Here is a 57,340-nt window from a genome sequence, read left to right on the forward strand (position 1 = left end):
GCCGGTGAGGAGCTCGCGCGCCTTCGCGACGATCGGGGCGATCGTGGTGTCGTAGTTCCCGAGCACGACGGAGGTCCATCCGCTCCTCGGGAAGACGTCGAGCCGGGTGGCGACGCCGGGGCCGCCGCCGCTGTGCCCCACGATCCGGGTGCCGGCGAGGATCGTCTCGACGTGGCCGTAGCCGTAGAACTGGGCCTGCGCCGGCAGGTCGACCGGCAGCGGCGTGGGCACCTTGCCGCCGGTCATCACGTCGACGAAACATGGTGCGAGCAGCGTGCCGGTCTTCGTCGACGTGAGGGCGCGCACGAACGCGAGCAGGTCGGCCGCGGTGGAGTAGGCGCCGCCCGGCGGACCCGCGGTGTAGCCCATGACGGGGCTGGTAGCGGCGTCGATCCGCGACCCGTCCGGCTGGGTCCAGTAGGGACGCGCGACGCGGTCGTTCGCGAGCACGTCGGGCCGGCCGATGAACGCGGTGCTCGTCATGCCGGCCGGTACGAACACGTTCTCGCGCACATGGTCCACATAGGACCGTCCGGTCACCGTCGCGACGATGGCGGCGAGAACGCTGAAGCCGTCGTTGCTGTACACGTGACGGGTGCCGGGCGGGAACTGCAGCGGCGTGCGCCGGACGATGGCGAGCGTGCCGGCCAGCGCCTCGTCGAAGCTCGCCCAGGCCTCCTCGGCGGGGTCGCGGGGTCCGATCGGCGGCCGGCCGATCCCGGACGTGTGGGTGAGCAGGTGGTGCACGGTCGCCGCCGCGGCGTCGGCGGGGAAGCCGTCGAGGTGGGCGCCGATCGGGTCGTCGAGGCGCAGGCGGCCCTGCTGCACCAGTCGCATGACGGCGACCGCGATGAAGGTCTTGGTGATCGAGGCCAGCCAGAAGACCGTGTCGGGCCGGTTCCGGATCGACCGGTCCCGGTTGGCCAGGCCGTAGGCGCGGGTCAGGACGGGCCGTCCGTCGTGGGCGACGAGGATGGTTCCGGAGAACAGGTCCCGGGCGGCGCGGTCGGCGACGAACCGTTCGTACGCGAGCAGGTCCTTCCTCGGCGCGGTGGCCGCCGCGCCGCCCGACAGGGCGACCGGGGCGACCGAGGCGGCGCCCGCGGCGGCGCCCGCCGCGGCGAGGATCGATCGTCGGGTCATCGGCATGGGAACTCCTCGTAGACGGCGACGGCGATCTCCGCCATCGCTTCCTGGACCCGGCCGGCCAGGGTCATGGCCGCGTCGGGGGCGGTTTCGGTGTGCATGAACTGGGCGAAGGTGAGCCACCGGCCGTTCGGCAGCTCGATGAAACCGGCGAGGGCCTTGTGGAGCGTGACCGGGCCGCCCGACGGGTTGCCCATGGCCGCGGTGCCGGTCTTGGCGTAGACGTGCCCCGCCGCGGGCGAGTCCGGTTGGTTGCCGGCCAGCGTGCCGTCGCGTCCCATGATGGGCAGCGCCTCCCGGAAGCCGGCGAAGTACGGGCGGCGGCTCATGTGGGTCAGGAACGTGGTGAACGTGTCGGCGGTGTACCGGCCGTCGGCGGCACCGGCCGGATCGGGTTCCAGACCGGCGGCGGCGAACAGGTCGCGCCGGAACCGCTCGTAGGTCGCCTTCGGCGTGACCGGGTCGCGACCCGCCACGGCGCCGACGAGATGGGGAAACGTGACGGTGTGGACGTTGGAGCTGGCCTTGAGCATCACCTTCACCTGGTCCCGCAACGGCGGTGACACCAGCTCGGCGACGTCTGTCCGATGTGGACGGTTCGGCAGCGTGGCGCCCTCGACGCGCACTCCGGCGGCCCGCAGTTCCTCGGCGAGGAGCGTCGCCGCGAACGCGGTCGGGCTCGGGACGAAGTACCGCAGGTGCTGCGCGGGTGCGCCGGGCGGGATCGCGCCGGTGACCGCCACCGTGCCGTCGGGGTTCCCGACCAGCGCGAGGGGTCGCGCGGCCCCGGTCGTCACCTGGTTCGTGAACCGCACGTACGACGTGGCGGGGGTCGGGCGTACGGCGGCCGGTGCGCCGTCGGCGGGTCCCGGTGTCACGGTCACGTGCACGAGGTGCTCGTTGACCATCATCGGCGACACCGTGATCATCGTGCCGCCCAGCGCGATGTCCTCGCGTGCCTCGGCGAACAGCGACGCGTCCACCAGAACCCGACCCTCGACGCGCCGCACGCCGGCGCGGGCCACCTGCCGGGCCAGGTTCCGGATCTCCCGCAGCGGATCCGGCAGCGGGCCGCCACCGGGATAGGTCGGGTCGGGGTCGGGCAGGTGCATCGTGCCGTCGGGCCGCATCCGGCCGGACAGCAGCAGGTCGCCGCCGGCCACCAGCACCAGATCGCCGGCGAGTGCGCCGCGGACCACCGGACCGGTCCGGCGGATCCGGGTCCGGAACCGGTGCTGCGGGCCCAGCGTCTCGAAGGCGGTGCCGGCGATGAACACCTTCATCGAGGACGCGGCCAGGAAGAGGTCGGCCGGGCGCAACGAGTACACCGGCTCCCCCGTGTCGATCGCGGAAAAGCCCATCCCCCACGTCGATCCGGCATATTCGGGCCGCTGGATGATGTCCCGGATACGGGTGTCCAATGTGGACGTTGCGGCGGCAGCGGCGGGCTCGCCGGCCTTGGCCATGACCGCCGCCACCGGGGCGGCACCGAGCAGGCCGAGCACGGTGCGCCTGGACGCGTTCGTCATCGATCTCCCTTCGACAGGTGGGTCAGTTCCTACCGGAACGCGCCTCTCGGCAACCGATGCCCGGCCCATACGGAATCCATATGTGGACGCTGCGACACTGGCCCGATGCGGATTCTGCTGGTCGAGGACGAGCAGCCACTGGCCGGCTACATCGCGGCCGGGCTGCGCCGGCAGGGCTGCGCCGTCGACGTCGCGACCGACGGGCAGGCGGCCCTCGACCGGCTCGGCGTGAACCCGTACGACGTGGTCGTGCTCGACCGGGACCTGCCGGTGGTGCACGGAGACGTGGTGTGCCGGCGGGTGGCCGCACAGGGCACGGCGCGCATCCTCATGCTGACCGCGTCCGGAGCGGTCGAGGACCGCGTCGACGGGCTCACCCTCGGCGCCGACGACTACCTGGGCAAGCCGTTCGCGTTCACGGAACTGGTCGCCCGGGTCCGGGCCCTGGCCCGGCGCACCGGTACCGCCCGGCCGCCGGTGCTGCACGCGGCCGGTGTGCGGCTCGACCCGGCCCGACGCACCGCGGAACGCGACGGCCTGCCCCTGCACCTGGCACCGAAGGAGTTCGGCGTGCTCGAACACCTGCTCGCCGCCGACGGCGCCGTCGTCAGCGCGGAAACGTTGCTGGACAAGGTGTGGGACGAGAACGCCGATCCGTTCACCAACGCGGTCCGCATCACCGTCGGCACGTTGCGGCGCAAGCTGGGTGAGCCGCCGGTGATCCACACCGTCACCGGCGCGGGCTACCGGCTGGGCCGATGACGGTGCGGCTCAGCGCCCGTGGACGGTTGGCGCTCCTGTACACCGCGCTGGTCCTCGCGGCCGGCGTCACGTTGGTGGCGCTGACGTACGTCCTCGTGCGGCACGGCCTCGCCAGCCGGCCCCGGCTGTTCGTATGGTACGAATCCGACGACCCCCCGCCGATGGATCCCGCTCAGGCCATGGAGAAACTCGACCGGATCCGGGCCGAGACGCTGTCGCAACTGCTGACCCAGTCGGTGATCGCGCTCGCCGTCGTCACCGTCCTCGCCGCCGTCATCGGCTGGCTGGTGGCCGGCCGGGTGCTCCGACCGATCCGCGCCATGTCGGCCACCGCACAGCGCCTGTCGGCGGAGAACATCGGTGAACGCGTGCCCGTGACGCCCCCGGCCGACGAACTCGCCGCGCTCGCCCGCACCATCAACGGCATGCTCGACCGCCTCCAGGCCGGCATCGCCGACCGCGACCGGGCGCTGCACAGCCAACGCATGTTCGTCGCCAACGCCGCGCACGAGCTGCGCACCCCGCTCACCACCATGCGCACCGCCATCGACGTGACCCTCGACGGCGATCCCGACACCGACGAGCTCATCGGGATGTCCGTCGACGTCCGCGACGCCGTCGTCCACAGCCAGCGCACGCTCGACGGGCTGCTCGCGCTCGCCCGCAGCCACGCCGGCACCCGCCGGGTGGACCGCACCGACCTGGCCGACGTGGCCACGCACATCCTGGACACGGCCGGCAAGGACGCCGCCGAGCACGACGTCGACGTGCGGACCGACCTGCGGCCCGCACCGGTATCCGGCGACCCGGTGCTGCTCGACCGGATGGTCCGCAACCTCGTCGACAACGCCATCCGCCACAACGAGTTCGGCGGGCGGGTCACCGTGTCGACCGGCGTCGCCGGACCGCACTCCTGGCTACGGGTCACCAACACCGGCGCCCGGCTCGAACCCTCCACAGTGGACGAACTGTTCGAGCCGTTCGTCCGCGGGTCCGGCGACGGTGCCGGCCTGGGCCTGTCGATCGTCCGCGCGGTCGTCGAGGCGCACCACGGCACGGTGGACGTCGAGACCCCCTCGGGCGGCGGTCTCGACGTCGTCGTCCGGCTTCAGGCGTCCCGGCAGCGGTCCAGCGCCGCCGCGACGAACGGCTGCAGGTAGCCGGCGAGCACCCGGTGACCGTGGTCGTTGGGGTGCGTGCCGTCGTTGGTCATCGTCGCCGGGTCCCACCAGCCCGTCGTGTCCACATAGGACACATCGTGGTCGCCGGCGGCCTGCCGGTTCAGCACCGCCTGTCGCGTCTCCGCGGCCCACCAGCCCTTGAAGATCCGCAGGGCCAGGATGACGGCGTGCGGGTTCTTCTCCCGCACGATGCGCAGCAGATGCTCGTACGCGGTGAGGACGTCGGCGGCGGCGACCCCGTGGCCGACGTCGTTGGTACCGATGTTGATGACCACCACGTCCGGCTGATACCGGCGGAAGTCCCAGTCGGCCGCGCCGTCCTGGAATCCGAGCTTCGTGTACCGGTTCTCCAGCCCGAAGCACCGGATGCCGCGGATGCTCTCGGCCGCGGTGAGCTCGCGCAGGCACGAGCCGCTGAGCGCGATCTGGGTGTGCGTCACCCCGAGGTTCTCGCTGACGAGCCACGGAAACGCGCTGAGCGACACGTTCGTCGCGGTGTAGCCGGCGGTGATGGAGTCGCCGATCCACTCGGTGGACCGGCGCGGCCGCGGCAGCCGGAAGGTGCGCTCTTTCGCGCCGAGGGTGAGGCCCCGGAAGACCGCGTCGCCCGTGTAGCTGCCGGCCACGATCCGGTACGACACCAGCAGCGTGTGCCGCCCGGCCGGCAGCGGCGTCGGGGTGAGGTCGACGGTGCCGCTCACGCCGGAGACCAGCGTGTACGGGCCGCCGTCGATGCTGTACCAGAGGTCGATGGTGCCGCGCTGGTTGAGGGCGACCGTCGTCCCGGTGAAACCGACCCGCAGGTACGCGCCGGCCCACTGCGGAACGACCGCCGCCGGATCCGTGGCGTCCCACCGCCCCACGAAGTCGACGTTCCGGTCGGTGGCCGCTCTCGCGGGTGCGGGCGCCGTCAGAACGGTCAGAATCATCAGTGACGCGATGAGCAGCCGCCGTGTCACAGGAGCGACCCGGCGAGCGGGATGTTCTGGGTCCGCAACGCACCGGTCACCAGGCGCGCGATGCGCCGGGCGCCGTACGCCTCGAAGTGCGTGTGATCGTTGCAGAAGAACTGCCCGACGAGCCCGCTCGTGTAGTCGCCGTTGTTCGGGCACAGTCCGAGCGAGGTGTAGTAGTTGACGCTCAGCGTCTGCAGGTCGATCACCGGCGAGCCTGTCGCCGCGGCGGCCGCGTTGGTCTGCGTCACGTAGCCGCGGTTCTTCGTGGCGGTGCTGCCCGAGCAGGTGATGGCGGCAACCGCGGTGAGCAGAATCGGGTGCGCGCCACGGGCCAGGGCGGTCTGCGCCATGTACGTCATCAGTTGCTGGTAGCGCGCCGTGCCGACGTGCCGCGGGCAGGTGGCCGAGCCGTCGTTGATGCCGAACTGGATGAACAGGTAGTCGCCGGCCTTCATCGTGTTGAGGACCTGTTGCCACCGCGCCGAGTACGCCGTCGAGCTGAGCACGCACTCCCCGTTGGAGCCGATGGTGGAGGTGACGTTCCCCTCGTAGAGCCACGTCTGGATGCTGCGCCCGCCGATCGCCAGGTTGTACGTGACGATGTTGCTGTGGAACAGCCCGTCGAACTCGGTGCCCCACCCCACCGGGCAGGTGGTACCCGACGAGGGGTTGGCCATGGTCGAGTCGCCGATCAACCACACGTTCGTCGGCTCCGCCGCCGGTGCGGCGTCGGCCTCGGCCGGCTGGACACCGCAGTCCGGTCTGCTCACGGTTGCCGAGGCGGCGCCCGGTCCGACCAGCGACAGCCCCGCGACAAGAGCCGAGACGGCGAGGAGATGGGACGCGCGCATGGTTGCTCCTGACGGTCGGCGGCGGCGTTGTTATCGATAACACTCGATCGATACCGTATCCCGACCCCGTCGCCGCCGTCGAGACAGAAATCGATGAATGTTGATGCCGCAGCCTCGAATCCCAGCCGTTACGAGTTCGGTTTCGCGCGAGGGAGCCTGTTGCGTTTGACGCTTGGACGCGCTTCGGGGTCGGCTTCATGATCGTTAGCGGTGCGACGTTCTTGCTGTTTTGAGCGCTCAGAACAGCAAGAACGTCGCACCGCTAACGATCATGAAGCGATCAGGCTCCAGGGCGACCAAGGGCGAACTCTTGAGCCGCCGGTGGGCGGCTGCGCATCGGTGACGACGCCGCGCACCTCGACCGGCCGAGGACGAGGGCGCTTTGTTGTGGGCCAGAACTTATACGCCCGTGACGATGTTGGCAACTGGCACACTGGGACCCGTGATCGGAACGGGCGGCTCCGTCGACACCGTGCGGGACTTCAACCGCCAACGGATTCTCGCGGTGCTGCGCACGACAGACGTGGTGAGCCGGGCCGACCTGTGCCGGTCCACCGGGCTGTCGCGGAACACCGTCGCGAGCATCGTCGCCGACCTGCAACGCGACGGGGTGGTCCGGGAGACCGGGCGCGCCGACGGGCGGGGCGGCGGGCGCGGGCGGCCGGCGGCGTTGCTGACGCTGGCGCCGGCGGCCGGGCTGGCGGTCGCGGTGGACATCGGCCACCGGCACGTCCGGGTCGGTGTCGGGGACGCCACCGGGGCGCTCGTCGACGAGCGCCTCCGCGAGCTGCCTGAGGACGCGACGCCGATCGACTCGCTCACCGTGGCCGCCGACCTCGTCGCCGCGGTGTCGACCGCGCAGGGCCTGCCGGGGCGGGGCGTCGTCGGCGCGGTCCTCGGGCTTCCGGCGCCGGTGGACCTGGACGGACACCCGGCGACCCGCCGGTTCGACGGCGTCGACCCGTCCGCGTACGTCGGTCTCACCACACTGAGCAGCCGGGTCCTCGTCCGCAACGACGGTGACCTCGGCGCGCTGGGCGAGGCGTACTTCGGTGCCGGCCGCGGCATCGACGACCTCGTCTACGTCAAGGTGTCGCACGGCATCGGCGCCGGACTGGTGCTCGGCCGGCAGCTGTACCGCGGCAGCGTTGGTGACGTCGTACAAGGGCATCCCGTTCGCCGCGTCGCCGGTGGGCGAGCGCCGGTGGGCGGCGCCGCAACCGGCCCCCGAGTGGCGGGGCGTGCGCGACGCGACGCAGTTCGGCGGGTCGTGTGTGCAGGGCACCGGCTGGGATCCCGGCTACGACAAGCCGACGCTCACCGAGGACTGCCTCTACCTCAACGTGTACCGGCCGTCGGACGCGGGGAAGAACCTGCCGGTGTTCGTGTGGAACCACGGCGGCGGCAACACCGGCGGTGCCGGCCGCGACACCAACCCCGACAAGTTCATCACCCGCCAGGACGTCGTCTACGTCACCATCAACTACCGCCTCGGCGCGATGGGCTGGCTCGACACGCCGTCCCTCGAACAGGCCAACCCGGACGGGTCGACCGGCAACTTCGGGCTGCTCGACCAGCAGGCCGCCCTGCGCTGGGTCCAGCGCAACATCCGGGCCTTCGGCGGCGACCCGGACAACGTCACGCTGGCCGGCCAGTCGGCGGGCGCCAGCAACACGTGCGCGCAGCTCGCGTCACCGTCGGCGCGTGGCCTCTTCGACCGGGCGATCCTCCACAGTGGAGGGTGCTCGGCCCGCACCCCCGACGCCGCCCGGCAGAGCGGTGAGCAGTTCGCCACCGAACTCGGCTGCGCGCCCGGGGCCGGTCAGGTGGCGTGCCTGCGCGGCAAGAGCCCGGCCGACGTGCTCGCCGCGCAGACCAAGGTGCGGCAGTCCGGTTCGGTGGCCGGTACGCGCGTGCTGCCGACCGACCCGCTGGAGCTGCTGAAGGCGGGGACGCTCACCAAGCTCCCGGTGATCGTCGGCGGCACGTCGGACGAGTCGCAGCAGAGCGTGTTCGCCACCTACGACTACGTCGGCAGGCCGCTCACCGCCGCACAGCTCGACACCCTCGTCGCCACCACGTACCCGGCCGGCGCCGACCGGATCCGGGCCACGTACCCGGTGGCGAACTACAAGTCGCCGACCGTCACCTGGGGCGCGATCCAGAGCGACCAACGGGCGTGCCGCGACCAGACGCTGCGCGACCGGCTGGCCCGCACCACGAAGACGTACGCCTACGAGTTCGCGGAGAAGAACGGCCCGCCGTTCGTCTCCATCTGGCGACTCGACACCGACTACCCGTTCGGCGCCACCCACGTCAACGACCTCGGCTACCTGTGGGACTACCTGGGAACCGCGTTGCCGTTCAGCACCGAGCAGGTCGACCTGTCCAACCAGATGATCGGCTACTGGGGCAGCTTCGCCCGCGACGGTGACCCGAACGTGCGGCTGGCGCCCACCTGGCCGCGGTACACGCCGCAGGGCACCCTGCTGCAGTTCCAGGCACCCGGCGCCACGCGCACCCCGCACGCGGCGATCGACGACGCGCACCACTGCTCCCTCTGGGACGAGGTCAGCCCCGCACCCTGACCGAACCGGACCGCCGGCCGTCCGGGACGCTCCCCGGACGGCCGGCCCCTCTTTACGGGAGGAACGCGACCTCCGGGAACGCCGGGCTCGGGCCGTCGAGGAGATGCCCGCGGCGGTGACGCAGGTGCCGGTCGAAGAACGCGAGCGGGTACGCCTGCTGGATCCGCGTCGCGCGGTGCGGGTCGATGGCGCCCACCAGGTCGTCGTCGGGGATCCCGAGCGCGTCGGCGAGCTGCGGGATCAGCACCTGGTAGTCGATGTAGGAGTTGTGCGCCGCGCCGGCGGCCTGGACGTTCAGCCGCCAGCCTTTGAGGTGCGACCAGAACTCGGCGACGCTGGGCTCCTGTGCCCGGGTGAGCTCGGCGGTCATGAGCATGAACGGCCGGTTCAGGTCGGTGGTGATGGTCGGCAGCATCGGTCCGTCGAGGCTCAACCCGGCCCGCACCCGCGGGTCGGCGAGCATGACGAGCGCCGTCGCCGTTCCGCCCTTCGACCAGCCGAACATGCCGATGCGACGCACGTCGAGCGCGTCGCTCAGCCCGGCCGGCGGCCGGCGGCCGGCATCGGGGTTGCGGCCGGCGGCGAGGTCGCAGACGCGGTCGAGCACGAACCGGATGTCGCCGGCGAAGTCCGCCGGTCCCATCGGAATCTCCTCCGACGGGACGATCAGCCGCCCGTCGGGGAACTCGCTGAACGCGTCGTCGGTGTGGTCCACCGTGACCACCACGTATCCGTGGCTGGCCAGTTCCTGGACCACGATCGTGGCGTCGGCGCGGTGGTCGTGCGCCCCGTGCGAGAACATGACGACCGGTGCCCGTCCCGGGCGGGCCGGGGCTCCCTCGTGGGCGGCGGTCAGCGGCGACACGGCGGCGTCGGCGGCGAACCCGGCGGAGACGAGGAGTGCCCGCAGCGGAGCGGCCGCCATCCACCGTGCCCGCGGATACCGCCGGACGTCCCGGGCCGGGTACCAGACCGCGGCCATCAGCTCCCGCGACCGCGGCGCGCCGGCGAGGTGCAGCGACGTCGTCCCCACCGGATACGGCCCGGTGGGCACGGGCAGCGTGAGTCTGGCCGGGCCGGTGCCGCGCGGAGCCGCCGACGCACGCGTCGCGACGCCCAACGGCACCGCCACCGTGGCGGCCAACCCCGCCCGCACCAGGCCGCGCCGCGTCAGTCCTGCCTTCATGAGGCCTCCCTGGGTGTATACGCTCGATGTATACGTCGAGAGAGTAATCGAACAGCATCGACCCTCACAAGCCAACGCCGCAGAGCGGTCAGGCGGTGATCTCGGCGTCGGGAACCGAGGCCGAACGCGGCGGGCGGTGCCGGGGCAGCGCCCGGAGCCACCGGGCCAGCGCCCGCGCGACCTCCCGGTCGAACGCGACCGTTGCACCTACCACCAGGTCGGTCGCCTTGGTGGGGCCGAGATCCTTGATCCGCTTCTCCACGCAGGTGAGGCTCGTGGCGCGGAACGCCTCGAAGGTGGCCGGGTCGGCGGCGTCGACGGCGAGCATGCCGCGGATGTACATGTCCTCGATCCCGATGTCGGGCGTGACACCCAGCAGCCACTCCGCCTGGCGGCGGCGACCGGCCGGCGTGAGCTGGCAGGCACGGCGGTTGCCGCTGGTCTGCCGGGCCCGGGTCGCGGGCTCGACGTGAACCAGCCCGGACCGCTCGAGTTTGGCGACGGCGTCCATGACCCGACGGATGTCGACTCGCCAGGTGCCGGCGAAGATCCGGGTGTGTTCCTGCCACACCTCGAACGCGCTCCGGGACCGGTCACCCAGGAGGACCAGCACAGCGTCCTCGACCGCGACCGTCACTTCTACAGCGTAATAGAAGTTCATCGGACGCACAGCGGCGGCATAGATCAGCCTTGAGGACCGATCATCGGCACCTCAGACGGAGGCACGGGCGGCACTGCGACGGCCACCGTGGTGCCCATGACCCTCCTGCTGTCCGATCCGCGGGTGACCGCCGTGCCCGTCCGCGACGTGGGCGAGACCCTGGTCGCGCTCGACCCGGGATTCGGACCCGCCGGCGCCCTCGTCCGCCGCGAGTTGGCCACCCGCCTGCTCGCGGCGCGGGCGGCCCTGCCCGCGGGCGTCCACCTCCGAGTGGTGGAGGGCTACCGCCCGGCGGACCGCCAGCAGGCGATCATCGACCGCTACTCGGCCGAGATCCGGGCCGCGCGTCCGGGCATCGGCAACCCGGAACTGCGCGTCCTCACCAGCCGCCACGTCGCGCCGCTCGCGGTGGCGCCGCACGTGGCCGGCGCCGCCGTCGACGTGACGCTGGTGGGCGACGACGGGCGGGAACTCGACCTGGGCACCGCGATCGACGCCACCCCGGAGCAGTCCGGCGGCCGCTGCTACTTCGCCGCCGACGGGATCAGCCGGGCGGCGCGGGCCAACCGTGACCTGCTCGCCCGGGTGCTGGGCCGGGAAGGGCTGGTCAACTACCCCACCGAGTGGTGGCACTACTCCTACGGCGACCGCTACTGGGCGCTGCTGACCGGTGCCGGCGAGGCGCTGTACGGCCCGGTATGGCGGTGAACCTTTTGGCGGTGCGGCCACAGGCGACCCTGCACGTCGACCTGGGCGCGGTCACCGCCAACGTGCGCACCATCCGGTCCCGTACGGCCGGCGAGCTGATGGCGGTGGTCAAGGCCGACGGCTTCGGCCACGGTCAGCTCGACGTCGCCCGGGCCGCCCTCGCCGGCGGCGCGACCCGCTTCGGCGTCACCGGCATCGACGAGGCGCGGCCGTTGCGCGAGGCGGGCCTGACCCACCGGATCCTGAGCTGGCTCAACCCGCCCGGCGCCGACTTCGCCGCCGCGAAGAGTCTGGACGTCGAGCTCGGCGTCCCCGGTCTCGATCACCTCGACGCGATCGCCCGTACCGCGCCCGGCGCCCGCGTCCACCTGCACCTGGACACCGGCCTCGGCCGCGACGGCGCCGAACCCGCCCACTGGCACCGCCTGTGCATGGAGGCCCGGGACGCCGAGCGGCAGGGCCGGATCCGCGTCGTCGGGGTCATGGGTCATCTGCCCTGTGCGGGCCGGCCCGGCCACGCCGCCAACGCCCGGGGCCGGGCCCGGTTCGCCTGGGGGCTGCGGGTGGCCCGGGCCGCGGGCCTGCGCCCGGCCGACCGGCACCTCGCCGCGACGGCCGCCACGCTCAGCGACCCGCTGTCGCACCACACCATGAGCCGCGTCGGCGCGGGCCTGGTGGGCATCGACGAGTCGGGCACGGTGCGGCTGCGCCCCGCCCTGACCCTGACCGCCCCGCTGGTGACCGTCCGCAGCGTGCCGGCCGGCACCGCGGTCGGCTACGGGCACACGTGGACGGCGCAGCGGGCGACCCGGCTGGGCCTGATCCCGGTCGGCTACGCCGACGGCCTTCCCCGGCTGGCCTCCGGTCGCGCCGAGGTCTGGGTGGCCGGCGCGCGCCGCCCGGTCGCCGGCCGGATCTCCATGGACATGACCGTCGTCGACCTGGGCCCGGACACCCCGGCGTCCGTCGGCGACCCGGTGACCGTCTTCGGCCCGGGCGATCATGGCGAGCCGACGACGGCGCAGTGGGCCGCCTGGGCCGAGACCCTCGAACACGAGATCGTCACGGGCCTCAGCGCCCGGCTGCACCGGAGGAATGATCGGTGACGCCAAAAGAGAAAGACATCGCCGCCAGCGCGCGGGGCCTGACCAAGACCTACGGCCGCGGCGACACCGAGGTGCATGCCCTGCGCGGCGTCGACCTCGACCTGCCAAAAGGGAAATTCACCGCGATCATGGGGCCGAGCGGCTCGGGCAAGTCGACGCTGATGCACTGCCTGGCCGGACTCGACCAGGCCAGCGGCGGAACCGTCACGGTGGGCGGCACCGACCTCGGGTCGCTCGACGACGACGCGCTCACGGTCTTCCGTCGCGAACACGTGGGCTTCGTGTTCCAGTCGTTCAACCTGCTGCCGATGCTCACCGCGCTCCAGAACATCGTGCTGCCGCTCGAACTCGGCGGAGCCAGGATCGACGACGCGGCGCGGGACCGGGCGCGCACGCTCGCCGACACGCTCGGCGTCGCCGACCGGCTCGGCCACCGGCCCGCGGAGCTGTCCGGCGGGCAGCAGCAGCGGGTCGCGATCGCGCGGGCCCTGATCACCGAGCCGGACCTGCTGTTCGCCGACGAGCCCACCGGAAACCTCGACAGCACCACGTCGGCGGAGGTGCTGGACCACCTGCGGCGGTCGGCGCGCGAGCTCGGCCAGACCGTCGTGATGGTCACGCACGAGCGCGACGCGGCACGGTACGCCGACGACGTGGTCACCATGCAGGACGGCCGGATCGCCTGATGCGGACCGTCTTCGTCGCGTCGCTGCGCACGCACCTCCGCCGGTACGTCGCGGCGGCGGTCGCCGTCACCGTCGCGGTCGCGTTCGTCGTGGTGATCGGACTGCTCACGGCCGGGGCCCGGGCCGGCCTCATGGACGGCTTCGGGGCGCCCTTCCGCAACGCCGACCACGTGGTCTCCGGGATGGGCACGGCGGGCACGATCGCGCTCGCCGACCGGCTCGGCCCGAACGCGTCCCCGATCGGCCGGGCCGAACTGCTGATGCGCGTCGACGGCGGCGTGCTCCCCGGAACGGTCGTGGGGCCGATCGCCACCACGCCGGAGCTGCGCTGGCAGACGCTCACCGCCGGCCACTTCCCGACCGGCCTAGGCGAGGCGGTGGTGGACGTGTGGGTCGCGCAGTCCCGGGAGATCGCGGTCGGCGACCGGGTCCGGATCGGCGAGGGCGCCACCGCGGCCGAGATCGACGTGGTCGGCATCGTGCGGGCACCCTCGACCCCGGGCCAGGCGTCGGTCTACGTCACCTGGCCGCAGTTGCTGCATTGGCGCGACCAGCTCGACGCGAACGCGGTCGCGGTGCGCGGCGACGTGGGTGAGCTCCCGGACGGCGCCACGGTGCAGTCGCCGGAGGAGTACGTCAACAAGCGGCGGACCTCGGTGAACAACGGCGTGGACGCCCTGTCGGTGCTGCTGCTGGTGTTCGCCGGCATCGCGCTCTTCGTCTCGGCCCTGGTCATCGCGAACACGTTCGCCGTCCTGTTCGCGCAACGGCTCCGCGACTTCGCGTTGCTGCGGTGCGTCGGCGCGACCCGGCGGCAGGTGGTGCGGTCGGTGCGCCGCGAGGCGGTCGCCGTCGGCGTGCTGGCGTCGCTGGCCGGGATCCTGGTCGGCGTCGGTCTCGGCTACGGGCTGATCGCCCTGATCAACGCGCTCGCGCCGGCCGCGCCGATGGGCGCCGCCGGCCTGCCCGCGCGCTGGCTGCTGGGCGGGTTCGTCGTGGGCGTGGTGGTCACGATGGTCGCCTCGTGGTTGCCCACCCGCCGGGTGACGCGCGTGAGCCCGCTGGCCGCGCTGCGCCCGGACGCCACGGTCGACGTCGACACGAAAACCGGCACGACGCCCGCTTCCGTCCTCCTGGTGACCGGGCTGGTCCTGCTCGCGGTGGCGATGAGCCGGAACAGCACGGCGTTCATGCTGGCCGGCGGCGGCTCGGCGTTCGTCGGCGTCCTCCTGTTCGGGCCGGTGCTCGTCCCCCGCCTGATCCGGATCCTCGGCGCGCCGCTCGGCCCCACCGGACGGCTCGCGACGGCGAACGCCGTGCGCAACCCGCGCCGGACCGCCACCACCACCGCCTCGCTGCTGGTCGGCGTCACCCTGACGACCGCCGTGCTCACCGGGCTGGCCACGACGCGGGCGGGGGTGGAGGGCAAACGCGGGACGCAGCACCCCGTCGACGCCGCGCTGACCGCGGCCGGGAAGCCGGTCACCACCGATCTCGTCGACCGGGCCCGTCGCGTCCCGGGCGTGGAGCGGGCGATCGCCGTGACCGGCGCCATGGCCGAGGTGACCGGGCTCGACCGGCCGGTTCCGGTGGTCGCCGCACCGGAGGCGGACGAGGTGGCCCGCGACGGCGGCGCGTTCGCCCGGGTGGAGCCGGGGCAGATCAGGTTCGACCGGACGGCCTACGCCAAGGTCGAGGCCGGTGACCGGGTCACGGTGCGGGTCGGCGACCGGCGGGCCGAGTTGCGGGTCGTGGTCGGCACCGGCTGGGGCTCGGCGGTCGTGGTGGCGCCCGGGACGCTGGCGTCGCTCACCGACGCCCCCGAGCCGTTGGCCGTCTGGATCCGCGCGTCCGCCGGTGCCGACGCGACCACCCTCGTCGGTCGCCTGGACGACCTGGCGGACCCGGCCGGCGCGAACGTGACCAACCAGTTGCAGGCCTGGGAGTCGGAGCAGCAGGAGCTGCGGACCCTGACCTGGCTGGTGCTCGGCCTGCTCAGCGTCGCCGTCGTGATCGCCGTCGTCGGGATCGCGAACACGCTCGGGCTCTCCGTCCTGGAACGCGCCCGCGAACACGCGATGCTGCGCGCGCTCGGCCTGACCCGCCGCCAACTGCGGCGGATGCTGGCGGCCGAGGCGGTGCTGCTGTCGGTGGTGGCCACCCTGCTCGGAACCGTGATCGGCGTCGGGTTCGCCTGGGTCGGCTACGAGACGTTCGCGACGCGGGCGCTCAGCGACGCCACCATGCGGGTCCCCTGGTTGTCGCTCGGCGTCGTCGTTCTCGTCGCCGGCCTGGCCGGTCTTCTCGCCAGCGTTCTCCCGGCCCGCCGGGCCGCCCGGGTCACTCCGGCCGCGGGACTGTCCCTCGATTGAAAGGAGCTTCCGTGACGCTCACCCGCGTCGCCGTGATCGGCGGTGGCCGCAACTGCGAGCACGACGTGTCCCTCGCCTCCGCCGCCGCGGTGGCCGACGGCCTGGACACGGCGGGTTACCACGCCGTCCGGCTCACCATCGATCCCGCCGGCGGCTGGCACAACGGCGACGGCACGCCGATCGGGCTGGCCGCGGCCGTCGACGTCCTGCGGTCCTGCGCGGTGGCCTTCCCGGTGCTGCACGGTCCGCGCGGCGAGGACGGCACCCTGGCGGCGCTGTGCGACCTGGCCGGCGTGCCGTGCGTGGGATCGCCGCTGGGCGCCGGCGCGCTGGGGATGGACAAGTGGGTCACCAAGCTCGTCGCCGGCGCGCTCGGCATCGCCACGGCGCCGGCGCGCCTGCTCACCCGCGCCGACTCCCCCGTCTACACGCACCCCGTCGTGGTCAAGCCCGTCGCCGCCGGGTCCAGCCGCGGGGTCACCCTGGTGCGGGACGCGGCCGGGCTCGCACCGGCCCTGGACGCCGCGTTCGCCCACGACGACCGGGTTCTGGTGGAGGACCTCGTGACCGGACGCGAGATCGACCTGGCGGTGCTCGGCCGCCCGGACGGCTCACGCGTCGTGGCGCCCGCGCTGGAGATCGTCGTGCCCGCCGGGGAGATCTTCGACTACGGCGCCAAGTACGACAGCGCGCCGGACTTCGTCGTCCCGGCCCCGCTCGACGACGCGGCCCGCGAGCGGTTGGAGCGGGCGGCGGTGGGCATGTACGACGCGCTGGGCTGTGCCGGCGTCGTGCGGGTCGACTTCTTCCTGACCGACGACGGGCCGATCCTCAACGAGGTGAACACGATGCCCGGCTTCACCGCCCGGTCCCAGGTCCCCCGGATGTTCGCCGAGACCGGGATGTCCTTCGACGCGCTGCTCGATCTGCTGGTGCGCGACGCGCTCCCGGCCTGAACGTGATTCCCTGACGCGATGAGCGAAACGGGCTGGCGGCCATGGTTGCCCGAGGGCATCGCGGTGCTCATGGTGCTCGCGATCGGCTTCACCGAAGCGTTGCTCAGCTGGGCCATGTCGGGCGAACGCGCGCTGGCTCTCGCGCAGGTGGCGCAGGCGATGGTCGTCGCGTTCGCGGTCGGGATGGCCCGCCGGGCGCCGGGCACGGCCCTCGTCGGCGTGTGGGGGCTGGGCCTGCTCCACGTGGCGTCCGGCGCGCCGATCATGCTGGTCGAGTTCGCGTTGATCGCCGTCTTCTTCGGCGGCGCGCGCTGGGGCAGCCCGCCGACGGTGGTGATGAGCGCGCTGTCGGTGCCGCTGGCCGTGATCGTGGCGTTCGTCCTGCACGAGGGCCGGATCATCAGCCTCCACCTCCTGCTCGGCGGATCGCGGCTGGCCGAACTCGTCCGCCAGGAACCGGCCGCGCTGCTGACCGTGGCGCTGATCGGGCTGCTGGTCGTCGCCGCTCCCTGGCCGGCGGGCCTGGTGCTGCGGCTCCTCGACCGGGAGAAGGCCTCGCGGGCCTCGATCCTGGCCGCGGAGGAGGCGGCCGCCGGCGCCCGGCGCGAGACCGAGCATGCCCGCGAGATCGCGCAACTGCGCGACCAGCAGACCCACCTGGCCCTCGACGTCCACGACGTCGTCGGCCACTCGCTCGCGGTGATCCTGGCGCAGGCCGAGTCGGGGCAGTACCTGGACGACACCGCACGGCTGAAGAAGACCCTCGCGACGATCGCCACGTCGGCCCGCTCGTCGCTGCAGGACGTGCGCCAGGTGCTCTCCTCGACCCAGGACAGGACCGCCGCGTCCGGTGACACGGACCGGTTCGACGGCCTGATCGACGGGGTGCGCGGCAGCGGACACGAGATCGTCGCGACCGAGTCGGGGACGCCGCGCCAGCTGCCGCAGGGGGCCGCGGTGGTGGCCCACCGCGTCTTCCAGGAGATGCTCACCAACGCCATCAAGCACGGCCGGCGCGACCAGCCGATCACGGCCGAGCGGCACTGGCCGGCCGACGGCGGCGACATGCTGCTCATCGAGGTGACCAACACGAGCGACGCGTCCGGCGGCGCCGGCACCGGACGCGGCCTGGACGGCATGCGCCGCCGGCTGGAGACGGTCGGCGGCCACCTCGACGTGCGACGCCACGGGGAGACCTTCACCGTGGCCGCGTTCGTCCCCGTCCAGGGCTTCTCGAAATGAGCGACGACATCACGGTGCTGCTCGTCGACGACCAGGAGCTGTTCCGCGAGGGGGTCCGGGTCATCGTCGACGCGCAGGACGGCATGCGCGTGGTCGGCGCGGCCGGCGACGGGGTGGAGGCGGTCCGCCTCGTCGAGGAGTTGCAACCCGACGTCGTGCTGATGGACGTCCGGATGCCGCTGATGGACGGCGTCGAAGCGTCCCGGCAGATCTTCGCGCCGGAGCGGGTCGCCCGGCGTACCAGGCCCGTCCGCGTGATCGTGCTGACCACGTTCAACCTCGACGACCGGGCCGCCACCGCGATCCGCCACGGCGCCAGCGGTTTCCTGCTCAAGGACACCACGCCGCTGATGCTGCGGGACGCGATCCGCACGGTCCACAACGGCAACGCGGTCCTCGCGCCGCAGGACCTGGCCACGTTGCTGGACCGGCAGTTCCGGGCCGAGGTGACGCCGCCCGCGGCGTTCCTCGGGCTCACCGACAAGGAACGCGAGGTGTTCGCCGCCGTGGCCCGCGGCCTGTCCAACGCGGAGATCGCCGGCACCGTGTTCGCCAGCGAGTCCACGGTCAAGACCCATGTCGGCGCCATCCTGCGCAAGTTGGCGCTGCGCGACCGGGTGCAGATCGTGGTGTTCGCCCACGAACACGGCCTGGTCTGAGGTCCCGGGCTCCGGCGGACCGGAGCCCGGAACCACGGGTTGTCAGACGACGCAGCCGTCGGAGTTCTTGGTGCCGGTGAACGTGTAGCTGTCGACCCAGTTGTTCGTGTAGGTGTACGCGTCAGCGGCGGTCGTGTGGAACGCGAACGAGTGCCCCGCGTTGGCCACCGCGTAGGCGCTCATGCACGCCCGAATCCCCCAGTTGGGCTTCTCCCGGGTGAACACCGCGGCCGAGTTGGCGCAGCTGAGCCCGCTCGCCTCGTTGCAGTACAGCGCGTCGTACTGGCCGGCCACGATGAGCACCGGCACCTTGACCGCGGCGAGGACCGCCGGGTTCCGCGCCGCGCCGACGCTCGCGCGTTCGGCCGTGGTGGCCGTGGACTTCGAACTCTCGTCCTGGCTCACCAGGGTCGAGTTGCTGCCCGACAGGTGGAAGAACAGGTCGTCGCGCGTGCCCGGAATCGTGGTGATGTACCCGTCCGGAAGGTTGGCCTTCGACCAGATCGGGTCCTCCTTCGTCGACCACAGCGAGTTCGCGAACAGCGACACCGACGGCGAGTAGGTCGCGGTCAGGAACGAGTTGAGCACCAGGTAGTTCGGCACCGTGGTGGTGTCGGTCGCGGTGCCGGCGAGGTACTGCAGGATCCCGGCGCCGTACGAGTGCCCGACACCCACGACGGTGGAGAACGCCCGCGTGCCGATCGCACCGGCGCGGAGCTTCTGCACGAGCTGGCCGACGACGTAGGCGTGCGACTGGGTGGTGAGCAGGTTGGGCGCCGGGTGGTCACTCATCCCGGTGCCGAGCCGGTCGATGGCGAACGTCGAGTAGCCCCGGCCGGTCGCCGCGAACACGTACGAGTACGTGCTCGGCTGGTAGGTCGAGTTGAAATAGAGGCGGTCGTAGGTGATGCCGGGCACCAGCAGTTCCACCGTGCGCGCACCCCGTTGGATGTCGGTGGCCACCACGCACAGCCGGCCCACCAGGTTGTACGTGGTCGTGTCGGTGGCGGAGAGCTTCACCGGCACGGTGTAGGTGGCGCAGCTGGCACCGGGCGGGTCGGTCTCGGCCTGCGCCGCCGACGGCGTCACGACCGCGACGGACACCGTTGCCAGTAAGGCGAACGCCGCTAACCGCATGATTTTGGGCATGCAAAAATCCCCCGTTCACGAATGAAAATCGATCATCCGGATCGTAGGGACGTCGATCTCTATTCACCTCGGCCGATTGGACACTCTTCCCCGGCCGCGCCCACGGGTCGGCTCAGGTGGGCGCACCCGGTGGAATGAACGGCAGGCCGGGCGGTGCGCCGTGCTCGACGAGACGCAGCAGCGCCGCCGTGTCCAGGTGCTCCTCGACGGCGTCGGCGAGGCGTTCGATCATCGCGGCGCGGTGGTCGGCGAAGCCGGGCGCGCCGTCGGCCGGGGTCCAGGTGACGCCCGCCTGCGCAGCCGCCGCCGTCAACCAGGCCCGCCGGAACGCGTCGTTCTCGAACGCGCCGTGCCAGGTCGTCCCCCAGACGGCGCCGCGCCGGAAGCCGTCCAGGAACGGCTCGAGATCTTCGTTGGGACGCGCGACGCCGTGATGGATCTCGTACGCGTCCACCGGGTGCCCGCCCCACTCGCCACGCGGCCGGCCGAGGCGCTTGTCCCGGTCGAACGTCACCTCGACCGGGAGCAGTCCGAGCCCCGGCACCCGGCCGACCCCCGACTCGACCGGGTCGTCGATGTGCTCGGCCAGCATCTGGTAGCCGCCGCAGATGCCGAGCACCGGCCGGCCCTGTTCCGCGCGGCGGGCGATCGCGTCGGTGATGCCGCGGCGCCGGGCCCAGTCCAGGTCGGTGACCGTGGCCCGGGTTCCCGGCAGCACCGCGATGTCGGCGGCGGCGACCACGTCCGGGTCGGCCGTGACGGTCACCGCCACGCCCGGTTCGGCGGCGAACGCGTCGACGTCGGTGGCGTTCGACAACCGCGGAAACCGCACGACCGCGACCCGCACCGTCGCGCCGTTCCCCGGCCGGTGACCCGACCAGCCGGCCACGGCGAGCGCGTCCTCGGAGTCGAGCCAGACGTCGTGCAGCCACGGGATGACGCCCAGCACCGGCCGCCCGGTCGCCGCCTCGATCATGTCGAGTCCGGGCGTGAGCAGCGACCGGTCGCCCCGGAACTTGTTGACGATCCAGCCGGCCAGGTGCGCCTGGTCGTCGGCGTCGAGCAGGGCGAGGGTGCCGAACATCGCGGCGAACACGCCGCCCCGGTCGACGTCACCGACCACGACCACCGGCATGCCCGCCCGCCGCGCCAGCCCCATGTTGACGTAGTCGTTCGTGCGCAGGTTGATCTCGGTCGGGCTGCCCGCGCCCTCGCAGACCACCACGTCGAACCGGGTGCGGAGATCCGCGAGCGCGGCGAACGCTGTCTCCGCGAGGATCTGACGTCCGGTGGCGAACTCCCCCGCGTGCAACTCCCCGTACGGCCGGCCGAGCAGGACGACGTGGCTACGCCGATCGGTGCCCGGCTTGAGCAGCACCGGGTTCATCGCCGCCTCCGGCTCCGCCCTCGCGGCGATCGCCTGCATCCACTGCGACCGTCCGATCTCGGCCCCGTCGCGGCACACCATCGAGTTGTTCGACATGTTCTGCGCCTTGAACGGCGCCACCCGGAAGCCCTGGCGGGCCAGCCACCGGCAGATCCCGGCCGTGACGAGACTCTTGCCCGCATCCGACGTGGTCCCGGCGACGAGGATCGCATTCACCGCTCCCACCCCCGGATGCGCTTCCCGAATTTTGGACCCCGCTACACGCTCGACTCTTGCACTTTCGCGTTGGCGACCGGCTGTCGACCTGGACGCCGGCCACGGTCGCCTGCCGCGAGGTCATGGACATGGAGTTGCCGGCCCTGATCGCGGACGGCTACACCGTCCTCGACGGGGTCCTACCCACCTCGACCGTGCCACCGTCGAACAGATCGCCGACGCTCTGGCCCGCGTCCGCGTCGGCGACAAGCCCGGCGAACACCCGCTCATCCGGCTCTACGGCCACATCGCCGCTGTCGGCTGGGAGGCCGACGACGGCAGCAACACCCGCGAGGTCGAAGTCGACCGGGTCCACCCGGACCCCGCCGGACGGTACGCCCTCGGTGTCTACCTTTGGCCGTGGTCCGTGGCCGGCGAGGTGATCCTGTGATCATCACGCTGGGGTTCACCGAGTCCGACCGCGACGCCGGCTACGTCAGCTTCTCTGCCGGCTACCGAGCCGATGCGCGGCAGCAGGTCGTCACCATCATGCTGGAAGGCGACGGGTCGCAGTACGACGCCGAGCAGTGGGCGGAGGCAGCATTCGTCGCGTCGAACCACCCCGGCGAGGCGCCCACCGGACCGGCCAGAACCATCCCCGCTCGCCCTCGCCGAACAGGTGACAGGCCCACTTCGGAGCCTGTCCGTCGGAGACACGGTCACCGAGCACGGCCAGATGTGGGCCTGCGAGAGCGGCGGCTGGCGACACGTCGACCCGCAGCCGGGAGACACCCCGTGACCGGCCCGCAGCGCCCGGCGATCCCGGCGCGGCTCGCGGCCCGGCCCGTCGACCCGCGCCGAGGGCTGCCCATCCCGTACGTCAACGAACACGACGACGGCACCGTCGACTTCGCCGTCATCAACGGCGGCCGGGTCCTGGAATGGGTCCGTGGCCGGCTGTGCGGGCTCTGCGGTCAACGCCAGGAGTTCCTCGTCGCGTTCGTCGGCGGGCCGGGCGGGTTCCACCAGCGCCTGTACACCGATCCACCGAGCCACGTCACTGTGCTCGGGCAGCTCTGGACCTGTGCCCGTACCTGAAATCTGCACGGGTTCGCGATTTCTGAACGTTCCACCACGGGGAACTGAACACGCTACCGTCTCGGGTGGCAGCGTATCGGCATGGGTTCCGGAACTCGAGTACGAAGCTGAGGTTTCTCCGGTCGCCTGATGCCGGTGAGACGAAGGTGTACTGCGGGGGCGAGAATGTGCGATCAGGCCAAGATTAGCGAAGCGCAGCAAAAGGCCAAAGATCAGGGCTACGGGTTTCGGGGGCCAACCTTCAGCCTGGTCAACGGCACCCCGAGGGAATTCGACAACATCGACGAACTTCTGGATTTCCTCAACGAGAAGATCCAAAAGGACCGTGATGAAGAGGCGAAGGCCAAGGGGCCTAGCGGCCGTTGAGGTCTGGATGGTTCAGCGTCGCGAGGTACCGCAGTAGCGGTGGAATCGTGAGGCCGAACATGTCACTGGCGCGGCGGATGTCGCCGCCGCTGGCGTGGATTTCGTCGAGGATGCGGTCTTCGCGGAATCGGTGGGCGGGTATGCCGAGTGTGTCGTTGACCCAGACGTAGCTGACCTCGGTGGTCCGGATGGCCGTGTAGACGTTGATGAACAGATGCGGGTTCGCGGTTCGTGGCCAGCGGTTCGATCGGTGGTCGAGCCAGGCGGCGAGCCGTGCGGTCACGGCCGGAGCCAGTAATACGACGCGGCCGTCGATGTGCAGGCGACCGTCGCGGATGTCGACGAGTCGCATGTTGCGCAGGTCACGCGGTCGGACGCCGTGGAAGATCAGCAACGCTGCCAGGGCGCTCCGCGCGGGATTCTCGGGATCCAGCGTGGCGCGTAGGTCGCTGACTTGAAGAGGAAGCGGTGTGCGGCCGACGAGGCGGGAGGTCCGGATGCCGGTGGTGGGATTCGTGAAGGCCATCTTGCGGCCTTTGAGTACGCGGAAGATCGACCGAAGTCCGAATAGGACGTCCTTGCGCCTGGTTGCGTCCGAGGGTAGGACGTGCAGCACGTTGTCGCGGGTGACCTCGCGCAGTGACTCATAGCGCCGGGCGAACGAGCGTAGGGCGGGCAGCGCGACCGTGAGATGGTTGCGGATGGTTGCGGATGGTTCGGTCGGTGCGAGGGCGCATGCGGGGTGGAGTTGTGCTGCCGTGACGCATGACGGCGAACCCGTCCCACCACCGTCGCCCCTGATCGACCTCGACCGGTTCAAACACACCAACGACACCCACGGCCACCACGTCGGCGACGACCTGCTGCGCGTCATGGCCGAACGCCTCGCCACCGCCGCGACGGCGGCCGGCGCGACCGCGGCCCGCCTCGCCGGCGACGAATTCCTCCTGCTGCTACCTGCCGACACCGACGACGACCACGCCAAACCGATCGCGGCGATCCTCGACCAAACTTGCCGAGCCGGCCACCCTATCCACCGACGACGGCGACATCATCATGCACCCGCAGGCCATCGCCGTCTACGACAGCACCCTCGGCACCTTCGACACGATGCTCCACCACGCCGACATCGCTCTGCACCACGCCAAACAACAGCGCGGCACACACCGCACCTGCAGCCCGCAGATGCGCATGCCCCGCAACGCCGGACGCCACGGCCAACGCCGACGCGACGCGCACACCACCGACCACAACGGACAGCCCGGCGGCGAGGTGACCGCATGATCGAACGCGACATGGCGTGTGCCGTTTGCGGGCACGCACTTATCGCCATCGACCACGATGGCCAGATCACCTTCGAGCACCCCGCCACGCCGAGCAAGATCACGAGCCGCAACCCATGCCGGCATACCAACACCGTGACATCTATTCCCGGCTGAGTAGGTCGCGAACAGGGCGACGTGCGCGCACCTCGCAAAGGTGAGAGGCCTGCGGTGAGCCGGAGATAGCGCTACCCGTGACTGACCCTGTAGAAGAACGAGCCGTAGGCCGCGCCTCGCACGGCTGCTCCCACGTGACGAGCGAACGGCACAGCGGCTGACGCCAACTGGTCGTGAAGCCCCGAGCAGAACAGGCCGGGTTGATGGTGCTGGAAACGCAGGCACGTCCTGCGATGTGTCAACCGTCCTCGACACCGCTTCGACCAAGCACTGGCACAGATCCCGGACGCCTACCGGTCTGGCGTGCCGATCCTGCGCTTCATCGAGCCATTCCTACGGCGGCCGACTCACGCCGGATCCCTATCGTGTTCGACGACATGAAACCTTCTACGCATAAGCGCGAAGGAAGCCTCTAGACCGACGGGTGCGCTGAATCCATGTCATTACAAATCGAGGTCGCGAACGCCAACGCCGACCGTTTCCGTGCGCCAACTTGCTGAAGGCCGCGTGCTGACGGCTCCTGTTCGCTCCGGTTTTCAACCGACTCCATGATAAGTTCGAGCGCCGCAAGGTCTTCGTTTCTCACGGCGGCGAGGGCGCGCTTCAATTTTACTCGAATTTTCTCACTTGGAACTTCTCCCCGCGCCGCGCCGAGCAGGCGGTCAACTTCCTGCTTGGTCCCCGCAGACCATTCCGAGTACCGGTTCCATACCGTTCCTACGCGGTCGTCCCGAAATTTGTAAGGATACGTTAACCGATCAAGTTCTAATGGACCGACAACCACCTCTGAATAGGTTATACGCGAGGTCGTAATCGGTTGAATTCGAAGTTTCTTTACGACACGGGAGTCGCAGTCCGACAAGGGCAATGACCGTATGAACTCAAGGTTGGCGGTGAGGTCCTCGAATGCCATGTGTGGTTCAAAGAAGATGTATCCGATGTCAACCTGGAGGCCAAGCCGCTGCGCGATCCTAATTGCGCTATCATTTGTCCACGACCGCGCCTTTTTTTTGAACCTCCGAAGCTGTTCATTCGATCCGGCCTCAACTCCCACGAATACCTCTCGCAGCCCGGCCCTGCGTAGCACCTCCAATGCACGCAAACACGCCTTGGCTCGGAAGTCCGACGCCAACATCGATACAAAGAAATTGAGGTCTCGGTCAATTTCGCCGCGCTTCTTTGCGGTGATGACAGATTCGGCCAACGCTTCGGCCCGATCGTAGTTGCGGCCAAAGAAATCTTCATCGGTGAAATATGGGCTGCGTGCACCGAGTGAACTGAGGACACACAGATCGTCCACGATCCGCTGGATCGGAAAGGGACGCCACACCTCGAACCCGAATCGCGACGCAACAGAACAAAACTCGCAACGGCCCCAGTGGCAGCCCCGGCTGCCCTCGATCCGGACGATTCCACCGCGTTGAACTACACGAGCAGTAAATGACCGATCCGGAAGGAGAGAAACATCGAACGCTTTGCTGCCGACGCTTGCTTGCAACAAATCACCATTGACTTGCACGTTCGTGATACCCCGAAAAATCTCCGCATTGCCTGGGCCCAACGCCCGCCGCCGACAGATATCAACTAGTGCGACTTCCCCTTCGGACCGCACACATACGATCTGAGGATGGCGTCGGAGTAGCTCCGTGGGAGCATAGGTAGCGAGCAAGTTGCCCACGACAACGACGGGTGGATTCGCCAGCCCGGCGACGATGCCCATGAGGCGATCGAGTCGGTCCAAGGACCCGATTTGGGCCGAAACGCCGACAACCTCCACATTGCGGAGTTCCTCCACAGTTGGGAGCGTCGGGTCGAGCATCAGCCACCGTTGCTCCACATTAAGATCCGAAATATTCGCGTTTCGTAGTGCCGCCGCCAAGCACCCCAGCGCGATAGGTTCGTTGAACTCATCCCTGTCAGCGCCGAGCTCGACCAACATCACTCGCATGACGCCTCCGACCACGAGAGGATAGACACATCGTAGTCGACCGCCTACGCACTGAACAGCCGTCACCGTTGACGAACCGGCCGACCTTCGCGACAAGGGCATTCCGGTGGTGACGCTGGAGCAACTTTGCCAGCGTGCTCGGGAGATCGCGGCGTTGGCAAATTGGCCAGAGCACACCGTGGAGCAACGAACGCTCTACCTCGTCGCAGAGGTGGGCGAACTTGCCGAAGCCATACTTCACCTCGTCAGGCAGCGCCAGACGGGCCAGGAGCACACTGCAGCGCTCGAAGCGGTTGGGATGGAGATGCACGACGTGCTGTGGAACATCTGCGAGCTAGCCAATGCGCTCAATATTGATCTTGACGAGGCCGTAGAAAAGAAGCGGGAAATGATCCTCCGAAAGGTGACGAAGGAACATTAGCCGTGCAATCGTAGTCACGTCGCCGCAAGCCGCACGTCGACCTCCTTATCAGCCCGCAGCCTCTCTAGGATTCGGACGCCCGCAACCGAACTTTCCATCCGACACAGCCTAATGGTTTGCGCCACTGCGGCGCGTACCTCGGGGGCCGGATCATCGGTGAGCCTCTCCAGTTCGTTTGTCAATGAGTTGGAAAGCGCCCCCGGCAAGTCGCTGACAATCTCGATAGCTGACCGCCGGACCCACTTCACGGGATCGTGGCAGGCGCCGCATAACAATTCATTAACGTCCGATCGACTTAGCGGCAGGCCGGGCAATACTTGCGTAGTAGCCCATCTGACCCCTTCCTCGGCGTCGTTGATGAGGAGCAACACGAATTTGCGGACTGCTGCTTGATCGAAAATCTTCTCTCTAAAGACAAGAGTGATTGCGGTCACGAAGTTGATGTAATGGTCAACTTTCCATGATCGATATACTGCAGAGTCGTTGTCTGGCCGCCACACCAGGTCTCTGACCCGGGCAACTGTCTCCCGCAATGAGGTGAGTTCGTCCGGTGAAATGACCTCAAGCGCGACTACCAGGTCGTTGGGGACTCGGCCGTCCAAGAGGTCAGCAGAGTATTGAGCCGCCGCTCGGACGTCTGCGTCACTATCCACTAGCAGCCGGTCCAGAATCCGTACTCGATCGCGTTCGATGACGAAGCGCGCGTGTGTCGCAGCCCTTGCAACTTCCCATCTGATCCAGGGATTGATGTCTGCAGACATTCGCTCAAGGATCGCGACTTCCGAGCGTCCGAGCCAAGCGATTTCAGACAACGATGTAACGACACGCTTCCTGATCCAATGGGAATCGCTGTAAGCCAATCGGCCAAGCACGGCCGTCACACGCTCCTCTGGTGCCGGAACAGTTACGACGTATTTTGCCGTGCTCCACCTAACTTGTTCGTCTATGTCATCAGCAAGAACTTCCAGAATAGAAATGGATTTCAGCGGATCCACGGATAGATTGAGCTGCGATGGCAGGATGACGTCTCGTACCTTCCATGACGCATCCGTCACCCATCTGTCCAGCACTCCCAGGGTGAGTTTCGAGTCCGAGAATAGGCGATTTAGTGAGTATGAAACTGCTCGGCGAACGCGCCAGTGGCCATCGTCGGCCAGGGCATGCAAGATCGATATCGTACGAGGTGTGGTGCCCAAGTGTCCGATCGCGTTGGCTGCCGCCTCTCTCGTCGCCGGTGAACCGTCGGAGGCCCAATCTTCCAGTAGAGTTTCAGACTCAGGATGAAGTCGCAGGAGTTGTGAAATCGCGAACGCCGCGAGCCATCTCACCCAGTATTCGGAATCAGTCGAGAGAGTCCGCAACAGGTTGACGATGCGGTCGTCGGTGCTGTCGAGTTTGGAGATTACAGTGCAGGCGAGGGTACGCCATGGAGTCTCCCGACAGATCAGCATTTGGACGAGTGTCTCCAACACGTCTAATTGTCCTTCGAACCGCAACAATACGAACTCAATGACGCCTACCAGAGTGCGGTACGAAGCCGATTCCGTCATCAATCCTTGAAGTGATCCGAGGATGTCGGTGATGTTTAGCTGCGACCATTTTTCGCGGAGTAAGATTGCTCGCGCCGTTACGTACTCCAGGAACGTTTCGTAGGTAAACCCCACAACCCGTATTCCGGATAGTTCCTCGACCTTGACGTAGAGAATTACTCCTTCGCTGAGCAAGATGCTGTACTCATCCTCGCCTAGAATTTCGGCGACCTGTTCTTCTGGAAGAGAATCTGACTTGGATTCACGCATCGACAACACGAGCTCAAACAGCCTGCCGGAAAGGTTGCTCCGTCGACTATCTTCAATCTTTTCCTGCCAGTACGCGTCAAAAACCTGTCTGGCCCGCCGGAGCTCTGGGAGCTCCCGACCGCGGAATGACTCGCAGGCTAGCCTCAGCATGACCGGGTGTGAGCAAATGGTTCCCGCTTCGTCCGTCAATTCGCCTCGGATGTCGAACCATTCGGCGTAGCGCGGCCATGCCTGACTGAGTTCGGCGGGTGAGAATCTGGAGACCAGCAATCCTTCCTGCAGTTGAAGATGCGTGCTAGGTGCATAGAGATTAGTCATTATATTGACATTGCTTTTAAAGAAGCGCCAGTCGGCACTGCGACAACTGATGCAGAATCGAATCGAATTTCGGCCGGCACTCTCGACGAGTTGCCCCAAAACCTCGCTGAAGAGCGGCAGATCATTCGCCTCATTGGCGGCGTCGATAAACACCGTTAGCGGCGTTTCGACCGAAGCGAGCGCCCCGATTTCGCGCAATACATCTGGCCCCAATATCTTTCCCGTAAGAGCGGATAGGTCCGCCGCAATGGCCTTATGTACCGCAAATCGTTCGACGCGGAGCTCCGCCCCGCGATAGAAGAGCACCGGCGCATGGTCGGCCAGATTGTTTGCGAGATGGCAAAGTAGATTCGTCTTGCCAGTCCCGGCCTCTCCCAGGAATAGTAGAGTATTCCGTTCTCGCTGCGCGATGAACGCATCGAACTCGGCAGCGATCGCGGGCCTGTCGACATACAGGTTTGAGATGTACTTGTCGCGCACGCCTTTCATTGCTTGATCCAACTGGAGTCGACAGGCCTCCACCAACTCCGCCTCACTGAGGATCGGAGCGCGACGATCCCGACTTGGGCCAGCTTGGTTTTCAGTGTGGTTTATCGCAGTGCCGTAGGATTGCGTTATACCCAGCGCCACGAGCTTCGCTTCGACCATTTCCGCGAACTCAATCGGTGATCTCGACCGTAAGTCGACGGCAACCATGTCGGAGAGTAGGCCTGGCAATGGTGTATCGTCGAAACGCGCCGGCAGTAGAAACTCGCGACGTTCAAGAACGGCTCTGTTTAGGGCGGCTCTACGTTCCAGCCTGGTCCAATCGCGCTGGGCATAGTCAGCGGACACAAATACAACAACTGCCGCGGAGTGCTCGGCGTAGATCTTGGGCAGTTCTTCGACGAGATGCCTGCCCCATAGATCGATCTGTTCATCAAGATCGTAAAAGCAACGTATGCCGCGCGATCTTAACGCCCTGGCAACCTCTTCCACGTAGGGACGCTGACCACCGGAGAAGGACAAGGCAACGTCCCAACGCCAACCGGCATCGTCGGCGCTCGGCGTACGTTCCACGAATCTAGCCTGCCAGATTGGGGCGAAGTGTGCCAGGCTCGTCCAGAAGCGTCCCTCAGGGTGGTGCACCTCGCGCCCATTACCGCAGGAGGACACGAGATGGATCGAGGCGGCCCTGTCGTATCCCAAGCAGACTATTCGCGACTGCGGAGCTGGTACTTGGGTGGCCCGCGGCTGGGCCTTACCGGGCCTGCTGGGAGCGGGAAGACGACTTTTGCCCGCTGTTTGGAGGAGCGGTTCGGGTGTACCGTGCACGGTGCCGCCGCTCGGGAGTGGCTAAAGCGCAACGGCGTACGGGAACACTGGACGATGTCTGCTGAGAATGCCATGCGCATGCAGACGGACCTCTTGGAAGCCATGTTCGCAAGCCGGGCTCAGGTCTTCGACCGGTTCTCAGCGGACACGGTGTGTTTTCTGGAGTTGGCCGGCGTGACGGCCGGCCGCGAAGAGTTCGAGTCGCGCGCCGTCGAGTTTGCACGGACCCTCGACATAATTGTCTACTTCCCTTACCGGTCCGAGTATCTGGTGCACGACGGCATGCGCCACACGGACGCGAAGTACCAAATGACCGTTGCTGCCACGATATTTGACTGGCTTCGTCGCTCCAATTTGCTCGATCGAACGCTGATATTCCAGCACCACTTGTCACTGCTCGCCAACGCGGAGTTGATTAGTGGGCACGAGACCACACGATAGTTTGTCGAGACGATGCTTGGCGCGACGCGGTGGCCGGTGTCGGTGGTGGCTGGTTGGCGTGCCGGGGCAGGATCCTGCGCTGTAGCGCCGGCAGCGGCACTCCGCGCCCATCGACGCGCAGTTGCGCGACATTGAGATCGCGAGGTCGGCGTTGTCTGTGGTGTGGAGGGTGGTCAGCCAGCGTTGCGGGTCGTCGACGCCGTGGTCGGTGAGCAGGCGCTCGATGCGTTCGGTCACGTCGGCGAACTTGGCCTTGCTGTGGCGGAGGAGGGCGTCGAGGTATTCCAACGTGCGGGGGTGGCCGCCGACGTCGGTGTAGGCGCGGTGCTGCTGCTCGGCGGTGAGCGAGTCCAGGCCCGGCAGGCGCCAGACCAGTTTGCGGGTTTCGGCCCACGACAGCGGCCGAGGTGGTGTTCGGACAGGCGGCGGTGGGTGTTGCCGGGCAAGGTGAACGGGTAGCGGCTGGTGACCAGGAGTTCCCTCCTCCGTTGGCGCGAACCCTTTGCCCGCCTCGAACACGCCGGCCTTGAGCCAATCCCGGATCATGTCCCTGGCAGGGAACGACCCGAGCGTATCGAGTAGCCGACTATGGTCGATCTTGTCGAATGCCGAGGCCAACTCCGCATCAAGCGCCCACACCCGCTGGGCCCGGGGGCCTTTGCAGGTCATGAAGATCGCCTGAGCCGCGTCCTGGCAGCTGCGACCCGGCCGGAACCCGTAGCTTCTGGGTTCGAACCGGGCCTCCCACTCGGGCTCCAACGCGTTACGGACCCTGCCCTGGTGACAGCGGTCCGCGATCACGGAATCCCGAGCGGGCGCAGCTTCGCACGATTGCCCGCCTTCGGTATGTACACCCGCTTGACCGCGCGGGGCTGCCAGGTGCCGGGCTGGGAGTGCACCCGCACCGCCAGCTCCATCCTGGCCGGAGAGGCCAACGCGACCCCCCGTCGATACCCGCCGTCATGCGGCCGGTGTTGCGCTGCGTCGCCTGCCGCACGCTGAGAAGCGTGTTGGACCAGCTGCGCAGGATCAGCTTCTGCAGATTCCTGGCCGTGGCCAGGTCCCTGTCCTGAACCGCCTTGAAGATCCGCTGCCGTAACCGCCGTACGTTGTCCTCGTGGGCGCGCCATCCAATGGCGTCCCACTCGTGGGCAACATCCTCCGATCCGTTCACTCCGAGAGCCGCCATCGCAACATCGAGAGCAAAGGCTGTCATCGCGTCCAACTTGCCCTTCGGTTCCAGAGGGTCGGGCCGTTCGTCTTCAAAGGCTCACCTGCCTCACGTCAGCCTGCTTTCGCAGCCGGGCACCAAGCCCGGTATCCGGCCGGTTGTCCAGAACGGCCGCATGGAGAGCGACCATCACGTCCTGCGTTCCCGCTGCCTTTCGGCCACCGGCATTCGCTTCTTGGGCATCCTGTTCCCGCCGGGGAGTTGGGCTCCCCTCACGGTCGGCTTACCGGCACGACACCAGAACCACACCCGATGCCGCACCGGACCCCGACGGGGTTTCCACGTTTCGCACGCATGAGACACGGCTGGGTTGGGCGCCCTCTATACCCCGGGGACAGCGGTGTCCACACGGCCGGTGATACGTCCACGGCCGCCGCCTGCCGCATCGCAACGGCAACGTCCCTGCCCGCCCGGCCCAACCACCCGTCCCGACCGGCTTCCATGACGAGGTATCAGCGAGGGTTTCCGTTCAGTCGCCCCATGCCATCCTTCCCCTTGCCGGTGGCCCCTGGACGGAGCAGGGACCCTTGGGCTTTCCCGCGAGCTTCACACGCTTTGTTATCGCCACGCATGTCACGGGTGGGGACAGGTCTCGGACACTGACCCGGAGTCACGTCGTCGACATCGTCGACCTCCAATCAACGGACTCACTCAACGCGTGCGACCTCATGTCGCAACGTATGCTGGAACCTTCGGTCCTGCCGAGGTCTACGTCCGATACCGGGTCATTCGCCCAATGGGCCGACTTCCACACACTGACCCGGAGATCCCGCCGACAACATCCCGGCGTGCGCAGTGTCGGCTCCAAGACCGCCGCGGCTCCTTTCGCGGCGGCCTCACCCTTGACGGTCTCGCCTCGCAGCGCTGTTGGTCCCGCCGCCTTCACCGCTCATCGGGCACCGCGGACGACAAGCCAGACCCGTAGGCAGGCTTGGGGAGATTTGGGGAGATCAAGTGTGCCTTCGATGATCAGGCTGGCCGGGACAGCCGACAGCCACGGGGAAGCTTTGCCGTCCCGGATGACGACAACAATCATCCAAGATCCGAAAAGACGTGAATGCCGGGCAGAGCCTTCAAGATCATGGGACGTTGCGACGTTATCGCTATTTATGTCTGATTTGTCCGCGCGGCAACGTCGCAACGTCACAATGACTCAGGATCACGCGTCCGCGCGGCCGATCCCGGCCGACCGCTCAGGTTCGGCGGGCCGGCGTCGATCGGGCCGGCATGCCCGCGACTTCGGCCGCGGCGCGGCCGGCCGACCTGCGCGAGAGCCGGGACGAGCTGCGCCGCACGGTGCTGACCGGCATCGTGGTGCTGCTGGCGGTGGCCGCGCTGCTGGTGGCCGGTGGTGCCTATCTGTTCCGGCGGTACACCGACTCGGTGAACGAGGAGCCGTTGCTGGGACGGGCGGCCGTCGGCGCGCCGGCACCGGGCTGGTGGTCGGCCGAAGCCGAAACCAGCGCCACCCCCAGCCGGAAAGCCGGCGGCACAGCACCGAGAAAAGCCAACCCGGGACGCGGCATCAACATCCTGCTCGTCGGCATCGACCAGCGCGCCGGCCAGGACGCGCACGACGTCCGCTCCGACACGATCATGATCGCGCACGTCCCCGCCGGCCGGGATCGGGTCTACCTCGTCTCGGTTCCGCGCGACAGCCGGGTCGCCATCCCGGCGTACCCGCGGGCACGGTACGGCGGCGGCGTCGACAAGGTCAACGCCGCCTACCAGGTCGGCGCGCGGGCGGGTGGGCGCGCCGGCGGCGTCGAACTGCTGGGGTTGACGCTGCGCGCGCTGGTCGGGGTCGGCTTCGACGCGGCCGCGATCGTCGACTTCGCCGGCCTGCGCACCGCCGTCGACGCGATCGGCGGGGTCGACATGTGCGTCGACGAGGAGACCGTGTCCGTCCACGTCGGGTGGGACACCGCCACCGGCAGGCAGGGCGTCCCGTACGTGTTGACACCGCCCGACTACGACTCGCCGCGGCCGGTGCCGGGCATGCGGCCGCAGGTGTACCACGTCGGCTGCCGGCACTTCGCCGGCTGGGAGGCCCTGGACTACGTGCGGCAGCGCGAACTGATCCCCGACGGCGACTACGGCCGCCAACGCCACCAGCAGCAACTGGTCCGGGCACTGGCCGGGAAGGTCACCGCGGGCAACCTGCTGGCCGATCCCATCGCCGCCGACCGGATGCTGCGCGCGCTGGGCGGCAGCGTCACGTTCGACGGCAACGGCACCCCCGTCGCCGGCTGGGTCCGCGCCTTCGGCCATCTCGGCGCCAACGACGTCACCATCGTGCGCACCAACGGCGGCCATTTCGCGAGCCGGCGCATCGGCGGCCGGTCGTTCGAGATCCTCACCGACACCACCGAAGAGCTATTGGACGCGCTGCGCACCGACACCGTCGGCGACTTCCTCGCCGCCCATCCCGACTGGGTCGGCCGGTAGGCCGCAACTACGCCCGCAGCTCCGCCCACCACCACGACCGGCCGGCCCGCACCACCCGCAGCGACTCGGTACGGGCGGTCGACGCGATCCAGTCCGGCAGCGTGGCCGGGTCGCCGAGGTCGGCCAGGTGCTCGACGAGCCGGAGCCACACGATCCGGCCCACGTCCTGGACGGCACCGCGGCCCAGGCCGTACCGGCGGCCGATCCCCCAGACCAGCGGGGCGTACCGGTCGACGATCTCGTTCCAGGCCGATCCGCTGCCGTCGCGGGCCGCCAGCGCCAGCGCCGCGACATCGACCGGGGCCGGGGCCGGGAGTTTCGAGGACATGGGACAACGGTGCAACCCGGCTCCTGCCCGATTCTGGATCGGATGCTTGAATCCCCTGATCACAGCCGATAGGACAGACCCGTGACGGCGACGGTGCGGCTGCTCGGCCCGGTCTCGGCCGAGGTCGACGGGCGCCCGCTCGACCTGGGCCATGCCCGCCAGCGCGCGGTGCTGGCCGCCCTGCTGGTCGACGCGGGCGACCCGGTGCGCATCGACGACCTGATCGAACGGGTCTGGGCGTTCCCGCCGCCGCAGCGCGTGCGGCCGGCGCTGCACAGCTACCTGTCCCGGCTGCGGCGGGTGCTCGACGGCGTGGTGCGCATCGATCTGGTGCGGGGCGGCGGCGGATACCGCGCCGTGATCGATCCGGAGTCGCTGGACCTGCACCGGTTCCGGCAGTTGCTCGGGCTGGCGCGCACCGCGTCGCCGGAACAGGCCGCGCACCACTACGAGCAGGCGCTGCGGCTGTGGCACGGTGAGCCGTTCGCCGGCCTCGACACGGCGTGGTTCGGGTCGCAGCGGGAACTGCTGTACCGGCAACGCGCCGCCGCCGAACTCGACCGCAACGACGCGGCGCTGGCGCTCGGCCGGCACGCCGAGGTGCTCGTCGAGGCGTCGACGGCGCTCGACGCGAACCCGCTCGACGAACGGCTGGCGGCCCAGGTGATGACCGCGCTGTACCGCAGCGGCCGGCAGGCCGACGCCCTCGACGTCTACCAGCGCACCCGGCTGCGCCTGGCCGAACTGCAGGGCGCCGACCCGAGCCCCGCCCTGCAGCGCCGGTACCGGCAGATCCTCACCGCCGACGCGGCGCTCGCCACCCCGTCCGAAAGGCAGGTCCGCGTGCCCGGCGAGCCGCTGGTGGGGCGCGACGCGGAACTGGAGCTCCTGCGCGCGGCGCTGGCGGACGCGCGGGCCGGGCACGGACGGCTCGTGCTGGTCGCCGGCGAACCCGGTGTCGGAAAGAGCCGGTTGTTGACCGAGTTCGGCACCGAGGCGCGGGCCGGCGGGGCGCGGGTGCGGTGGGGCCGCGCGGCCGAGGAGGCCGGTGCGCCGAGCTACTGGCCGTGGGTCCAGGTCGTCCGCGCCGAGCCGAGTGGGCTCGCGGTGCTCCGGCAACTCGTGCCCGATTCACCCGCACCGTCCACCACGCTCGGCGCCACCGCCACGCACGACCCGGCCGCGGCCCGGTTCCGGATGTTCGACGCGGCCACCACCTGGCTGCTCGGCCTGGCGACCGAGCGCCCCACCGTCGTGATGCTCGACGACGTGCACCGCGCCGACGTGCCGTCGCTGCTGTTGCTGCGGTTCGTGACGCGCGCGCTCGCGGACACCGGGCTGCTCGTGGTGGCCGCCTACCGCGACCCGCCGGCGCCCGCGCCGGACTTCGCCGGCATTCTCGCCGAACTGGTCCGCGAACCGGTCACCCGGAACGTCGACCTGCGCGGGCTCGGCCCGGACGGCGTCGCGCGGTTGCTCGACCGGCCACAGGATCCCGACCTGCCCGCGCGGATCCACGAACGCACCGGCGGCAACCCGTTCTTCGTCCGCGAACTGATCCAGCAGCTGCGCGGGCCGGGCAGCGACGACCCGCTCGGTGGGGTTCCGACCGGCGTGTCGGCCGTCGTCCGGAGCCGGGTCGCCGCGCTGGCGCCGCCCGCGGGTGACGTGCTCGCCGCCGCGTCGGTCCTCGGGCGCGACTTCGACGTCGCGATCCTCGCGCCGCTGTGCGACCGGTCCGGCGCCGACCTGCTGACGGTGCTGGCCGAACCGGTCACCGCCGGCCTGGTTCAGCCCGCCGCCGACCGGCCGGGCGCGTACCGGTTCGCGCACATCCTGGTCCGCGACGCCCTGTACACCGACCTGCCCGCCGCCCGCCGGGCGGCCCTGCACGGCCGGGCCGCCGACATCCTGCGGGCCGCGCGCGGTGCGGTCGCCGGCCCGCACCTGGCCGAGGTGGCGCACCACTACCTGCGCGCCGCGCCCGAGGTCGCGGCCGGCACCGGCGTCGACCTCGCGGTGCGGGCCGGCGAGTTCGCCGTGCGCGCGCTCGCGTTCGAGCACGGCGTGCACCTGTTCGAGGCGGCGCTGGGCCCACTCCTCGACGAGACCCGCCGGTGCCGGGTGCTGCTCCTACTCGGTGACGCGCAGATGAAGGCCGGTGCCACCGAGGCCGGCCGGGCCACGTTCGAACAGGCCGCCGACCTGGCCGACGCGCTCGACGAACCGATCCTGCTCGCCCGCGCCGCACTCGGCTACGGAACCGCGGTGGAGTTCCTCCGCGGCAACCACGCGGTGGTGGAACGCCTCACCGGTCTGCTGCACCGGGCCATGCGCGCGATCCCGCCCGGCGACTCGGCCGTGCGGGTGCTCCTGCTCGGCCACCTCGCGCTGGCGCTGTACCTCGCACCGGCCGAGCGCCAGGCCGTCGCGCGGGTGACCCGGGACACGGTCAGCGCCGAGGCCGTCGCGATCGCGCGCCGGCTCGGCGACGACGGGGTGCTCGCCCGCGCGCTGTACGCCCGGTGCTTCGCGACCTGGGGACGCGACAACCTGCCCGAGCGGGCGGCGCTGACCGACGAGCTGCTGCGCCTCGCCGGCGACGGGGAACTGCTGCTCGCCGCCCGGCACTGGCAGATCGTCAACGGGCTGGAGACCGGCGACGTCGACGCCGTCGACCGTCACCTGCAGGCCTACGTCCGCACCGCCGCCCCGCTGGGCCAACCGTTCTACGAGTACTGGACGTGCGTGCTCCGCGCCACGCGGGCGCTGATGCGGGCCCGGTTCGACGAGGCCGAGGCGCTGTGCCTGCGCGCGCTCGACCTGGGGCGGCAGCTGGGGTCCACCGACACGGGCTTCGCCAACGGCGCCGCCGCCCAGTTCCAGGCGGTCCGCTACGAGCAGGGACGCACGGCGGAGCTGGAACCGATGGTGGCCGCGTTCGTCGAGCAGATCCCCGATCGCCTGGCCTGGCGGATGGCCCTGGCCCAGATCTACACCGCGATGAACCGGCTCGACGACGCCCGGCACCACTTCGAGATCCTCGCCCGCAACGACTTCCGCGACGTCCCCGACGACCCGTTCTGGCTCACCGCGATCGCCGGGCTCGCCGACGTGTCGGCGATCCTGGGCGACGTCCCCCGCGCGCGGCTGCTGTACGACCTGCTCCAGCCGTACCGCGGCCGCTTCGTCGTCGTCAGCTTCGGCTTCGCGTGCTTCGCCGCCGTCGACCACCACCTCGGCGTGCTCGCCCACACCGTCGGCTGGTGGGAGCGCGCCGACGCCCACCTGCGAGCCGCGTCCGACGCCCACCGCCGCACCGGCCTGCTGCCCGCCCTCGCCCGCACCGCCCGACAGCGCGCCGCCCTCGCCGCCGACCGCGGCACCGCCGACGCGGGCCCGCTGGCCGCCGAGGCGGAGAAACTGGCCGTCGAGGCCGGAATGTCCTGGTTGCACGGGGAGCCCTGACCGCCGAACTGCATCGGAGCTGCACCTCGGCGCTCCTCACATCGACCCGGCGGCGGCCGACACACAGCATGTGACCCACCGCGGTGAAGATGGCACGGAGACGATGCTCGGGCGCGTCTCCCAGGTTGCGCAGACCAGGCGGGTGGTCTCGGCGGCGATCGTCGTGTTCGCCATCAGCATCGGAACGTCCCTGACCTCCTATGTCTGGGACTGGATGGACGCCTTCGCGAAGGGCGAGGAATTCGAGCCGGACGAGTGGTTCGCGATCGTCGGGGCCGTGTGGCTGCCGGTGGTGGTGGGCATGGTGGTGCGGCTGATGCTGCTGCAGCGGGCGCTCGCCGACTCGGCCCGGAGTGCGCTGGACGCGTTCCGGGACACCGTCCACAACACCAACGGATGGGTGTGGCGGGTCGACGCCACGGGTCTCATCACCTACTCCAGCCCCGGCGTGCGCGAACTGCTCGGTTACGAGCCCGAGGAGGTCGTCGGGCTCGTCGCCCTCGACCTGCTGGTGATGGACGAGGACCGCGCCACCGTGTCGCTCCGGCTCGAAGAGGGCCGCAACGGCGACGGCTGGCGCCACTGGCGCACCCGGGTCAGGCACCGCGACGGGTCGGTGCGGCACGTCGTCACCAACGCGATCCCGGTCCGCGACGGCGCGGGCCGGTTCGTGGCGTTCCGCGGCTGCACCTCCGACGTCACCAGCCAGGTGGTGGCCGCCGAGGCCGAGCAGTTGCGGCACGCGACCCAGTCCGCCGCCCGGGAGCGGATCGAGCGGGTGCTGTCCGACCCGTCGAGCCTGCACATGGCGTTCCAGCCGATCGTCGACCTCGGTGCCCACCGGGTCGTCGGCCTCGAGGCCCTGGCCCGGTTCACCCCGGCGCCGCACCGGCCGCCGAACCTGTGGTTCGACGAGGCCTGGCACGTCGGCCTCGGCCCGGACCTCGAACTGCACGCCGTCGCGCTCGCCTGTCGGAACCTCCCGCAGGTGCCGGCCGACGCGTACCTGTCGGTCAACCTCAGCCCCCGGACGATCGTCGACCCCCGGCTGATCGAGCTGATCGCCGGTCTCGGCGCGGACGCCGCCCGGGTGGTCATCGAGGTGACCGAGCACGCGGTCGTCGACGACTACGACGCGATCGTCGAGGTGGTCGACCGGCTCGCGTGCAGCGGAGTGCGGCTCGCCGTCGACGACGCCGGTGCCGGCTACGCGTCGATGCAGCACATCCTGCGGCTGCGGCCGCACATCATCAAGCTCGACCGCAGCATCGTCGCCAACGCGCACCGCGAGCCGGCCCGCCGGGCACTGCTCGGCGCGATGGGGACGTTCGCGAGTTCGCTCGGCGTGATGGCGGTGGCCGAGGGCGTCGAGAACGCCGACGAGCTCGCCACCCTCACCGACGCCGGAATCACCACGGCGCAGGGGTTCTACCTCGCCCGGCCGGCGGTCACGCCGGTCACCGAACTGCCCTTCCTCCCCACCGCTGAACTGGTTGGCCGCGATGCGTGAGACCCGACTGTTGCCCGATTCGCACGCGGTGCGCGCCTGCGGAGCGACGGTGGTCGCGGCCCTGCTGTGGTTCGGGGTGAACCTGATCGCCCCGGTCGGCCCCGCCTGGCTGCTGTGGACGCCCACGGCGATCAACGCCGTCATCGCGGTGACGGTCTTCTGGCGGGCCGGCGCCACCGAGAGCCTGCCCGAGCCGACCCGCCGGTTCTGGCGCCAGATCACCCTGGCCGGCGGCCTCGTCGGTGCGGGCAGCATCACCCAGGCCGTCGACGTGATCGCCAACCCCGACGTCGTGGGGCCGCGGACCGGGCCGGCGATGCTGGCCGTCCACGGCGTCGCGGTCGTCGTCATCATCTACAGCCTCTACCGGCTGCCGCTCGGCGTCCGGACGCCCGGCGACGGGCTGCGCATCGCCCTCGACGCCGCGATCGTGGTGGCGGCCGCCGGCGTGTTCATCTGGCACTTCTCGACCCGACCGGCGCTGGGATCGGACAACCGGACCACGCAGGTCGCGTCGCTGGCCGTCATCGTGCTGGCCCTCATCGCGATCCTCGGCGTCGCGAAACTGGTGCTGTCCAGCCACGCCTACGTCGACGCGTCGGCGCTGCGGCTGCTGGCGATCGCCATGTTCGCCGGATCGGCCTTCCCGATGCTGTCGCCGGTGCTGGAGGCCCACTGGCCGTACCTGTTGCCCTCGCACATCGGAATGCCGCTGATCTTCCTGATGGCGGCGTGGGCGGGTGAACGGCAACGGCTGGCCGGCGCCCGCCGCGACGTCGGGCCCGACGCGGGCGCCGTCGACGTGCGGCGCCGCTCGTTCAGCCTGCTGCCGTACGGGGCCGTCGCGGCGGCCGCGGGTCTCCTCGTCGCGTACACCTGGTCGGGCCATGACGACCGGTCCGAGACGCGGGTGATCGTCGCCGTCGCGGTCAGCCTGATGGCCCTGGTCATCCTCCGGCAGGTCACCGTCCTGCGGGACAACAACCGACTGCTGACCCAGCTGGACCACAGCGCCACCCACGACGCGCTGACCGGGCTGCCGAACCGGGTCCTGTTCAACCGCCGGCTGGCGGCCGCGCTGGCCCGGCCCGGCGGCCACCGGGTCAGTGTCGCCCTGGTGGACCTCGACGACTTCAAGGAGGTCAACGACACGCTGGGCCACGACGTCGGCGACCTGCTCCTGACCGCGGTCTCGGACCGCTTCCGCCGCTGCGTCGACGCGTCCGACACGGTCGCCCGCCTCGGCGGCGACGAGTTCGTCGTCGTCATCAACAGCGCCGACCCGTTCGCCGCCGACCGCACCGCCCAACGCATGATCGACGCGCTGCGCGACCCGATCGTCGCCGGCGACCACACCCTGGCCGTCCGGGCCAGCATCGGGATCGCCGACGGGCAGGTGGGCGACGACCCGGGAACGTTGCTGCGCTGCGCCGACATCGCCATGTACGCCGCCAAGAAGCTCCCCGGCACCGCCTACACCCGCTCCGACGTCGGGGTCCGCATCACGGCGTGACGCAGGATCGGCTCAGGACATCAGGGTGACCTTGATGTCGCGCTTGAGGACCTTGCCGACCTTCGACCGGGGCAGGTCCGGCCAGATCTCGATCTGCTTCGGCGTCTTCACGCCGCCGAGCCGGTCGTGGACGAACGCGCTGATCTCCGCTCGTGAGGCGAGGTGACCGGTGCGCAACTGCACCACGGCGGTGACCCGCTCGCCCCACTTGTCGTCGGGCAGCCCGACGACGGCGCAGTCCTGCACGGCGGGGTGCTGCATGATCGCCTGCTCGACCTCGGTCGAGTAGACGTTGAACCCGCCGGTGATCACCATGTCCTTCTCGCGGTCGACGATGTACAGGTAGTTGTCCTCGTCCAGGTAACCGATGTCGCCGGTGTGGTGCCAGCCGTGCGCCGACGCCGCGGCGGTGGCCGCCGGGTCGCGGTGGTAGCCGCGCATCACCAGCGAGCCGCGCACCACGATCTCGCCGGTCTCGCGCCGGCGCTTCAGCTCGCCGTCGTGCCCCATGATCGCGACCGTGACCAGCGGCGCGGGCCGGCCGGCCGACGCCAGCCGCTCGGTGGCGATCGTGCCGTCGCCGCGGAAGTGGTCGCGCGGCGCCATCGTCGAGATCATCATCGGCGCCTCGGTCTGGCCGAACAGTTGCGCCATCACCGGACCGATCCGCCGCAGCGCCTCGTCGAGCCGGGCCGGCGCGATCGGGGCGGCGCCGTACCAGAAGCACTGCAGCGACGACAGGTCCGTGTCGTCGAGGCATTCGTGCGCGAGCACCATGTAGATCAGCGTGGGCGGCAGGAACGTGTGCGTGACCTTGTGGGTCTGCAGGAGGTCCAGGAAGACCCCGATGCCGGGGCCGCGCATCACGACGATCTCGCCCCCGAGCGCCAGCACCGGGAAGCACAGCACGCCGGCGGCGTGCGTGAGCGGGGCGAGGGCGAGGTAGACCGGGCGGCCGTCGAACGGGTAGCTCATCAGCGTGATGGCCGTCATCGTCTCGAGGTTCGTCCCGGTCAGCTCGACGCCCTTGGGCCGGCCGGTGGTACCGCCCGTGCCGACGATCATCGCGAGGTCGTCGCGGGCGGGTTCGTCGACGTACTCCTCGCCGAGGGCGAGAAAGGCGTCCCATTCGGCCGGGTCGTCGAAGCGGACCAGCGTGGTCAGCGCCGGCAGGTCGTCACGGATGTCCTTGACCAGCGGCGCGAACCGGTCCTGGTAGATCAGTGCCTTGCAGCCGAACAGGTCGAGCAGTTCCCGGTTCTCGGCCGCCTCGTTGCGCGGGTTGACCGGGCACCACACCGCACCGGCCAGGCTGATGCCGAACACGCATGTGAACGCCGTCGGGTCGTTCGCCGACAGGATCGCGACGCGGTCGCCGGGCCGTACCCCGCAGGCTTTCAGAGCGGACGCGATGCGCCCGGTGAGCTCCCGCACCTCCGCATAGGTCCGGCTCTCGCCGTCGGTGGTCAGGCAGGGCGCGTCGGGGTCGAGCGACGCGCCCTTGTCCAGGTAGTCGACAAGCCGCACTGCTATCAGCTCCCGATGGTGACGACCGGTTCGCGGACCAGCCCGAAGCTGCTCAGCACGCCGAGCAGTTCGCGGTGCCCGAAGGCCTGGCAGCCCGACGCGAAGCCGGGCCGGCGCGGTGGCCGCTGCAGCAGCGAGTACGCGGCGTACGCCTGCAGCAGACCGGTCTGCTTGTAGTTGGAATTTCCGTGGATGACGCAGTGCGCGCGGCCGAGCGGCCCGGACGCGTGCACCGAGTCCAGCGACTTGTTGATCCGCGGGTTCTCCCGCGGCGGCATCTGGTTCATCACCTGCGCGGCGGTGGCCGTCAGCGCGGCGTACTGCTCGTCGGGCGGCAGGTCCTTCGTCGCCTCGACGGCCTGCGCCACGATCTGCGGGACGCCCAGCATCAGCGGCCGGTTGAACACGCCGCCGAGCACCTTGACGTTGGCGACGCGTGGGTCGCGCTTGTACCAGACGGGATGCGAGGTGCCGCCCCACGGCAGGGCCAGCGCCAGCTCGTGCTGGCCGGGAATGACCAGCTGGTAGAGCCCGGCGTCCGGGTCCCAGGGGACGTACCGGTTCTGTTCGAGGTGGTAGGCGCCGGCGAGGGCCGCGTTGACGAGGATCGTGAGCGTCGACGCGATCGTCGGGCTGCCGCCCCAGAACACCGCGATGTCGAGGGTGTCCAGGCCCGGGGTCTCCAGGCAGAGTTCGGCCGCGATCTCGCCGGTGGTGTACATCTGGGCGACGCCGGGTGCCAGCAGCAGGCCGGCCTTGGCGAAGTCCCCGCCGTACTTCTCGTCGCAGGTGACCAGCCAGTCCTGCTCGCCGGTGGTGTCGAGGTAGTGCGTCCCGGTGGCCAGGCAGGCCTCGACCACGGCGGGGCCGAGCTTCGCGAACGGTCCGACCGTGTTGCAGACCACCTCCGCGCCGGCGAACAGGTTCTGCAGCGCCTCGGCGTCGTGCCCGACCTCGACGATCTCGTAGTCGGCGGTCTCGATGCCGGCAACGTTCGCCTCCATGGCGGCCTTCAACTTGGTGCCGTTGCGGCCGGCGGCGATGAACGGGACGTGGTACTCGCGCAGGTACTCGCAGATCAGCCGCCCGGTGTAACCGGAGGCGCCGTAGACGACGACGGGCTTGTCGGCCATGACTACATCCCCATCCCACCGTCGACCGGCAGGCCGACGCCGTTGATGAAGGCGGCCTCGTCGGAGGCGAGGAAGACCACGGCCGACGCCATGTCGGCGACCTCACCCAGCCGTCCCGACGGCGTGAGCCCGATGACCGCGCCGACCGCCTCCTCCGGCGAGCCGAACAGGCCGAGCCGGGCGACGTCGTTGGCCAGCCCGGCGCCCATCGCGGTCGGTACCAGGCCGGGGTAGACGCAGTTGACGCGGACGCCGTAGCCGAGCTTGCCCGACTCCATCGCGGCGACGCGGGTGAGCCGGTCGACCCCGGACTTGGTGGCCGAGTACACGCCGATGCCGGGGAACGCGATGGTCGCGGCGACCGAGGCCACGTTGATGACCACGCCGCCGGTGCCCCGCGGGGGACGCATGGCCCGGAACGCGTGCTTGATTCCGAGGGCCGTGCCCAGCAGGTTCACCTCCATCTGCTTCCGGGCGGCGGCGGCGTCCAGGTCGACGAGCAGGCTCGTGATCTCGATGCCGGCGTTGTTGACGAGGATGTCCAGGCCGCCGAGCAGCTCGGTGGCCGTCGCGACGGCGCTTTCCCAGGCGGCGTCGTCGGTGACGTCGAGGTGCACGAACCCGTGCCCGTTACCGAGCGACTCGGCCACCTTGGGCCCGACGTCCTGCTGCAGGTCGGCGACGACGACCGTGGCGCCGGCCGCGGCCAGGGCCCGGGCCATGCCCTCCCCCAGCCCTTGGGCCGCGCCCGTGACAAGTGCCTTACGTCCGCTCAAATCGATCATGGGGAACTCCGGGATGTGCAGGCGGGTTGAGACCCCCATCACAGTCCCCCTAGTCTTGACGTGTGTCAAGAAAAATCTTGACAAGCGTCCAATAAAATCTGGACACTTGTCAGGAACCCGTCCCGAACACCTAGGATGCGAGCGTGGCTCCCCCTCCGAGCACGCGCCCTGTCGACAAGTTCGACGCGCGCCGCGACCAACTCGCCGAGTCGGCGCTCAAGACGCTGGGCGAGCTCGGATACGCGCGCACCACCCTGCGGGAGATCGCGAACAACTCGACGTTCAGCCACGGCGTCGTCCACTACTACTTCCAGGACAAGCTGGAGCTGGTCATCCACAGCGTGCGCTACTACAAGGCCCGCTGCGTCACCCGGTACGACTCGGTGCTCGCCTCCGCCCTCACCGCCGACGGTCTCGTCGAGGCGTTCGCGGCCAAGCTCGCGGAGACCATCCGCGAAGAGGCACCCATGCACCGCCTCTGGTACGACCTGCGCACCCAGAGCATGTTCGAGGACCAGCTCCGCGACGCCGTCACCACGATCGACCAGACGCTCGAGGGAATGATCTGGCGGGTCGTCAGCCGGTACGCCGAACTCGCCGAACGCGACTGCGTCCTCGAACCCGCGGTCGCCTACGGCATGCTCGACGGGCTGTTCCAGCAGGCGCTGCTGGCGTACGTCGGCGGGCGCACCGAGGTGCTCACCGCGCTGGTCGGCCAGGTCCGCGCGGTGATGCCGCTGATGCTCGGCGCACGCCGCGACGACTCAGCCCGCTGACCCGGTCACCAGGGCGCGCTCCCGGCCGATGACCGTCTCCAGGTCGATCTGGTCGTAGTTGCAGAGGATGACCCCGACCCAGTCCAGGTCGCGGTAGATCGTCCAGTTCGTCGACTCGCCGGCCGCGCCGCCGCCGTGCCCGAAGAGCAGGCGGTTGTGGTGGATCGGCGCGGGCGCCCCGTAGGCGGTGAAGCCGCGCACGGCGGGGTCGCCGGCACCGCGCGGACGGTTCGGGAACTTCGGGCTCATGAACAGTTCGGTGTAGGCCGGGTTCAGCAGCTTGCCGGCCAGCAGGGCGCGCGCGAAGCGCACCAGGTCGGCGGCCGTGGAGAAGCCGTTGCCTCCGCCGGTGCCGATGAACATGCGCGCCGCGCCCTCGCCCGCGCGCAGCACGTCGACGCGCCGGCCCGACGGGTGCAGCGCGTAGGGGTGGGCGATGCGCCGGTCGGACAACCACTGCGGGCGCGTGTAGTAGTCGGTCCGGGTCATGCCGGCGACGGCGAAGATGCGTTCGCGGACGTAGTCGTAGAACGACCGGCCGGAGACCCGGGCCACGATCGCGCCGAGGGTGTCGTACCCGTTGTTGCTGTACCGGTTGCCGGTGCCCGGGACGAACCCCAGCGGTTCCCGCCGGATGATGTCCAGGAGCTCCGCCGTGACCTGGTCGGCGCTGGTCCACGTGCCGACCTTCGCCAGGTACTCCGGGTTGGCGAGCAGATCGCCCATCCCGGAGGTGTGGGTGAGCAGGTGGTGGATGGTGACGGTGTCCGCGATCCCGGGCGGGAAGCCGTCGAGGTAGGTGCCGAGCGTCGCGTGGAAGTCGATCCGGCCCTCCTGCGCGAGTTGGACGATCGCCAGGGCGGTGAACGGCTTGGACGCCGAGGCGAGCGCGAAGACGGTGTCCATCCGGTTGGGGACGGAGTTCTCCTTGTCGGCCATGCCGTAGGCCCGTTCGAGCACCGGCCGGCCCCGGTGGGCGAGCAGCACGGTCCCGGAGAACCCGTCCCGGGCGGCGAGGTCGGCGACGAGCCGGTCGTACTGCCCGCCGGGTCGCAGATCCGGCGGTACGCGCCGGGCGCCGGCGGTCGCGGGTGCGCCGGCGGCTCCGCCGGCGATGGCGGTCGCGGTCGCCGCGCCGAGAACTCCGAGCAGCGTGCGTCGAGTTGGCGACTGATGGTGGTTCATGGCCCGCCATGCAACAGCAGGTCCCGTTTCCCGGGCGTTGGCGCCGGCGCTAACGCCGACGAAACAGCGCCTCCGGCAGGCTCGGCCGATGCGCGTACTGGTGGTGGAGGACGAACCCATGCTGGCCGACGCGATCGCCGAGTGGCTGCGCGACGAGACCCACGCCGTCGACGTCGTCAACGACGGGGCCGCGGCCATGGAACGCATCGACGTCAACGACTACGACGTGGTGGTGCTCGACCGGGACCTGCCGCTGCTGCACGGCGACGACGTCTGCCGCGGGCTGGTCGACGCCGGCGCGACCGCCCGCGTCCTCATGCTCACCGCGGCGGTCGAGATCCGCGACCGGGTCGCCGGGTTGTCCCTCGGCGCCGACGACTACCTCACCAAGCCGTTCGCCTTCCCGGAGCTGGCGGCGCGGGTCCTGGCGCTCGGCCGCCGGTCGCGCCCGGGCACCCCGCCGGTGCTGCGACGCGCCGGCATCACGCTCGATCCGGCCCGGCGGGAGGTGACCCGCGACGGCCGGTACGTCCTGCTGTCGAAGAAGGAGTTCGCCGTCCTGGCCGAACTGCTGCGCGCCGACGGTGCCGTGGTGTCGGCCGAGCAGCTGCTGGAGAAGGTGGGACGAACACGTCGACCCGTTCACCGGCGCCGTCCGGCTCACGATCCTCAAACTGCGGCGCAAGCTCGGCGACCCGCCCGTCGTCGAGACCACCCCCGGCGTCGGGTACCGGATCCCGTGAGGCGGCCCCGCGCGACGCTGCGACTGCGGCTCACCATCGTGTACGGCGGGCTCTTCCTCCTCGCCGGCCTCGCCCTGCTCGGGGTCACGTTTCTGCTGTTCGAACGGCAGTTGTCGCAGTACAGCGAGGCGCGCACACCGGACCACCGGCAGCCCCGGATGGTCATCGAGGCGGAGGACGGCGTGCTGACCGGCGCGGCGGCGGCCGAGTGGGTCGCCCGCCAGGAGGCCGAGATCCACGCGGCCGCCACGACGTCGCTGGTCGCACAGGGCTCGATCGCGCTCCTCGTCGTGGGCGCGGCCGCCACCGCGTCGGGCTGGCTGGTCGCCGGCCGGGTCCTCGGTCCCCTGCACCGGGTGACCGCCACCGCCCGGCGCATCGCCGCGGCCCCGCCCACCGACGGCAGCCTCCGGCACCGCATCGACCTCGACGGCCCCGACGACGAGGTGAAGGAGCTCGCCGACACGTTCGACGGCATGGTCGAGCGGCTCGACCACGCCTTCGACGGGCAGCGTCGCTTCGTCGCCAACGCCTCCCACGAACTGCGGACGCCGTTGACGCTCAACCGCGCCGTCGTCGAACTGGCGATGCACCGCCGCACCGCCTCGCCGGACGTCATCCGGCTGGGCGAGAGCCTGTTGCAGATCAACGCCCGGCACGAACGGCTGATCACCGGACTCCTGCTGCTGGCCAGGTCCGGGCACGAGATCGCCGAGCGGTCACCGGTCGACGTCGCCGACGTCGTGTCGCACGTGGTCACCCAGGCCAAGGCGGAGGCCGACGCGGCCGACGTCCGGATCGAGGCGGAGCCCGGCCCGGCACCCACCCGGGGCGACCCGCTGCTGCTGGAACGGCTGGTGCACAACCTCGTCGAGAACGGCGTCCGCCACAACACCGGCGACGGCACCGGCTGGGTGCGGGTGACCAGCCGGACCGTCTCCGGCACCGTTCAGATCGTGGTCGGCAACAGCGGGCCGAACGTCCCGCCGTACGAGATACCGACGCTGTTCGAGCCCTTCCGCCGGCTCCGCCCCGACCGCGTCGTCGCGGACACCGGGACGGGCCTGGGGCTGTCCATCGTCCGCTCGGTGGCGCGGGCGCACGGCGGCCACGTGAGCGCGGTTCCCGGACCCGGCGGTGGCCTCGTCGTCACGGTCACCCTGCCGGCGGACCGCCGGGCGCCGTGACGTCGGCGTGCCAGGACGCGAGGAGGCGCAGCGCCGCGGCGGCGTCGGAGCCCGGTGGCGCGCTGTAGGTGACCAGCAGCAGTTCCGGGTCGTCGGACAGCTGCATCACCTCGTAGGCGAGGTCGACGACACCGATGAGCGGGTGCCGGAGCCGCGCGGTGGTGTGCCCCTTCGCCCGGACCGGGTGTTCCGCCCACAGCGCGCGGAACAGGTCGCTGCGCCGCGACAGGTCGTCGACCAGCTCGGCCAGCGCGGGATCGTCGGGGTGGCGCCCGGCGTCGAGGTGGAGGAACGCGACGAGGTCGCGGACCTTGGCCGGCCAGTCGACGAACAGGTTCCGGGTGGCGTTCTCGTCGCCGAACAGGATCCGGGCGAAGTTGCGTTGCCGCGCCGGCAGCGCGTCGAAGTCGGCGACCAACGCGGCGCCGAGCCGGTTCCAGGCCAGCACGTCGGTGCGGCGCCCGACGACGTAGGCGGCGGCGTCGGTCATGGCGTCGAGGAGGTGACGGACCTGGGGCCGCACCCGCTGGGGCGGTGCCGGCCGGCCGGCACCGCCGGTGGGACGGGTCAGCCGGCGTAGGTGCGCCCGCTCGTCGGCGTCGAGTTCCAGCACGCGGGCGACCGCGTCGAGAACGGCACCGGAGACGTTGGCGGTGCGGCCCTGTTCGAGGCGGACGTAGTAGTCGACGCTGACGCCGGCGAGCTGCGCGACCTCTTCACGCCGGAGCCCGACGACCCGTCGCCGGCCGTGGTAGGGCGGCACGCCGGCGGTGTCGGGGCTGATCCGGGCCCGGCGCGAGCGGAGGAACTCACCGAGTTCGGTCCGTCGATCCATGCGGCCAGTATGGCCGCCGCCGGCGGGCCGCTGCCTGGTTCTGCCAGACCTACGTTCGCGCACGACCGGGGGTCGAACAGGGCACTGGGTAACGATCGCGGGCCGGCCCAGTGTGGAGGAAACCCTTCGCTCACGAGGAGACTCCCCATGCAGGTCAACGGCAGTACGGCGCTGGTCACCGGTGCCAACCGCGGCATCGGCCGCGCCACCGTCGAGGCGTTGCTCGCCCGCGGCGCCGCGAAGGTCTACGCCGCCGCGCGGCGCCTGGACACGGTCGGGGACCTGGCCGCCCGCGACGGCCGCGTGGTGCCGGTGCGGATCGACCTGACCGACCCGGCGCAGATCGCACCCGCGGCGACGGCCGCCGCCGACGTGACGCTGCTCGTCAACAACGCCGGCTCGCTCGCGTTCGCCGATCCGCTGACCGGTGACGTCGCCGGGATCGAGCGGGACCTGCGCACCAACTTCCTCGGCACGCTGTCGATGGTCCGGGCGTTCGCACCGGTGCTCGAAAGCAACGGCGGCGGGGCGATCGTCAACCTGCTGAGCCTGGTGGTCTTCGGGCCGGTGCCGGCGATGGGCGGCTACAGCGCGTCGAAGGCCGCGGCGGCATCGGCGACCCAGGCGCTGCGGGCGCAGCTGGCCGACCGGAAGATCACCGTGCACGGCGTCTTCCCCGGCGCGGTGGACACCGACATGATCCGCGACTTCCCGATCCCGAAGACCGGCCCGGCCGACGTCGCCACCGCGATCCTCGACGGGCTCGAAGCCGGCGAGGAGAACATCTTCCCCGACCCGATGGCCCGCCAGGGCTACCGGGACTGGCGGGACGATCCGTCGGCGTTCGAACGCCGGATGGCGTCGATGTGACGGGTCTCAGCGCGTGAAGCGGTACACCTTCACCGCCTTCTCGCCCCCGCACACCACGTACCGTTCGTCGGCGTCGCACTCGCCGGACCGGATGGCCACCGTCGCCAGTTCCGTGTGGTCGCCCTTGTCGGTGACGCCGGTGATCGGTGCCGCCTCGTTGCTGCCCCAGGGCCAGAACAGCGCGCCGCGGTCGTCGATCCGGTGGCCGCCCCGGGCGTCGTCGGCGAAGGCGACCGTGCCGTCGGCGGTGAACATCTTGCTGCCGAACGTTCCGGAGCCGGAGCTGGTCACCAGCACGCTCTCGCCGATCGCGGAGATCCACTTGGCGCCGTCGACCGGTTTGGTCCAGCGCCGCTCCCGCTTCCCGACGTCGATGCGGACCAGCCGCTGCTCCTTCGCGGCGCCGCCGCTGCCGGTGCCGTCGACGACGCACAGGTCCTCGCCGCACCGGGTGAAGTCCACGACGTGCCGGGCGGTCTCCTCGTCGTAAACGAGGTCGGGGCGGCCCATGGAGGTCAGGTCGTAGGCGGTGATCTGGTAGCCGTCACCGGCCGAGGCGACGTAGAGCCGGTCACCGTGCGCGTGCACGATGTCGTCGGCACCGACCGCCTTGCCGCGCGAGCTGATCGGCTTCCCCGACGTGGAGTTGTACGACGTGGCCGTGCCGTCGCCGGCGACGAGCACGATCCGGTCGGCGATGCGCTCGGCGGCGGTGAAGTCGGGGTTGTCGACGGTCAACAGGCGGGTGCCGTCCGGGTAGAGCGCCTCCCACGCCTGCTTTCCGGTGCTGTAGTCGATCTTCCGCAGGGCGTCGAGCTTGCCGCGGGTCACCAGCAGGTAGTCGGAGTAGACGTAGACGCCGTCGCCGCTGTCGAGCGACCACTCCCAGCGCCGGCCACCGTCGTCGGCGTCGAGGAAGAACAGCGTGTGGGCGTCCGACGAGGTCGCGCCGGTGGTGCGGACGACCGCGCCGCCGGCCCGGCCGCCGACCCACGCGCCGGAGCCGGGGTCGCCCGGCACCTCGACGTCCCACTTCGGGTTGCCCGTCCGCAGATTCACCGCGACCACGTGCGTCCGGTCGCCCACCTTGTACATCACGTAGGCGTTCTCGACGCCGATCCCGGGCCCGGGCCGCTCCGTCCCGGCGCCCGACGGTACCGACCAGCCCTCGCCGACGGCCGACAGCGAGCCGAACGAGTACGGGTCGTACAGCATCCACGTCAGCACCGCGCCCGCCGCGACGACCACGGCGGTCGCCGCGGCCACCACCCAGGTCACCCGCCGCCGCCACCACACCCGGCGGGCCGGCGGCGGCCCGAAGCTCGGCGGGGACTCGGCACCGGGCAGCGGCGGCTGGTCCGGCGGTCCGGCCGGGGAGACGGCAGCCGCGGGCACCGGGACCGCCGCGCGGCGCTCCATCAGCGCGCCCTCGGCCACCGGCAGTTCCGGCTGTTCGAGGACGGTCGGCGCGATGCCCAACCGGGCGTGCAGCAGCCGCGCGGCCAGCGGCGTCCGGGACGCGCCGCCGACCATGAACAGCCCCGACAACTGGTTCGGCTGCAGGCCGGCACCGCGGATGACGAAGCCCGCCTCCTCGACCGCGCGCTGCAGGAGCGGACCGGCGAGCTTCTCCAGTTCGTCGCGGGTGAGGTGGACGGCCTCGTCGACACCGGGGACGGACACCGGCGCGACGGTCGTGCGCGAGAGCATCTCCCGGGCGCCGCGCACGTCGTCCCAGAAAGCCCTGCGCTGGCGTCGCTCGACGGCCGTGCCGGGCGTCGTGAGCGCGCCCACCGCGGCGGGACTGCGCCGCCCGACCAGGTCGCACAGGTAGGTCACGACGGCCGCGTCGAGGTCGAGCCCGCCGAGGTCCGGCAGCCCGCCGGAGCTGACCACGGAGAACGCGGCGCCGTCGTTGCGCACCACGGCGACGTCGAGCGTCCCGCCGCCGAAGTCGAACACCGCGAGGCAGGTGCTCACCGGCACCGGGCGGCGCAGCACGTCGGTGAAGTACCGGGTGGCGGCGACCGGCTCGGGCAGCAGGTCGATGCCGGGCGCGTTGTGGGACGCCCAGCCGGCCCGCCGCGCCGCCTCGCGGAGCACGTCGCGCCGGGCCGCGCCCCACGCCGCCGGGTACGTGAGCACCGCCGGCGGCAGGAAGCCGCACGCCTGCACCGTGGCCGACGCGACCGCGCCGAGCACCGCCGCGAGCAGGTCGACGACGGGCACCTCGCGGTCGCCGAGCAGGGTCATCGATTCGTCGATGAGCCGTTTCGGGTTCGGCTCGAAGCGGCCGGGGTCCACCTGCGCCAGCCGCTGCGCGTCCCGCCCCACGTGCAGCCGGCCGGTCCCGTCGAGCTGGACGCACGACGGCAGCAGCGGCTGCCCGTCGAACAGCAACGGCCTGGTGCGGCCGTCGGGCCACCGCAGGACAGCCACCGTGTTCGACGTACCGAGGTCGATACCGATCGAAAAGCCGTCGCTCACCGCGCCGATGGTACGTAGCCGCGTCACGGCCGTGCCGCCGGCGGGGTGTCGCCGGCGGCACGTTCCCCCAGGGAGGGGTTCATCCCGGGCTCAGCCCAGGCTGGCCCGCAGCGATCGCAGGGTCGGCAGCGCCTGCTGCGCGACCGCGCGGCTCGTGTTCCGGGCGGCGGCGTCCTCCGCCTGTGCCCGGATCGGCGGGTGCGGGACGCAGCGCACGCCCGCGGACGAGACGCCGCAGAGGACGGAGTCGGAGAATCCACGGTCGCCGTTGTAGGCGGTGCAGCTCCAGAACTGCTCGATGGTGCGCGGCTGGTCCGCATTCGCGTTGATCTTGGTGCAGTTCGTCGGGGTCATCTTGACCACGACGGCCTCGTAGCTGCGGATCAGCCGGTCGAGCAGGTCCACCGGGGAGAGGCCGACCTTGGTGAAGCCGACCATGGCGATGGAGTAGATGGTGCCGATCAGCTTGCCGATGGTGTCGGCCGCCGCGGGGGTCTGCACGGCGTCGAAGTAGGCGCTGGACAGGGTGGCGCAGTTGACCGCGTCGTTGGCGAACAACGCCAGGCTGAACGGGTCGAGCGCGTCGATCTGGAGCACCTTGGTGGTCGCGGCGTCGGTGCAGGCGCGCACCTCGGCGCTGGCGATGGTGTCGATCTGGCCGATGATCTCCTGCCGGGCCGCGTTGATCGCGTCGATGATCTCCCGCTTGGCCCGGTCGAGGTCACCGCCACCGCCGGAGAACAGCGCCGACGCGACGGCGATCGCGATCTGCACGTAGGGGACCGCGGCCTTGACGGGCTTGGCGGTGCCGGCCACGGCCAGCGTGACGGCCAGGAACGCGGCCGTCACGCCGGTCAGGAATCTGGTTCTTACCTGGGTCATGGCCAGTCAGGCTAGGAACGCGCGGGCCACGAAGTCTTCGGTAGAACTACGGAGCACCTACTGAACCGGCCCGTAACCGTTCGTCCTGGTCGGCAGCTGGGTGAGGGCGTGTGCCGCCGACCAGGCGACCAGTTCCGCGTCGCCGGGTAGCGGCCGGGTGGTGCGGTACTGGAACGACAGGACGCCGTGCAGGCGCCCGACGTCGTCGCGCAGCGGGTAGCAGCGCACGGCGCACAGGCCGGCCGCGAGCATGCGGTCCAGGCCGGGATGGTGGACGAGCATCGGGCTACGCGCGATGTCGTCGACGATGATCGGCTCGCCGATCGCCGCCGCGGTCTGGGGTGCGGCCGGGTGGCCGGGCCGCCCGGTGACGAAGGAGCGCAGCAGCTGTCCGGTGAGGCCGTGGTGGCGCACGACGTGCAGTGTCCCGGTGTGCGCGTCGTGCGCCTGCAGCACGCAGGCGTCGGCCGCCCCGACGATCGCGGCGGCCAGCATGATGCCGTCGAAGACGGCGGGGCGGTCGGCCACCGCGAGAAACGGCGCCGCGACCAGCGCCCGCGGATCCGTGCGCAGCCGCTCGCGTAACCGCTCGCCCAACTCGCGGCGGGTGGCCCGCACCTCGGTCTCGATGACGCGCTGCTGCAACCGGGCGAAGATCCGGGCCTGCCGGTCGTCGACGCGCCGGCGCCGGGTCGTCACCCCGATGCGGTCGTCGGCCAGAGAGACGGGCACCGGGGAGACGGGCAGCGCGGAGACGGGGATCGGGGGGACGGGGACCGCGGCGGGTGGGGTGGGCGGCTGAAGCAGCCGGTAACCGGCACCGGCCGCCTCGATGACACGGCGGATCCCGTCGTGCGCACCGGTGACCCGGAGCAGGCGGCCGGTGTCGAGCGCGGCCTCCGCCGCCCGGAGCAGCACCCGGACCGTGCCGGCGTCGAGCAGGCGGACCGCGCTCACGTCCACCACGATCTCGCGCGGGGGGCCTTGATGGTCCTCGGCCAGTGCCGCCGCCAGGATCAGCTGCACCGCCTCGTGCCTGGTGGCATCGAGGTCTCCCGACAGCACGACGACGCCGGTGCCGATCGAGGATGAACCGTCCATGGTGACCGCCACTGTAAGTCAAGGGTCCAGGGCCCGGCATGTTGTTGGATACCCTGCGACGGGCTTCGACACACCGGGCCGGGACAAAGGCGGATGGACAGGGATGGATGACCCGCTGACGCGGAGCGTCGGTGACGCGGCGGTGGTGCGGCAGGTGTTCGACGCCATGCCGCTCCTGGTGGTCGCGTTCGAGGGCCCCGAACTGCGGGTGGCGGCCGCGACCGGCGCCTACCGGGCCTACGCCGGCCGGCCGGAGGTGATCGGCATGCCGGTTCGGGAGGTGTTTCCCGAGATGCTCGGCCAGCAGGCCATCGAGATCCTCGAGCACACCTACGCGACCGGCGAGCCGGTCTCGCTGTCGGAGTTCCGCGGGCACATCGAGCTGCCGGACGGCGGCGGTCCGCTGGAACGGTTCGCGAACATGAACATGAACCCGTTGCGCGGGCCCGACGGCGAGGTGACCGGTGTCGTGATCGACCTGGTCGACGTCACCGAGCAGGTCCACGAACGGCAGGCGGCACAGCGGCGGGTGGCCGAGGCCGAGCGGCGCTACGCCGAGGCCCTTGACGTCGTCCACGCCCTGCAGCGGGAACTGCTGCCCGCGGGTGTTCCGGTGCTGCCGCAGGTGCAGATCGCCGGCGCCTACCTGCTCGCCGACGCCGACACCGCCGCGGGAGGTGACTGGTTCGACGCCGTCGCACTGCCCGACGGGCGGGTCGCGCTGACCGTCGGTGACGTCGTCGGGCACGGCGTCACCGCGTCGGCCACCATGGGCCAGCTCCGGGCACTGCTGAACGAGCGGCTCACCACCACCGGTGACGTCCACACGGCGGTCGCCGACCTCGACCGCGTGGCCGGGCGGGTGCGCGGTGCCCACGCCGCCACCGTCTGCGTCGTGATCCTCGACCCGGCCACCGGCGCGCTGACCTACACCACCGCCGGTCACCCGCCCCCGCTGCTGCTCCCCCGCGACGGCGACGCCCGGTACCTGGCCGCCACGGGCACCGGCCCGCTCGGCGTGCGCGCCGCCGGTCACCCGGGCGTGGCCGTCCGCACCGATCGCCTGGACGCCGGCGACATGCTGCTGCTCTACACCGACGGCATCCTCGAACGCCCCGGCCGCACCCTGGCCCAGAGCACCGTCGAACTCGCCCGGGCCGGCGCCGCCGCCGCGGCCGGACGGGCGCTGGCCGGCCACGAATCCACGGCGGTCGAACGGGTCTGCAATCAGACCCTCGAGATGCTGATCCGCGTCACCGGACACACCGACGACGTCACCGTGCTCGCCGCCCAGCGGGTTCCGCCGCCGGCACCGTTCAGCATCGAACTCGCCGCCGACCCGGCGTCGCTGCCCGACCTGCGGAACCGGTTCGGTGACTGGCTGGCCGGCATCGCCGTGGCGGAACGGGACGCCAGCGTCCTCCAGCACGCGGTCACCGAACTGGCCACCAACGCCCTCGAACACGCCTACCTCGACTCGGTCGACGCGAACACCGTCACCGTCACCGCCGCCCTGCGCCCCGACGGCGTGGTGGAGGCCGAGGTCCGCGACCACGGCGGGTGGCGGGACCCCCGGCCGTCGCCGGACCGCGGCCTGGGCCTGGTGATCACCAGCAAACTCGTCGACGACCTGCGGCTCACCCACGACGACACCGGCAGCACCGCCACCGTCACCCACGAGCTGTGCCGGCCGGCCCGGCTGCTCACCGTCGCCGAGCTCTCAGCGGTGCCCGCCGCGCCGACACCCCGCGCCGCGGACCCGTTCCTGATCCTCGACCAGCCGGCCGCCCCCGGCCCCCGCGTCCGGGTCGACGGCCCGGTGGACGCCCACACCGCGCCGCACCTCGACAACGCGCTGCGCGTGGCCGGTGCCGTCGGCACCCGGGACCTCACCGTCGACCTCACCGACGTCACGCACCTGGCCAGCGCCGCGGTGGCCGTCCTGCACCGGCTCGCCGCGCTGTCCGCCGCGAACGGCCATCGGCTGCGCCTGTACGCGCCGCCCGGCACACCGGCCGACATGATCATGACCCTGGTCGATCTGCCCCACCTGACGGTCGACCCCGACGGCTGAGCTCAGGCCGGCGCGGGACGGCGCAGCGCGGTGGCCGCCAGCACCAGCACGGCCACCGCCAGACCGGCGAGCAGCAGCGCCTGGGCGGGTGGGGTCGCGCCGGTGCGGAGCAGCGCCGACAGGGCCGGCGCCGGGACGAGCGTGGCGTAGGCGACCAGCAGGCCGGCCCCGGTCGCCGGGGAACGGCGGGTCACCGCGAGCGCCGGGAGCACCGCCACCACGGCCGCGACGACCAGCACCCAGGCGGTGACGGTGACGGCGCTGTCGGGGTCCACCCGGTAGGCGGCGAGCGGCACGGCCGCCGCCAACGCGCCGATCACCACCGCGACGGTGATCCGACCGGCCGGCCGGGCCGAGGGTACGGTCGTCGCCCGGCGGCGCGACAGCACCAGGAGCGCCGGTACCGCCAACGCGAGCAGCAGCAGACCCTGCAACGGGGCGGCCCGCATGCCGACCGCGGCGCTCGCCGGCCCGAAGTCGACGAGCTCCTCGAGAAACGTGGGCAGCTCGGCAACCTGAAGCGCGCCCCACCCGACGAGGACGGCGGCCCCGGCGCGGGCCCGGGTGCCGCCGGCCCGGGTCAGCACCAGGACGATCCCGGCGACGAGGATGTCGAGCGCGATCTCGCCGGCCATGGGTAGGGCATCGTGCCGCGTGATGTCGTCGCGCTCGATCCGCCCCTGGACGAGCAGCACCCGGGCGGCCGCCGCGACGGCGACGACGACCGCGACGGCCGCGCCGATCCAGCGCAGCAGCCCGTCGCCACGACCGGCCGTCGCCCCGGCATCGGGTG

At 70.7% G+C, this 57,340-nt stretch carries 48 protein-coding genes and 3 pseudogenes (1 of these 51 cut by a window edge); 27 read left to right on the plus strand and 24 right to left on the minus strand.

All coding sequences use genetic code 11. From position 1 onward, the window contains the following. Together Vau01_RS56830 and dacB are read right to left on the minus strand one after the other, a co-directional pair. Window positions 1–1,143: serine hydrolase domain-containing protein (locus Vau01_RS56830; protein WP_204011320.1), on the minus strand; the 1,143-nt coding region annotated here is incomplete at its 3' end. Continuing rightward, window positions 1,140–2,675 (minus strand): D-alanyl-D-alanine carboxypeptidase/D-alanyl-D-alanine endopeptidase, encoded by a 1,536-nt coding sequence (gene dacB, locus Vau01_RS56835; protein ID WP_204011323.1) that lies wholly within the window; start codon window positions 2,673–2,675, stop codon window positions 1,140–1,142. The genes dacB and Vau01_RS56830, both read right to left, overlap by 4 nt. Window positions 2,676–2,780: 105 nt before the next feature. Here dacB and Vau01_RS56840 point away from each other — a divergent pair, with 105 nt between their 5' ends. Next, on the plus strand, window positions 2,781–3,437 hold the full coding sequence (locus Vau01_RS56840; RefSeq protein ID WP_204011325.1) for a response regulator transcription factor: 657 nt from the start codon (window positions 2,781–2,783) through the stop codon (window positions 3,435–3,437). After that, on the plus strand, window positions 3,434–4,597 hold the full coding sequence (locus Vau01_RS56845) for a sensor histidine kinase (RefSeq protein ID WP_239152875.1): 1,164 nt from the start codon (window positions 3,434–3,436) through the stop codon (window positions 4,595–4,597). Before Vau01_RS56840 ends, Vau01_RS56845 begins: the two co-directional genes overlap by 4 nt. On the opposite strand, the gene Vau01_RS56850 is transcribed toward Vau01_RS56845, so the two are convergent. Together Vau01_RS56850 and Vau01_RS56855 are read right to left on the minus strand one after the other, a co-directional pair. Beyond that, window positions 4,546–5,547, minus strand: a complete 1,002-nt coding sequence (locus Vau01_RS56850) for an SGNH/GDSL hydrolase family protein (RefSeq protein ID WP_204011339.1) — start codon at window positions 5,545–5,547, stop codon at window positions 4,546–4,548. The genes Vau01_RS56845 and Vau01_RS56850 overlap by 52 nt on opposite strands. A gap of 26 nt (window positions 5,548–5,573) precedes the next feature. Next, the gene (locus tag Vau01_RS56855) at window positions 5,574–6,425 is read right to left on the minus strand and encodes an SGNH/GDSL hydrolase family protein (RefSeq protein WP_204011342.1); all 852 of its coding nucleotides are present in this window, start codon (window positions 6,423–6,425) and stop codon (window positions 5,574–5,576) included. Between the two features lie 415 nt (window positions 6,426–6,840). Between Vau01_RS56855 and Vau01_RS65530 the strand changes: the two are divergent. Continuing rightward, window positions 6,841–7,518, plus strand: a pseudogene (locus Vau01_RS65530) (ROK family transcriptional regulator); the annotation flags it as partial. A 58-nt stretch (window positions 7,519–7,576) separates the two neighbouring features. Then, window positions 7,577–9,013, plus strand: coding sequence for a carboxylesterase/lipase family protein (locus Vau01_RS64220; protein ID WP_239152879.1), 1,437 nt, complete (start codon window positions 7,577–7,579; stop codon window positions 9,011–9,013). Window positions 9,014–9,065: 52 nt separating this feature from the next. Here Vau01_RS64220 and Vau01_RS56865 read toward each other — a convergent pair whose 3' ends face one another. Next, window positions 9,066–10,199 carry an alpha/beta hydrolase family protein gene (locus Vau01_RS56865; protein ID WP_204011348.1) on the minus strand — a complete coding sequence of 378 codons (1,134 nt, stop codon included), beginning with the start codon at window positions 10,197–10,199 and terminating at the stop codon, window positions 9,066–9,068. Between the two features lie 88 nt (window positions 10,200–10,287). Continuing rightward, window positions 10,288–10,836 carry a PadR family transcriptional regulator gene (locus Vau01_RS56870; RefSeq protein ID WP_204011350.1) on the minus strand — a complete coding sequence of 183 codons (549 nt, stop codon included), beginning with the start codon at window positions 10,834–10,836 and terminating at the stop codon, window positions 10,288–10,290. Window positions 10,837–10,956: 120 nt separating this feature from the next. Here Vau01_RS56870 and Vau01_RS56875 point away from each other — a divergent pair, with 120 nt between their 5' ends. From Vau01_RS56875 to Vau01_RS56905, 7 genes are read left to right on the plus strand one after another with little or no spacing between them, the layout of a single operon-like run. Continuing rightward, window positions 10,957–11,568, plus strand: coding sequence for a M15 family metallopeptidase (locus Vau01_RS56875; protein WP_204011363.1), 612 nt, complete (start codon window positions 10,957–10,959; stop codon window positions 11,566–11,568). An 11-nt stretch (window positions 11,569–11,579) separates the two neighbouring features. Next, the gene (alr, locus tag Vau01_RS56880) at window positions 11,580–12,674 is read left to right on the plus strand and encodes an alanine racemase (RefSeq protein ID WP_239152881.1); all 1,095 of its coding nucleotides are present in this window, start codon (window positions 11,580–11,582) and stop codon (window positions 12,672–12,674) included. Beyond that, a complete protein-coding gene (locus tag Vau01_RS56885; protein ID WP_204011378.1) occupies window positions 12,671–13,360 on the plus strand; it encodes an ABC transporter ATP-binding protein in 690 nt (229 codons plus the stop codon). The genes alr and Vau01_RS56885 overlap by 4 nt, the downstream gene beginning before the upstream one ends. Beyond that, the gene (locus Vau01_RS56890) at window positions 13,360–15,732 is read left to right on the plus strand and encodes an ABC transporter permease (protein ID WP_204011379.1); all 2,373 of its coding nucleotides are present in this window, start codon (window positions 13,360–13,362) and stop codon (window positions 15,730–15,732) included. Before Vau01_RS56885 ends, Vau01_RS56890 begins: the two co-directional genes overlap by 1 nt. An 11-nt stretch (window positions 15,733–15,743) precedes the next feature. Beyond that, complete coding sequence (locus Vau01_RS56895) at window positions 15,744–16,688, plus strand: D-alanine--D-alanine ligase family protein (RefSeq protein WP_204011380.1); 945 nt, start codon at window positions 15,744–15,746, stop codon at window positions 16,686–16,688. Window positions 16,689–16,706: 18 nt separating this feature from the next. After that, entirely contained in the window at window positions 16,707–17,930 is a 1,224-nt protein-coding gene (locus tag Vau01_RS56900) for a sensor histidine kinase (protein WP_204011382.1), read from the plus strand. Next, complete coding sequence (locus tag Vau01_RS56905; protein ID WP_204011383.1) at window positions 17,927–18,589, plus strand: response regulator; 663 nt, start codon at window positions 17,927–17,929, stop codon at window positions 18,587–18,589. Before Vau01_RS56900 ends, Vau01_RS56905 begins: the two co-directional genes overlap by 4 nt. Before the next feature lie 42 nt (window positions 18,590–18,631). On the opposite strand, the gene Vau01_RS56910 is transcribed toward Vau01_RS56905, so the two are convergent. From Vau01_RS56910 to Vau01_RS56920, 3 genes are all read right to left on the minus strand, one after another. Then, window positions 18,632–19,738 (minus strand): alpha/beta hydrolase, encoded by a 1,107-nt coding sequence (locus tag Vau01_RS56910; protein ID WP_204011384.1) that lies wholly within the window; start codon window positions 19,736–19,738, stop codon window positions 18,632–18,634. A 112-nt stretch (window positions 19,739–19,850) separates the two neighbouring features. Next, window positions 19,851–21,350 (minus strand): cobyric acid synthase, encoded by a 1,500-nt coding sequence (locus Vau01_RS56915; RefSeq protein ID WP_444546061.1) that lies wholly within the window; start codon window positions 21,348–21,350, stop codon window positions 19,851–19,853. A gap of 148 nt (window positions 21,351–21,498) precedes the next feature. Next, a complete protein-coding gene (locus tag Vau01_RS56920) occupies window positions 21,499–21,696 on the minus strand; it encodes a hypothetical protein (protein WP_204011386.1) in 198 nt (65 codons plus the stop codon). Window positions 21,697–22,115: 419 nt separating this feature from the next. Here Vau01_RS56920 and Vau01_RS56925 point away from each other — a divergent pair, with 419 nt between their 5' ends. Next, window positions 22,116–22,418 (plus strand): hypothetical protein, encoded by a 303-nt coding sequence (locus Vau01_RS56925; protein WP_204011388.1) that lies wholly within the window; start codon window positions 22,116–22,118, stop codon window positions 22,416–22,418. Between the two features lie 165 nt (window positions 22,419–22,583). Beyond that, window positions 22,584–22,784, plus strand: a complete 201-nt coding sequence (locus Vau01_RS56930; protein WP_204011390.1) for a hypothetical protein — start codon at window positions 22,584–22,586, stop codon at window positions 22,782–22,784. On the opposite strand, the gene Vau01_RS56935 is transcribed toward Vau01_RS56930, so the two are convergent. After that, window positions 22,771–23,310 carry a hypothetical protein gene (locus tag Vau01_RS56935; protein ID WP_204011392.1) on the minus strand — a complete coding sequence of 180 codons (540 nt, stop codon included), beginning with the start codon at window positions 23,308–23,310 and terminating at the stop codon, window positions 22,771–22,773. The genes Vau01_RS56930 and Vau01_RS56935 overlap by 14 nt on opposite strands. A gap of 175 nt (window positions 23,311–23,485) precedes the next feature. Between Vau01_RS56935 and Vau01_RS64895 the strand changes: the two are divergent. The 3 genes and pseudogenes from Vau01_RS64895 to Vau01_RS64235 form a co-directional block, all read left to right on the plus strand. Then, a pseudogene (locus Vau01_RS64895) lies at window positions 23,486–23,806 on the plus strand (diguanylate cyclase domain-containing protein); the annotation flags it as partial. Between the two features lie 34 nt (window positions 23,807–23,840). Then, window positions 23,841–24,068 (plus strand): hypothetical protein, encoded by a 228-nt coding sequence (locus Vau01_RS64230; protein WP_239152887.1) that lies wholly within the window; start codon window positions 23,841–23,843, stop codon window positions 24,066–24,068. Further along, window positions 24,065–24,223: a hypothetical protein gene (locus Vau01_RS64235; RefSeq protein ID WP_239152888.1), complete on the plus strand. Its 159-nt coding sequence runs from the start codon at window positions 24,065–24,067 to the stop codon at window positions 24,221–24,223. The genes Vau01_RS64230 and Vau01_RS64235 overlap by 4 nt, the downstream gene beginning before the upstream one ends. A gap of 412 nt (window positions 24,224–24,635) precedes the next feature. On the opposite strand, the gene Vau01_RS56945 is transcribed toward Vau01_RS64235, so the two are convergent. Then, complete coding sequence (locus Vau01_RS56945) at window positions 24,636–26,171, minus strand: B12-binding domain-containing radical SAM protein (protein WP_204011410.1); 1,536 nt, start codon at window positions 26,169–26,171, stop codon at window positions 24,636–24,638. A gap of 106 nt (window positions 26,172–26,277) precedes the next feature. Between Vau01_RS56945 and Vau01_RS56950 the strand changes: the two genes are divergently transcribed. Continuing rightward, window positions 26,278–26,592 carry a MazG nucleotide pyrophosphohydrolase domain-containing protein gene (locus Vau01_RS56950; RefSeq protein WP_204011413.1) on the plus strand — a complete coding sequence of 105 codons (315 nt, stop codon included), beginning with the start codon at window positions 26,278–26,280 and terminating at the stop codon, window positions 26,590–26,592. 14 nt (window positions 26,593–26,606) lie between these two features. Here the strand turns inward: Vau01_RS56950 and Vau01_RS56955 are convergent, their stop codons facing one another. Next, window positions 26,607–29,768, minus strand: a complete 3,162-nt coding sequence (locus Vau01_RS56955; protein WP_204011416.1) for a HEAT repeat domain-containing protein — start codon at window positions 29,766–29,768, stop codon at window positions 26,607–26,609. A 99-nt stretch (window positions 29,769–29,867) separates the two neighbouring features. Between Vau01_RS56955 and Vau01_RS56960 the strand changes: the two genes are divergently transcribed. Beyond that, complete coding sequence (locus tag Vau01_RS56960) at window positions 29,868–30,464, plus strand: AAA family ATPase (RefSeq protein WP_239152884.1); 597 nt, start codon at window positions 29,868–29,870, stop codon at window positions 30,462–30,464. Here the strand turns inward: Vau01_RS56960 and Vau01_RS56965 are convergent. Continuing rightward, window positions 30,414–31,265, minus strand: coding sequence for a reverse transcriptase/maturase family protein (locus Vau01_RS56965; protein WP_275424053.1), 852 nt, complete (start codon window positions 31,263–31,265; stop codon window positions 30,414–30,416). The two genes, Vau01_RS56960 and Vau01_RS56965, sit on opposite strands and share 51 nt — an antisense overlap. Continuing rightward, the gene (locus Vau01_RS65535; RefSeq protein WP_204011425.1) at window positions 31,228–31,680 is read right to left on the minus strand and encodes a reverse transcriptase N-terminal domain-containing protein; all 453 of its coding nucleotides are present in this window, start codon (window positions 31,678–31,680) and stop codon (window positions 31,228–31,230) included. Before Vau01_RS65535 ends, Vau01_RS56965 begins: the two co-directional genes overlap by 38 nt. Window positions 31,681–32,922: 1,242 nt before the next feature. On the opposite strand from Vau01_RS65535, the gene Vau01_RS56975 reads away from it, so the two are divergent. After that, complete coding sequence (locus tag Vau01_RS56975) at window positions 32,923–34,143, plus strand: LCP family protein (protein ID WP_204011428.1); 1,221 nt, start codon at window positions 32,923–32,925, stop codon at window positions 34,141–34,143. A 7-nt stretch (window positions 34,144–34,150) separates the two neighbouring features. Here Vau01_RS56975 and Vau01_RS56980 read toward each other — a convergent pair whose 3' ends face one another. Beyond that, window positions 34,151–34,471, minus strand: a complete 321-nt coding sequence (locus tag Vau01_RS56980) for a sigma factor (protein ID WP_204011431.1) — start codon at window positions 34,469–34,471, stop codon at window positions 34,151–34,153. An 81-nt stretch (window positions 34,472–34,552) separates the two neighbouring features. On the opposite strand from Vau01_RS56980, the gene Vau01_RS56985 reads away from it, so the two are divergent. The 3 genes from Vau01_RS56985 (at window position 34,553) to Vau01_RS56995 (ending at window position 40,962) form a co-directional block, all read left to right on the plus strand. Further along, the gene (locus Vau01_RS56985; protein ID WP_204011434.1) at window positions 34,553–37,939 is read left to right on the plus strand and encodes an ATP-binding protein; all 3,387 of its coding nucleotides are present in this window, start codon (window positions 34,553–34,555) and stop codon (window positions 37,937–37,939) included. A gap of 103 nt (window positions 37,940–38,042) precedes the next feature. Beyond that, complete coding sequence (locus Vau01_RS56990; RefSeq protein ID WP_204011439.1) at window positions 38,043–39,449, plus strand: sensor domain-containing phosphodiesterase; 1,407 nt, start codon at window positions 38,043–38,045, stop codon at window positions 39,447–39,449. Next, window positions 39,442–40,962, plus strand: coding sequence for a GGDEF domain-containing protein (locus tag Vau01_RS56995; protein WP_204011442.1), 1,521 nt, complete (start codon window positions 39,442–39,444; stop codon window positions 40,960–40,962). Before Vau01_RS56990 ends, Vau01_RS56995 begins: the two co-directional genes overlap by 8 nt. 12 nt (window positions 40,963–40,974) lie before the next feature. Here Vau01_RS56995 and Vau01_RS57000 read toward each other — a convergent pair whose 3' ends face one another. From Vau01_RS57000 to Vau01_RS57010, 3 genes are read right to left on the minus strand one after another with little or no spacing between them, the layout of a single operon-like run. Further along, window positions 40,975–42,489 carry an AMP-binding protein gene (locus tag Vau01_RS57000; RefSeq protein ID WP_204011445.1) on the minus strand — a complete coding sequence of 505 codons (1,515 nt, stop codon included), beginning with the start codon at window positions 42,487–42,489 and terminating at the stop codon, window positions 40,975–40,977. Window positions 42,490–42,494: 5 nt separating this feature from the next. After that, window positions 42,495–43,622, minus strand: coding sequence for a DUF5938 domain-containing protein (locus Vau01_RS57005; RefSeq protein WP_204011449.1), 1,128 nt, complete (start codon window positions 43,620–43,622; stop codon window positions 42,495–42,497). A gap of 2 nt (window positions 43,623–43,624) precedes the next feature. After that, complete coding sequence (locus Vau01_RS57010; protein ID WP_204011452.1) at window positions 43,625–44,407, minus strand: SDR family NAD(P)-dependent oxidoreductase; 783 nt, start codon at window positions 44,405–44,407, stop codon at window positions 43,625–43,627. Between the two features lie 143 nt (window positions 44,408–44,550). Between Vau01_RS57010 and Vau01_RS57015 the strand changes: the two genes are divergently transcribed. Continuing rightward, window positions 44,551–45,183 carry a TetR/AcrR family transcriptional regulator gene (locus Vau01_RS57015; protein ID WP_204011455.1) on the plus strand — a complete coding sequence of 211 codons (633 nt, stop codon included), beginning with the start codon at window positions 44,551–44,553 and terminating at the stop codon, window positions 45,181–45,183. Here Vau01_RS57015 and Vau01_RS57020 read toward each other — a convergent pair. Next, complete coding sequence (locus tag Vau01_RS57020) at window positions 45,172–46,368, minus strand: serine hydrolase domain-containing protein (RefSeq protein ID WP_204011457.1); 1,197 nt, start codon at window positions 46,366–46,368, stop codon at window positions 45,172–45,174. The genes Vau01_RS57015 and Vau01_RS57020 overlap by 12 nt on opposite strands. Before the next feature lie 88 nt (window positions 46,369–46,456). On the opposite strand from Vau01_RS57020, the pseudogene Vau01_RS65745 reads away from it, so the two are divergent. Both Vau01_RS65745 and Vau01_RS57030 read left to right on the plus strand, forming a co-directional pair. Beyond that, window positions 46,457–47,105 (plus strand): annotated as a pseudogene (locus tag Vau01_RS65745) (response regulator transcription factor); the annotation flags it as partial. Further along, window positions 46,988–48,298, plus strand: coding sequence for a sensor histidine kinase (locus Vau01_RS57030; protein ID WP_373320481.1), 1,311 nt, complete (start codon window positions 46,988–46,990; stop codon window positions 48,296–48,298). The pseudogene Vau01_RS65745 and the gene Vau01_RS57030, both read left to right, overlap by 118 nt. On the opposite strand, the gene Vau01_RS57035 is transcribed toward Vau01_RS57030, so the two are convergent. After that, complete coding sequence (locus tag Vau01_RS57035; protein WP_204011465.1) at window positions 48,267–49,133, minus strand: helix-turn-helix transcriptional regulator; 867 nt, start codon at window positions 49,131–49,133, stop codon at window positions 48,267–48,269. The two genes, Vau01_RS57030 and Vau01_RS57035, sit on opposite strands and share 32 nt — an antisense overlap. Before the next feature lie 147 nt (window positions 49,134–49,280). Between Vau01_RS57035 and Vau01_RS57040 the strand changes: the two genes are divergently transcribed. Beyond that, window positions 49,281–50,003, plus strand: a complete 723-nt coding sequence (locus Vau01_RS57040) for an SDR family oxidoreductase (protein ID WP_204011467.1) — start codon at window positions 49,281–49,283, stop codon at window positions 50,001–50,003. A gap of 6 nt (window positions 50,004–50,009) precedes the next feature. Here the strand turns inward: Vau01_RS57040 and Vau01_RS57045 are convergent, their stop codons facing one another. From Vau01_RS57045 to Vau01_RS57055, 3 genes are all read right to left on the minus strand, one after another. Continuing rightward, the gene (locus tag Vau01_RS57045; protein ID WP_204011472.1) at window positions 50,010–52,490 is read right to left on the minus strand and encodes an Hsp70 family protein; all 2,481 of its coding nucleotides are present in this window, start codon (window positions 52,488–52,490) and stop codon (window positions 50,010–50,012) included. A gap of 90 nt (window positions 52,491–52,580) precedes the next feature. Next, window positions 52,581–53,372, minus strand: a complete 792-nt coding sequence (locus tag Vau01_RS57050) for a hypothetical protein (protein ID WP_204011474.1) — start codon at window positions 53,370–53,372, stop codon at window positions 52,581–52,583. A 57-nt stretch (window positions 53,373–53,429) separates the two neighbouring features. Then, window positions 53,430–54,473, minus strand: a complete 1,044-nt coding sequence (locus tag Vau01_RS57055) for an STAS domain-containing protein (RefSeq protein WP_204011477.1) — start codon at window positions 54,471–54,473, stop codon at window positions 53,430–53,432. Between the two features lie 103 nt (window positions 54,474–54,576). On the opposite strand from Vau01_RS57055, the gene Vau01_RS57060 reads away from it, so the two are divergent. Next, window positions 54,577–56,547 carry a SpoIIE family protein phosphatase gene (locus tag Vau01_RS57060; RefSeq protein WP_204011480.1) on the plus strand — a complete coding sequence of 657 codons (1,971 nt, stop codon included), beginning with the start codon at window positions 54,577–54,579 and terminating at the stop codon, window positions 56,545–56,547. A 2-nt stretch (window positions 56,548–56,549) separates the two neighbouring features. On the opposite strand, the gene Vau01_RS57065 is transcribed toward Vau01_RS57060, so the two are convergent. Continuing rightward, window positions 56,550–57,340, minus strand: partial view of an Hsp70 family protein gene (locus tag Vau01_RS57065; protein ID WP_204011483.1) — the final stretch only. The gene runs 1,381 nt beyond the window's last position; only the last 791 of its 2,172 coding nucleotides appear in the window; its start codon lies beyond the right edge, outside the window; it ends in the stop codon at window positions 56,550–56,552.

The sequence above is a fragment of the Virgisporangium aurantiacum genome, assembly GCF_016863635.1.
Classification (GTDB): Bacteria; Actinomycetota; Actinomycetes; order Mycobacteriales; family Micromonosporaceae; genus Virgisporangium; species Virgisporangium aurantiacum.

What these genes read in the sequence shown, in the direction of transcription:
- Vau01_RS56905 (WP_204011383.1), top strand. Translation starts at nt 17,927, where the DNA reads ATGAGCGACGACATCACGGTGCTGCTCGTCGACGACCAGGAGCTGTTC.
- Vau01_RS56845 (WP_239152875.1), top strand. Translation starts at nt 3,434, where the DNA reads ATGACGGTGCGGCTCAGCGCCCGTGGACGGTTGGCGCTCCTGTACACC.
- Vau01_RS57055 (WP_204011477.1), bottom strand. Translation starts at nt 54,473, where the DNA reads ATGGACGGTTCATCCTCGATCGGCACCGGCGTCGTCGTGCTGTCGGGA.
- Vau01_RS56850 (WP_204011339.1), bottom strand. Translation starts at nt 5,547, where the DNA reads ATGATTCTGACCGTTCTGACGGCGCCCGCACCCGCGAGAGCGGCCACC.
- Vau01_RS56975 (WP_204011428.1), top strand. Translation starts at nt 32,923, where the DNA reads ATGCCCGCGACTTCGGCCGCGGCGCGGCCGGCCGACCTGCGCGAGAGC.
- Vau01_RS56990 (WP_204011439.1), top strand. Translation starts at nt 38,043, where the DNA reads ATGCTCGGGCGCGTCTCCCAGGTTGCGCAGACCAGGCGGGTGGTCTCG.
- Vau01_RS56935 (WP_204011392.1), bottom strand. Translation starts at nt 23,310, where the DNA reads ATGGCCTTCACGAATCCCACCACCGGCATCCGGACCTCCCGCCTCGTC.
- Vau01_RS56995 (WP_204011442.1), top strand. Translation starts at nt 39,442, where the DNA reads ATGCGTGAGACCCGACTGTTGCCCGATTCGCACGCGGTGCGCGCCTGC.
- dacB (WP_204011323.1), bottom strand. Translation starts at nt 2,675, where the DNA reads ATGACGAACGCGTCCAGGCGCACCGTGCTCGGCCTGCTCGGTGCCGCC.
- Vau01_RS57040 (WP_204011467.1), top strand. Translation starts at nt 49,281, where the DNA reads ATGCAGGTCAACGGCAGTACGGCGCTGGTCACCGGTGCCAACCGCGGC.
- Vau01_RS56930 (WP_204011390.1), top strand. Translation starts at nt 22,584, where the DNA reads ATGTGCGATCAGGCCAAGATTAGCGAAGCGCAGCAAAAGGCCAAAGAT.
- Vau01_RS56840 (WP_204011325.1), top strand. Translation starts at nt 2,781, where the DNA reads ATGCGGATTCTGCTGGTCGAGGACGAGCAGCCACTGGCCGGCTACATC.
- Vau01_RS65535 (WP_204011425.1), bottom strand. Translation starts at nt 31,680, where the DNA reads ATGACAGCCTTTGCTCTCGATGTTGCGATGGCGGCTCTCGGAGTGAAC.
- Vau01_RS56960 (WP_239152884.1), top strand. Translation starts at nt 29,868, where the DNA reads ATGGATCGAGGCGGCCCTGTCGTATCCCAAGCAGACTATTCGCGACTG.
- Vau01_RS57050 (WP_204011474.1), bottom strand. Translation starts at nt 53,372, where the DNA reads ATGACCCAGGTAAGAACCAGATTCCTGACCGGCGTGACGGCCGCGTTC.
- Vau01_RS64230 (WP_239152887.1), top strand. Translation starts at nt 23,841, where the DNA reads ATGCACCCGCAGGCCATCGCCGTCTACGACAGCACCCTCGGCACCTTC.
- Vau01_RS56890 (WP_204011379.1), top strand. Translation starts at nt 13,360, where the DNA reads ATGCGGACCGTCTTCGTCGCGTCGCTGCGCACGCACCTCCGCCGGTAC.
- Vau01_RS57010 (WP_204011452.1), bottom strand. Translation starts at nt 44,407, where the DNA reads ATGATCGATTTGAGCGGACGTAAGGCACTTGTCACGGGCGCGGCCCAA.
- Vau01_RS57020 (WP_204011457.1), bottom strand. Translation starts at nt 46,368, where the DNA reads ATGAACCACCATCAGTCGCCAACTCGACGCACGCTGCTCGGAGTTCTC.
- Vau01_RS56910 (WP_204011384.1), bottom strand. Translation starts at nt 19,738, where the DNA reads ATGCCCAAAATCATGCGGTTAGCGGCGTTCGCCTTACTGGCAACGGTG.
- Vau01_RS56875 (WP_204011363.1), top strand. Translation starts at nt 10,957, where the DNA reads ATGACCCTCCTGCTGTCCGATCCGCGGGTGACCGCCGTGCCCGTCCGC.
- Vau01_RS56855 (WP_204011342.1), bottom strand. Translation starts at nt 6,425, where the DNA reads ATGCGCGCGTCCCATCTCCTCGCCGTCTCGGCTCTTGTCGCGGGGCTG.
- Vau01_RS56865 (WP_204011348.1), bottom strand. Translation starts at nt 10,199, where the DNA reads ATGAAGGCAGGACTGACGCGGCGCGGCCTGGTGCGGGCGGGGTTGGCC.
- Vau01_RS57035 (WP_204011465.1), bottom strand. Translation starts at nt 49,133, where the DNA reads ATGGATCGACGGACCGAACTCGGTGAGTTCCTCCGCTCGCGCCGGGCC.
- Vau01_RS56900 (WP_204011382.1), top strand. Translation starts at nt 16,707, where the DNA reads ATGAGCGAAACGGGCTGGCGGCCATGGTTGCCCGAGGGCATCGCGGTG.
- Vau01_RS57005 (WP_204011449.1), bottom strand. Translation starts at nt 43,622, where the DNA reads ATGGCCGACAAGCCCGTCGTCGTCTACGGCGCCTCCGGTTACACCGGG.
- Vau01_RS64235 (WP_239152888.1), top strand. Translation starts at nt 24,065, where the DNA reads ATGATCGAACGCGACATGGCGTGTGCCGTTTGCGGGCACGCACTTATC.
- Vau01_RS57060 (WP_204011480.1), top strand. Translation starts at nt 54,577, where the DNA reads ATGGATGACCCGCTGACGCGGAGCGTCGGTGACGCGGCGGTGGTGCGG.
- Vau01_RS56980 (WP_204011431.1), bottom strand. Translation starts at nt 34,471, where the DNA reads ATGTCCTCGAAACTCCCGGCCCCGGCCCCGGTCGATGTCGCGGCGCTG.
- Vau01_RS56945 (WP_204011410.1), bottom strand. Translation starts at nt 26,171, where the DNA reads ATGCGAGTGATGTTGGTCGAGCTCGGCGCTGACAGGGATGAGTTCAAC.